At 65.2% G+C, this 54744-nt stretch carries 60 protein-coding genes, 1 tRNA gene and 1 pseudogene (2 of these 62 cut by a window edge); 31 read left to right on the top strand and 31 right to left on the bottom strand.

Going from position 1 to position 54744, the window contains the following annotated elements; translation table 11 throughout:
- Together GGR61_RS07025 and GGR61_RS07020 are read left to right on the top strand one after the other, a co-directional pair.
- A protein-coding gene (locus GGR61_RS07025; protein ID WP_184620919.1) for a YifB family Mg chelatase-like AAA ATPase crosses the window boundary here: on the top strand, positions 1-762 show its 3' portion. 759 nt of this gene lie to the left of the window's left edge; only the last 762 of its 1521 coding nucleotides appear in the window; the start codon falls outside the window, past its left edge; its stop codon occupies positions 760-762.
- A gap of 160 nt (positions 763-922) precedes the next feature.
- Positions 923-1429 (top strand): lipocalin family protein, encoded by a 507-nt coding sequence (locus tag GGR61_RS07020; RefSeq protein WP_221228997.1) that lies wholly within the window; start codon positions 923-925, stop codon positions 1427-1429.
- Positions 1430-1709: 280 nt separating this feature from the next.
- Here the strand turns inward: GGR61_RS07020 and GGR61_RS07015 are convergent, their stop codons facing one another.
- Entirely contained in the window at positions 1710-1886 is a 177-nt protein-coding gene (locus GGR61_RS07015) for a hypothetical protein (RefSeq protein WP_010374782.1), read from the bottom strand.
- A gap of 342 nt (positions 1887-2228) precedes the next feature.
- Here GGR61_RS07015 and GGR61_RS07010 point away from each other — a divergent pair.
- Positions 2229-2755: pseudogene (locus GGR61_RS07010) on the top strand (CSS-motif domain-containing protein); the annotation flags it as partial.
- A gap of 171 nt (positions 2756-2926) precedes the next feature.
- On the opposite strand, the gene GGR61_RS07005 reads toward GGR61_RS07010, so the two are convergent.
- Positions 2927-4048: an acyl-CoA desaturase gene (locus GGR61_RS07005; RefSeq protein WP_184620917.1), complete on the bottom strand. Its 1122-nt coding sequence runs from the start codon at positions 4046-4048 to the stop codon at positions 2927-2929.
- Positions 4049-4057: 9 nt separating this feature from the next.
- Positions 4058-5134, bottom strand: coding sequence for a ferredoxin reductase (locus GGR61_RS07000; RefSeq protein WP_184620916.1), 1077 nt, complete (start codon positions 5132-5134; stop codon positions 4058-4060).
- A 93-nt stretch (positions 5135-5227) separates the two neighbouring features.
- On the opposite strand from GGR61_RS07000, the gene fabR reads away from it, so the two are divergent.
- Together fabR and GGR61_RS06990 are read left to right on the top strand one after the other, a co-directional pair.
- The gene (gene fabR, locus GGR61_RS06995) at positions 5228-5875 is read left to right on the top strand and encodes an HTH-type transcriptional repressor FabR (RefSeq protein ID WP_184620915.1); all 648 of its coding nucleotides are present in this window, start codon (positions 5228-5230) and stop codon (positions 5873-5875) included.
- Positions 5876-6303: 428 nt separating this feature from the next.
- Entirely contained in the window at positions 6304-7116 is an 813-nt protein-coding gene (locus GGR61_RS06990) for a hypothetical protein (protein WP_184620914.1), read from the top strand.
- A 258-nt stretch (positions 7117-7374) separates the two neighbouring features.
- Here GGR61_RS06990 and GGR61_RS06985 read toward each other — a convergent pair whose 3' ends face one another.
- Entirely contained in the window at positions 7375-7536 is a 162-nt protein-coding gene (locus GGR61_RS06985; protein WP_184620913.1) for a hypothetical protein, read from the bottom strand.
- Between the two features lie 401 nt (positions 7537-7937).
- Between GGR61_RS06985 and GGR61_RS06980 the strand changes: the two genes are divergently transcribed.
- From GGR61_RS06980 to GGR61_RS06965, 4 genes are all read left to right on the top strand, one after another.
- Positions 7938-8219, top strand: coding sequence for a hypothetical protein (locus GGR61_RS06980; protein WP_016902660.1), 282 nt, complete (start codon positions 7938-7940; stop codon positions 8217-8219).
- Between the two features lie 43 nt (positions 8220-8262).
- Positions 8263-8529, top strand: coding sequence for a hypothetical protein (locus GGR61_RS06975; protein ID WP_184406371.1), 267 nt, complete (start codon positions 8263-8265; stop codon positions 8527-8529).
- A gap of 96 nt (positions 8530-8625) precedes the next feature.
- Positions 8626-9219: a DUF4142 domain-containing protein gene (locus tag GGR61_RS06970; protein ID WP_184620912.1), complete on the top strand. Its 594-nt coding sequence runs from the start codon at positions 8626-8628 to the stop codon at positions 9217-9219.
- A gap of 206 nt (positions 9220-9425) precedes the next feature.
- Positions 9426-10313 (top strand): TIGR01777 family oxidoreductase, encoded by an 888-nt coding sequence (locus tag GGR61_RS06965; RefSeq protein ID WP_184620911.1) that lies wholly within the window; start codon positions 9426-9428, stop codon positions 10311-10313.
- A gap of 285 nt (positions 10314-10598) precedes the next feature.
- Here the strand turns inward: GGR61_RS06965 and GGR61_RS06960 are convergent, their stop codons facing one another.
- Positions 10599-11417, bottom strand: coding sequence for a histidine biosynthesis protein HisIE (locus GGR61_RS06960; RefSeq protein ID WP_184406374.1), 819 nt, complete (start codon positions 11415-11417; stop codon positions 10599-10601).
- A 241-nt stretch (positions 11418-11658) separates the two neighbouring features.
- Between GGR61_RS06960 and GGR61_RS06955 the strand changes: the two genes are divergently transcribed.
- From GGR61_RS06955 to GGR61_RS06915, 9 genes are all read left to right on the top strand, one after another.
- A complete protein-coding gene (locus GGR61_RS06955) occupies positions 11659-13095 on the top strand; it encodes a Do family serine endopeptidase (protein ID WP_184406375.1) in 1437 nt (478 codons plus the stop codon).
- Between the two features lie 115 nt (positions 13096-13210).
- Positions 13211-13573 carry a hypothetical protein gene (locus GGR61_RS06950; protein WP_184406376.1) on the top strand — a complete coding sequence of 121 codons (363 nt, stop codon included), beginning with the start codon at positions 13211-13213 and terminating at the stop codon, positions 13571-13573.
- Positions 13574-13576: 3 nt separating this feature from the next.
- A complete protein-coding gene (locus GGR61_RS06945; RefSeq protein WP_184620910.1) occupies positions 13577-14062 on the top strand; it encodes a phage holin family protein in 486 nt (161 codons plus the stop codon).
- Positions 14059-14442, top strand: a complete 384-nt coding sequence (locus GGR61_RS06940) for a hypothetical protein (RefSeq protein WP_184620909.1) — start codon at positions 14059-14061, stop codon at positions 14440-14442. Before GGR61_RS06945 ends, GGR61_RS06940 begins: the two co-directional genes overlap by 4 nt.
- Positions 14443-14616: 174 nt before the next feature.
- The gene (locus GGR61_RS06935; RefSeq protein WP_184620908.1) at positions 14617-15723 is read left to right on the top strand and encodes an AI-2E family transporter; all 1107 of its coding nucleotides are present in this window, start codon (positions 14617-14619) and stop codon (positions 15721-15723) included.
- Positions 15724-15838: 115 nt separating this feature from the next.
- The gene (locus GGR61_RS06930; RefSeq protein ID WP_184620907.1) at positions 15839-16576 is read left to right on the top strand and encodes an HAD family hydrolase; all 738 of its coding nucleotides are present in this window, start codon (positions 15839-15841) and stop codon (positions 16574-16576) included.
- A gap of 43 nt (positions 16577-16619) precedes the next feature.
- The gene (locus GGR61_RS06925) at positions 16620-17990 is read left to right on the top strand and encodes a leucyl aminopeptidase family protein (protein ID WP_184620906.1); all 1371 of its coding nucleotides are present in this window, start codon (positions 16620-16622) and stop codon (positions 17988-17990) included.
- A gap of 460 nt (positions 17991-18450) precedes the next feature.
- Positions 18451-19545 carry a catalase family peroxidase gene (locus tag GGR61_RS06920; RefSeq protein ID WP_184620905.1) on the top strand — a complete coding sequence of 365 codons (1095 nt, stop codon included), beginning with the start codon at positions 18451-18453 and terminating at the stop codon, positions 19543-19545.
- Positions 19542-20075 carry a cytochrome b gene (locus tag GGR61_RS06915; protein ID WP_184620904.1) on the top strand — a complete coding sequence of 178 codons (534 nt, stop codon included), beginning with the start codon at positions 19542-19544 and terminating at the stop codon, positions 20073-20075. Before GGR61_RS06920 ends, GGR61_RS06915 begins: the two co-directional genes overlap by 4 nt.
- 178 nt (positions 20076-20253) lie before the next feature.
- On the opposite strand, the gene GGR61_RS21100 is transcribed toward GGR61_RS06915, so the two are convergent.
- The 5 genes from GGR61_RS21100 to GGR61_RS06900 all read right to left on the bottom strand — a co-directional run bounded on the left by GGR61_RS21100 (position 20254) and on the right by GGR61_RS06900 (position 23091).
- The gene (locus tag GGR61_RS21100; RefSeq protein ID WP_326520622.1) at positions 20254-20658 is read right to left on the bottom strand and encodes a ThuA domain-containing protein; all 405 of its coding nucleotides are present in this window, start codon (positions 20656-20658) and stop codon (positions 20254-20256) included.
- Positions 20658-20858, bottom strand: a complete 201-nt coding sequence (locus GGR61_RS21095; RefSeq protein ID WP_326520620.1) for a ThuA domain-containing protein — start codon at positions 20856-20858, stop codon at positions 20658-20660. Before GGR61_RS21095 ends, GGR61_RS21100 begins: the two co-directional genes overlap by 1 nt.
- A gap of 9 nt (positions 20859-20867) precedes the next feature.
- A complete protein-coding gene (locus GGR61_RS21090) occupies positions 20868-21026 on the bottom strand; it encodes a hypothetical protein (RefSeq protein WP_260287088.1) in 159 nt (52 codons plus the stop codon).
- 183 nt (positions 21027-21209) lie between these two features.
- Entirely contained in the window at positions 21210-21812 is a 603-nt protein-coding gene (locus tag GGR61_RS06905; protein ID WP_184620903.1) for a response regulator transcription factor, read from the bottom strand.
- A gap of 91 nt (positions 21813-21903) precedes the next feature.
- Positions 21904-23091 carry a sensor histidine kinase gene (locus GGR61_RS06900; protein WP_184620902.1) on the bottom strand — a complete coding sequence of 396 codons (1188 nt, stop codon included), beginning with the start codon at positions 23089-23091 and terminating at the stop codon, positions 21904-21906.
- Between the two features lie 422 nt (positions 23092-23513).
- Here GGR61_RS06900 and GGR61_RS06895 point away from each other — a divergent pair, with 422 nt between their 5' ends.
- The 5 genes from GGR61_RS06895 (at position 23514) to GGR61_RS06875 (ending at position 29635) form a co-directional block, all read left to right on the top strand.
- The gene (locus GGR61_RS06895; RefSeq protein ID WP_184620901.1) at positions 23514-24761 is read left to right on the top strand and encodes an efflux RND transporter periplasmic adaptor subunit; all 1248 of its coding nucleotides are present in this window, start codon (positions 23514-23516) and stop codon (positions 24759-24761) included.
- A 388-nt stretch (positions 24762-25149) separates the two neighbouring features.
- Positions 25150-25839, top strand: a complete 690-nt coding sequence (locus tag GGR61_RS06890; RefSeq protein WP_184620900.1) for an ABC transporter ATP-binding protein — start codon at positions 25150-25152, stop codon at positions 25837-25839.
- A 12-nt stretch (positions 25840-25851) separates the two neighbouring features.
- Positions 25852-27012, top strand: coding sequence for an ABC transporter permease (locus GGR61_RS06885; RefSeq protein ID WP_184406390.1), 1161 nt, complete (start codon positions 25852-25854; stop codon positions 27010-27012).
- Between the two features lie 13 nt (positions 27013-27025).
- A complete protein-coding gene (locus GGR61_RS06880; RefSeq protein WP_184406391.1) occupies positions 27026-28342 on the top strand; it encodes an ABC transporter permease in 1317 nt (438 codons plus the stop codon).
- Positions 28343-28519: 177 nt separating this feature from the next.
- On the top strand, positions 28520-29635 hold the full coding sequence (locus tag GGR61_RS06875; RefSeq protein WP_184620899.1) for an alpha/beta fold hydrolase: 1116 nt from the start codon (positions 28520-28522) through the stop codon (positions 29633-29635).
- 100 nt (positions 29636-29735) lie between these two features.
- On the opposite strand, the gene rarD is transcribed toward GGR61_RS06875, so the two are convergent.
- Both rarD and yedA read right to left on the bottom strand, forming a co-directional pair.
- A complete protein-coding gene (gene rarD / locus GGR61_RS06870) occupies positions 29736-30647 on the bottom strand; it encodes an EamA family transporter RarD (RefSeq protein ID WP_184620898.1) in 912 nt (303 codons plus the stop codon).
- Positions 30644-31540, bottom strand: a complete 897-nt coding sequence (gene yedA, locus GGR61_RS06865) for a drug/metabolite exporter YedA (RefSeq protein WP_184406394.1) — start codon at positions 31538-31540, stop codon at positions 30644-30646. Before yedA ends, rarD begins: the two co-directional genes overlap by 4 nt.
- An 87-nt stretch (positions 31541-31627) precedes the next feature.
- Between yedA and GGR61_RS06860 the strand changes: the two genes are divergently transcribed.
- A complete protein-coding gene (locus tag GGR61_RS06860) occupies positions 31628-32044 on the top strand; it encodes a Rap1a/Tai family immunity protein (protein WP_184406395.1) in 417 nt (138 codons plus the stop codon).
- A 126-nt stretch (positions 32045-32170) separates the two neighbouring features.
- On the opposite strand, the gene GGR61_RS06855 is transcribed toward GGR61_RS06860, so the two are convergent.
- The 6 genes from GGR61_RS06855 to rocF form a co-directional block, all read right to left on the bottom strand.
- Positions 32171-33865, bottom strand: coding sequence for a M28 family metallopeptidase (locus GGR61_RS06855; protein WP_184620962.1), 1695 nt, complete (start codon positions 33863-33865; stop codon positions 32171-32173).
- Positions 33866-34231: 366 nt separating this feature from the next.
- Positions 34232-35176: an MBL fold metallo-hydrolase gene (locus GGR61_RS06850; RefSeq protein ID WP_184620897.1), complete on the bottom strand. Its 945-nt coding sequence runs from the start codon at positions 35174-35176 to the stop codon at positions 34232-34234.
- A 344-nt stretch (positions 35177-35520) separates the two neighbouring features.
- Positions 35521-36810: a tryptophan--tRNA ligase gene (locus GGR61_RS06845; RefSeq protein ID WP_184620896.1), complete on the bottom strand. Its 1290-nt coding sequence runs from the start codon at positions 36808-36810 to the stop codon at positions 35521-35523.
- Between the two features lie 347 nt (positions 36811-37157).
- Positions 37158-37292 (bottom strand): entericidin A/B family lipoprotein, encoded by a 135-nt coding sequence (locus tag GGR61_RS06840; protein WP_065466806.1) that lies wholly within the window; start codon positions 37290-37292, stop codon positions 37158-37160.
- Between the two features lie 78 nt (positions 37293-37370).
- Positions 37371-37523, bottom strand: coding sequence for an entericidin A/B family lipoprotein (locus GGR61_RS06835; RefSeq protein ID WP_006451340.1), 153 nt, complete (start codon positions 37521-37523; stop codon positions 37371-37373).
- A gap of 112 nt (positions 37524-37635) precedes the next feature.
- Complete coding sequence (rocF, locus tag GGR61_RS06830) at positions 37636-38556, bottom strand: arginase (RefSeq protein WP_260287078.1); 921 nt, start codon at positions 38554-38556, stop codon at positions 37636-37638.
- Positions 38557-39180: 624 nt separating this feature from the next.
- Between rocF and tmk the strand changes: the two genes are divergently transcribed.
- The 3 genes from tmk to GGR61_RS06815 all read left to right on the top strand — a co-directional run bounded on the left by tmk (position 39181) and on the right by GGR61_RS06815 (position 42339).
- Positions 39181-39849 (top strand): dTMP kinase, encoded by a 669-nt coding sequence (gene tmk, locus GGR61_RS06825; protein ID WP_184620895.1) that lies wholly within the window; start codon positions 39181-39183, stop codon positions 39847-39849.
- 755 nt (positions 39850-40604) lie between these two features.
- Positions 40605-41810 (top strand): integrase arm-type DNA-binding domain-containing protein, encoded by a 1206-nt coding sequence (locus GGR61_RS06820; protein ID WP_184620894.1) that lies wholly within the window; start codon positions 40605-40607, stop codon positions 41808-41810.
- Positions 41811-41979: 169 nt separating this feature from the next.
- Positions 41980-42339 (top strand): hypothetical protein, encoded by a 360-nt coding sequence (locus GGR61_RS06815; protein WP_184620893.1) that lies wholly within the window; start codon positions 41980-41982, stop codon positions 42337-42339.
- 202 nt (positions 42340-42541) lie between these two features.
- Here the strand turns inward: GGR61_RS06815 and GGR61_RS06810 are convergent, their stop codons facing one another.
- The 4 genes from GGR61_RS06810 to GGR61_RS06795 form a co-directional block, all read right to left on the bottom strand.
- Complete coding sequence (locus tag GGR61_RS06810) at positions 42542-43057, bottom strand: hypothetical protein (RefSeq protein WP_184620892.1); 516 nt, start codon at positions 43055-43057, stop codon at positions 42542-42544.
- 123 nt (positions 43058-43180) lie between these two features.
- Entirely contained in the window at positions 43181-43489 is a 309-nt protein-coding gene (locus tag GGR61_RS06805; RefSeq protein WP_184620891.1) for a hypothetical protein, read from the bottom strand.
- Between the two features lie 200 nt (positions 43490-43689).
- The gene (locus GGR61_RS06800) at positions 43690-43968 is read right to left on the bottom strand and encodes a hypothetical protein (RefSeq protein ID WP_184620890.1); all 279 of its coding nucleotides are present in this window, start codon (positions 43966-43968) and stop codon (positions 43690-43692) included.
- A complete protein-coding gene (locus GGR61_RS06795) occupies positions 43961-44683 on the bottom strand; it encodes a hypothetical protein (RefSeq protein WP_184620889.1) in 723 nt (240 codons plus the stop codon). The genes GGR61_RS06800 and GGR61_RS06795 overlap by 8 nt, the downstream gene beginning before the upstream one ends.
- Positions 44684-44941: 258 nt before the next feature.
- On the opposite strand from GGR61_RS06795, the gene GGR61_RS06790 reads away from it, so the two are divergent.
- Entirely contained in the window at positions 44942-45235 is a 294-nt protein-coding gene (locus tag GGR61_RS06790) for a hypothetical protein (RefSeq protein ID WP_184620888.1), read from the top strand.
- A 25-nt stretch (positions 45236-45260) separates the two neighbouring features.
- Here GGR61_RS06790 and GGR61_RS06785 read toward each other — a convergent pair whose 3' ends face one another.
- The 4 genes from GGR61_RS06785 to GGR61_RS06770 form a co-directional block, all read right to left on the bottom strand.
- The gene (locus GGR61_RS06785) at positions 45261-45506 is read right to left on the bottom strand and encodes a hypothetical protein (protein ID WP_184620887.1); all 246 of its coding nucleotides are present in this window, start codon (positions 45504-45506) and stop codon (positions 45261-45263) included.
- Positions 45499-46017, bottom strand: coding sequence for a hypothetical protein (locus tag GGR61_RS06780; protein WP_184620886.1), 519 nt, complete (start codon positions 46015-46017; stop codon positions 45499-45501). The genes GGR61_RS06785 and GGR61_RS06780 overlap by 8 nt, the downstream gene beginning before the upstream one ends.
- Before the next feature lie 475 nt (positions 46018-46492).
- Positions 46493-48514, bottom strand: coding sequence for an AAA family ATPase (locus tag GGR61_RS06775; protein WP_184620885.1), 2022 nt, complete (start codon positions 48512-48514; stop codon positions 46493-46495).
- 3 nt (positions 48515-48517) lie between these two features.
- Positions 48518-48823 (bottom strand): DNA-binding protein, encoded by a 306-nt coding sequence (locus tag GGR61_RS06770; RefSeq protein WP_184620884.1) that lies wholly within the window; start codon positions 48821-48823, stop codon positions 48518-48520.
- A 402-nt stretch (positions 48824-49225) separates the two neighbouring features.
- Between GGR61_RS06770 and GGR61_RS06765 the strand changes: the two genes are divergently transcribed.
- Positions 49226-50254 (top strand): hypothetical protein, encoded by a 1029-nt coding sequence (locus tag GGR61_RS06765; RefSeq protein ID WP_221237302.1) that lies wholly within the window; start codon positions 49226-49228, stop codon positions 50252-50254.
- A gap of 13 nt (positions 50255-50267) precedes the next feature.
- Here GGR61_RS06765 and GGR61_RS06760 read toward each other — a convergent pair whose 3' ends face one another.
- Positions 50268-50558, bottom strand: a complete 291-nt coding sequence (locus tag GGR61_RS06760) for a hypothetical protein (RefSeq protein WP_184620965.1) — start codon at positions 50556-50558, stop codon at positions 50268-50270.
- 243 nt (positions 50559-50801) lie between these two features.
- Between GGR61_RS06760 and GGR61_RS06755 the strand changes: the two genes are divergently transcribed.
- Together GGR61_RS06755 and GGR61_RS06750 are read left to right on the top strand one after the other, a co-directional pair.
- Positions 50802-51089, top strand: coding sequence for a helix-turn-helix transcriptional regulator (locus GGR61_RS06755; protein WP_184620883.1), 288 nt, complete (start codon positions 50802-50804; stop codon positions 51087-51089).
- Positions 51090-51157: 68 nt separating this feature from the next.
- On the top strand, positions 51158-51859 hold the full coding sequence (locus GGR61_RS06750; protein ID WP_184620882.1) for a hypothetical protein: 702 nt from the start codon (positions 51158-51160) through the stop codon (positions 51857-51859).
- Between the two features lie 15 nt (positions 51860-51874).
- Here GGR61_RS06750 and GGR61_RS06745 read toward each other — a convergent pair.
- From GGR61_RS06745 to birA, 4 genes are all read right to left on the bottom strand, one after another.
- Positions 51875-51950: transfer RNA gene (locus tag GGR61_RS06745), tRNA-Thr, on the bottom strand.
- Between the two features lie 189 nt (positions 51951-52139).
- Positions 52140-53084: an SPOR domain-containing protein gene (locus GGR61_RS06740; protein ID WP_184620881.1), complete on the bottom strand. Its 945-nt coding sequence runs from the start codon at positions 53082-53084 to the stop codon at positions 52140-52142.
- A gap of 9 nt (positions 53085-53093) precedes the next feature.
- The gene (locus tag GGR61_RS06735; protein WP_184620880.1) at positions 53094-53822 is read right to left on the bottom strand and encodes a type III pantothenate kinase; all 729 of its coding nucleotides are present in this window, start codon (positions 53820-53822) and stop codon (positions 53094-53096) included.
- Positions 53819-54744, bottom strand: the 3' portion of a protein-coding gene (gene birA, locus GGR61_RS06730; protein WP_221237301.1) for a bifunctional biotin--[acetyl-CoA-carboxylase] ligase/biotin operon repressor BirA. It continues 79 nt past the right edge of the window; 926 of the gene's 1005 nt are visible here — the last part of the coding sequence; its start codon lies beyond the right edge, outside the window — the gene reads right to left on this strand; the stop codon is at positions 53819-53821. Before birA ends, GGR61_RS06735 begins: the two co-directional genes overlap by 4 nt.

Below are 54744 nucleotides of genomic sequence, written 5' to 3'. Positions count from 1 at the left end.
GGTCGCGGGCTGGATCTTGCCCGCTGGCGGCAACGCCCCTACCGCACTCCGCACCACACCGCCAGCGCGGTCGCGTTGGTCGGTGGTGGCACGCATCCGCGCCCGGGCGAGATTTCATTGGCGCACAACGGTGTGCTGTTTTTGGACGAATTGCCCGAGTGGCAACGGCAGACTTTGGAAGTGTTGCGCGAGCCCCTGGAATCGGGCCTGGTCACGATCTCGCGCGCAGCGCGCAGCGTGGATTTCCCCGCACGATTCCAATTGGTGGCCGCGATGAATCCATGCCCGTGCGGATGGGCCGGCGATGCCAGCGGACGTTGCCGTTGCAGCAGCGACAGCATCCGCCGCTATCGTAGCCGCATCTCCGGCCCGTTGCTGGACCGGATCGACCTGCATGTCGAAGTGCCGCGGTTGCCGCCGCAGGCACTGCGCAGCGGCAACCTCGGCGAAGCCAGCGCCAGTGTGCGAGAACGCGTGGTTACAGCACGCGAACGGCAACTGGCGCGCGCCGGCGCGCCCAACGCGCAACTGGACCAGGCGCAGACCGATCAGCACTGCCGCCTGCAGGACGACGACCAGGTGCTGCTGGAACGCGCGATCGAACACCTGCAGCTGTCCGCACGCTCGATGCATCGCATCCTGCGTGTGGCACGCACCATCGCCGATCTCGACGACAGCGCCATCATTGCCACGCGCCATCTCACCGAAGCGATCGGCTACCGCAAGCTGGATCGCGCGTTGAGTGCAGCAAGCGTGGCATAGCAGCGCTGATCCGCTGGCATGAGTCCCTTGATATTCCCGCAATGGCGCGGCGATTGAGGCCACTTTTTCAACACGCCAACACCCGCGCTCACCACCTCCCGACATCCATTTCATGGCGATGCACGTACAACATCGGTCTCTCCACTGCACCGAGACCGCCATGAGCCGAGCCGACCTCATCACCGTTCCATCGCTGGATTTGCAGCGCTATCTCGGCACCTGGTACGAGATCGCGCGGCTGCCGATCCGTTTCGAAGATGCGGATTGCACCGATGTATCGGCGCACTATTCGCTGCAGGACGACGGCACGGTCCGCGTGCAGAACCGCTGCCTGACTGCCGACGGCGCGTTGGAAGAAGCGGTTGGTGAGGCACGCGCCATCGACGACAGCAACGCGCGACTGGAGGTCACCTTCCTGCCCGAAGGTCTGCGCTGGATTCCCTTCACCAAGGGCGATTACTGGGTGATGCGCATCGATGCCGACTACACCGCTGCGCTGGTCGGCGGCCCGGACCGCAAGTATCTATGGCTGCTGGCGCGGCTCCCACACCTGGACGAAAACATCACGCAGGCGTATCTGGCGCATGCGCGCGAGCAGGGCTTCGATCTGGCTGCGCTGATCCACACGCCACACACCGGGCGACTGACCGAGCAGCCACTTCCCTGACTGCTGCGTAGCGCTGGCAGAGCGGCCAGCCACCTCCATGGCGTGAACCCGCACCCTCGAGCAGCGGCGGTGAGGGGACCGCTCACTCGACGGACTCAGCTTTTGACTGCGTACAACAACGCTCGAAGTCAACATCTCGGTGGTCCTGCGCCTCGAAATGATTGGCGTGTGCTGATGGATCAACTGCAGAGCGGATGATTAGCACCTCAGCTGCAAGGCCCCTGGCCTCCCACCCTCGCCTGTCTGATAGCCGACGACTGGCGACCGGCTTGCAGCCAGCTCAACCGTTGAGCGTGCCCAGATCCTTGGCCGCAGCCTGCGCACCTTCCAGGCTGTCGAAGGCCACACCGGTGTCGCCGACCACGTATTTGGTCAGTTCGCCATCGCGCGTGGTTTCCTGCATCTTGAAGATCGGCACGGCATCGGTGCCGCCGACGCGTTCTTTCTGCGTTGTCATGGGTGATTCCTCCAGTGAAAGCGCCATGCGTGGGACCGGATTGTCCCGTTACCCGCATGCGGAAGCGCCGACGTTTCGACCCTAGCGCGCGGTCGCGTGCAACCGCGTGAATCCACCGACACGTCGGACGCCCCGCAACGTGGATAATCCTCCTCCTCCACCACCGCCTGGCCGCCAGACGCAAGCAAGGCGTCCACGCGGCGTACATCCGCGACGTGCAGCCTGGGCAACCATGTCTCTGGTCTTTTTCCTGCCCGCGCAGCCTCGCCGTGCGGGCAACCCGGTGGCTGCGCGCCGCCTGCGCATGCTGCGCTCGCACCCGGCCAGCGCTCATTGCGCAGGATGCCTTGCGTGAACCGGCCTCCCGCAGATGCGGCGCTGACGTGCAGCGTCAACGCTGCCATCAGTGTGACCGTGCTGCTGGTGGTGGCATGCGCAACCCTGCCGATCTGCCTGCCCTACGACCTGGCCTGACGCTTGGCGCTGAACCGCGAACACAGCAAGCTCAGCCAATTGGCGCGCTGTCGCTGCGGCGCACCGAAACGGCCCTGGACGAAGCCCTTGGCGCGCTGCTCACCATGGCCACCCTGCAACTGCCGCCGTGCTCGACTGCGCACCTGGCGCAGATGCGCGCTGGTATTGACCAACCAGTCCATCGCGGAGCTGGGCGATTTCCAGCAGCACCGGCTGCTCTGCACGTCCTGGGGCAACTGCCCGAACGCATTCCGCAACGTGCGCCGGACTTCATGGTCAGACGCGGCATGGTGGTGACCACGCGACGACACCCGCGTGCCAACCCGCAACAACCGTTGATGACCTTGCAGCTGGGCAGTTACAACACAGTGATCAACCCGAACACACTGACCGACAGCAGGCCCAGCGGTGGCCGGTGCAAGCAAACGGCATGCGCGAATCGCCGCCGACGTGCTCGCCACTTCCGCAAGCACCGACGACACTCGCGTCCGTTCGTGCGCCACGTCGTGTTGCGACCTGATCGAACTGACACAACAAAAAAGGGCCGCCAACGGCGACCCTTTCAATCAGGCGCTTTGCAGCACGCCTTCGCGCTGGCGCACCGGCTTGGGCCGGCTCGGGAAGGCATGCCGCACGATCCGCCACATCACCTGGCCGAACTGACGCGGCAGCGAACCGGTGTTGTAGTGCTGACCGTAGCGCGCACAGACCTGCTTCACTTCCTCCGCAATCTGCGCGTAACGGTTGGCCGGCAGGTCCGGGTAGAAGTGATGCTCGATCTGGTGGCTCAGATTGCCCGACAGCACATTCATCAGCTTGCCGCCGGTCAGATTCGACGAGCCACGCAGCTGACGCAGGTACCAGTGACCACGCGATTCGTTGCGGATCGATTCCTTCGGGAAAACTTCGGCATCGGCGGTGAAGTGGCCGCAGAAGATGATCACGAAGGTCCAGATGCTGCGCAGCACGTTGGCGGTGAGATTGCCCAGCAGCACGGTCAGGAAGAACGGGCCGGCCAGCAACGGGAACACGATGTAGTCCTTGAGCATCTGGCGGCCCATCTTGCGGCCGACCGGCAGGAATGAGGCACGCAATTCGGCCGCCTTCATCTTGCCGGCGAACCAACGGCCCAGGCGCAGGTCCTGGATCGCCACGCCCCATTCGAACAGCAGCGCGAACACCACCGCGATGAACGGCTGCAGCAGGTAGAACGGGCGCCAGCGCTGCTCGGGGAAGATCCTCAGCAGGCCATAGCCGATGTCGTCGTCCATGCCGCGCACGTTGGTGTAGGTGTGATGCTTGAAGTTATGCGTCTTGCGCCAGTTGTCGCCGGTGGCGACGATGTCCCACTCGTAGGTGTTGCCGTTGAGCTGCGGGTCGCCCATCCAGTCGTACTGGCCGTGCATCACATTGTGGCCCAACTCCATGTTTTCCAGGATCTTGGACAGCGTCAGCAGCACCACGCCGGCGATCCACGCCGGAATCAGCACGCTGTGCACGAATGCGCCCAGGAACAGCAGCGCGCGGCCAGCCACGCCGGTCCAGCGCACGGCGGCCACGATGCGGCGGATGTAGCGCGCGTCGTCGGCGCCGACCTGGGTTTGCACGCGGGCGCGGATGGCATCGAGCTCGTCGCCGAAGGACTGCAGTTCGGCGGCGGACAGGGCACGGTTATGGACTCGGCTCATGGAGATTCCTTACAGATCCAGGATCAGGTCAGTGCTCGGGGCACTGATGCACAGGCGGACCTGTGCGGTGGGTTCGTTGCTGCGCTCACCGGTCAACAGGTGGCGCGTGGTGCCGGACTGGCGGGCGCAGGCGCAGCTGTTGCAGATGCCCATGCGGCAGCCGTGCTTCGGGCGCAGCCCTTGCGCTTCCAGCCCTTCCAACAGCGACTGGCCGCGCGGCAAGGTGAGCGTACGACCGCTACGTGACAACTGGACCTGGACGTCGCCGGCTTCGCCGTCGTCGAGCGTCGGCACGCTGAAGGCTTCGGCCTGGAATGCGGCCACGCGACCCTGCAGACGCTCGCGTGCGGCCTGCACAAAACCGCCCGGACCGCACGCCATCACCTGCCGGCGTTGAAGATCGGCGATGTGCTCCAGCGCATAGGTATCGATACGTGGGGCCGGGGTGTCGCCTTCGCGGGTGGTCAGCACACGTACGCGCAGGCGCGGATGTGCGGCAGCCATCGCCTCGAATTCGTCGACAAAACAGGCTTCGTCGCGCTGGCGCACCCAGTACAGCAGGTCCACGTCCATCGGCATGCCGGCTCGCGCGGCGGCCTGCAGCAGTGCCCGCATCGGGGTGATGCCCGAGCCGGCAGCCAGCAGCAACAGCGGGGTCGGGGTGGTCGGCAGCAGCATGTCGCCGAACGCCGGATCCAGCGACACCACCGTTCCAATGGCCGCGTCGCTTGCCAGATAGCGGCTGACCAGCCCGCCCTCGATCGCCTTGACGGTGATCGCCAGGCGACCATCGGCCAGCACGGTGGGGCTGTAGCTGCGCAACAGACGGCGGCCGTCGATCTCCACGCCCAGGCTCACGTGCTGGCCGGCCTGCAAGCCCTGCCAGTGCCCGTTGGGCTGCAACACCAGGGTCACCGCGTCGCGGCTGGCCGGCGTACGCGCGACCAGGCGGGCCATCGGCCGCTCCAGCGTCCACAACGGATTGATCCGGGTCGCCCAGAAATCGAACAACTGCGGCGACACCAGCCGGCGCGCCAGACGCGTCGGCAACGGGGACTTGGACTTGGGAGGAGATGCCAGCTTCATGGATTGCACTATACGCATGCATGCACAGCCGTGTATACAGTTGTATATCGACCAGAAGGGCTATGATTCAGGCCCACGCCCGGCGCTTGCCCCATGACATCCATCGCCCTGCCTTCCCACGACGCGCCGCCGTCACGCAAGCCGGCGATTTCACGCGAGGATCTGATTGCCGCGGCGCTGTCGTTGATCGGCCCGCACCGCAGCCTGTCCACACTCAGCCTGCGCGAAGTGGCACGCGAAGCCGGCATCGCGCCGAACAGCTTCTACCGCCAGTTCCGCGACATGGACGAGTTGGCGGTGGCCTTGATCGATCTGGCCGGACGCTCGTTGCGCACCATCATCGGCCAGGCCCGCCAGCGCGCCACCTCCACCGATCGCAGCGTCATTCGCGTATCGGTCGAAGCCTTCATGGAACAACTGCGCGCCGACGACAAGCTGCTGCACGTGTTGCTGCGCGAAGGTGCGGTGGGCTCGGATGCCTTCAAGCAAGCGGTGGAACGCGAGCTCAGCTATTTCGAAGACGAGCTGCGCGTGGACCTCATCCGCCTGGCGGCCGCCGACAACGCCAAGCTGCACGCACCGGCGCTGGTGTCCAAGGCGATCACCCGGCTGGTGTTTGCGATGGGCGCAGTGGCGATGGATTCGCCGCCGGAAAAGGACCCCGAACTGGTCGAGCAGATCTCGCAGATGCTGCGCATGATCCTGACCGGCGCGCGCACGTTGGGCACGCACGGCGATTGAGCTTGCCGGTGCATGACTGCGCCAGAGACCCACACCTCCGCGTGCCTTGTTCGACAGGTGGCCCGTGGTTCGACACGTGACTGATGTCACGCAGCGCGTGCATCGCGCCTCACTGCCGGCAATGCCATCCGCAATCCCGCCACTGCGCGTTCGCGCCGCGTTGCGCGTGGAGGCATCGCTGCGTACATCCTTAGGTCACGCAATGCTGCGTCGAGGATGTGCTTCAACGGCGAGATGACGTTCGTGCAATCGTGCTTGTATGCAGCGAGATACCGCTGACAGCCTCATCCGAGCTGCGAAATGCACAGTTCAGTCTTATCGCGATGACGCTCACATCCCAGCACACCCGTTTCACTCCTGCCTGCCCACTGTGGCCCCACGCTCGCGATCTGTCTCGACAGACGCACCTACAGGCACACGGAGACGACATGACCATTCACGACAGCAACCTCGACAAGCAAGAACGCAACGCCGAAGCAAAGGAGTTGAATCGTGATCCGATCACCGGCGCGCCCGGTTCGCATCCGGTCGGAGTCGGTGTCGGCGGCATCACCGGTGGCGCGGCAGCCGGCGCGATCGCCGGCACGGTGTTCGGTCCGCTTGGCACGTTGATCGGTGCAGCCGTTGGCGTGGTTGCCGGCGCGGCAGCGGGCAAAGGCGTCGCCGAGCGCCTGGACCCGACGGTGGAAACCGAATACTGGCGCCAGGAGCACCAGAACCGCCCGTACTACAGGGAAGGCACCGATTACGATCGCGATTACGCCACCGTCTACGGATTTGGCTTGCAGGCGCGCGAAACGCGCCCGACCAGCACCTGGGAAGAGACCGAAGCGACGTTGGCCGGCGAGTGGCCGCGCAACCGCGGTCAATCGCGCCTTGAATGGGAAGAAGCACGGTTGGCGGCCCGCGATGCCTGGGAACGCGCCGATCGCACGCACAGCGTCTATCGCGAGGGTGACACCCACTACGAAGGCCGTTTCGACAGCGCCAGTTATCGTGATGCCGAATATTCCTACGACGACTATCGCCCCGCTTATCGCTATGGCATGCAGGCGCGGCAACAACATGCCGGCCGCCAGTGGGACGACCATCTGGAACGCGACCTGGGCGATGGCTGGGACCGTTTCAAGTCCAACTCGCGTCTAAGCTGGGAGAAAGCCAAGCATGCGGTACGCGAGGCCTTCGATTCGGAGCGTCCCGATGCAGCCACACGTCGCAATCCCACCGATCCACGCGTGTAATCGCAGTCGCGTAGCACATGCCTGCGCGGTTGGCGGGTAGAAAAAAGAACGGGCCGCTGGGCCCGTTTTTTTTCGTTATTGCGTCTATCACTGCCCAGCGTTCAAATCAGAGCGGCAGCCGATCGAGGTGACATCCCAACGGCGATCGATGCGCTATCTGCATCTTGGCGAAGCCCGCATGTTTATTCATTCGATCGAAGCGCGAACCTGCGCATCGATGACGCTGCGCACGCAACCCCATCTCGTTTCAATGCCAGATTATTTCAAGACCAGATAGACCGCGAACACGATGACCAGCACGGCAATCAGACTGATTGCCACCCGTCCCCCACGCAGTTCTACCAAAGCATGCCACCACACACGCGCTTCGGGTGTTCCACTGGCGTGCTGCTGCTTACGACTGTCTTCGCTATCCCGCATCCTGAGTACTCTCTCCTTCACGTCATCACACAGCTTAAGGATCCGACGTTACACAAGTGTGGAGCGGTTCAGAATGTTATGTAAATTTCGCTAAAACACGCAGCTTTTTGTCTGTTGCATCACTGCATCTACGTCATTGCTTACCGCACCCACACAAGGCGTCCATGCCTGCACCGGCATCATGCCAACGCTGTTCGGGAAGATTGGTACGCGGCTGGATCTCTCACCTGCACGACCGCGATGGCAAGTGCATGCGTAGCGTGTAGAGGCGGAAAACAAATCTGACCAATTAAGCGTGCACGTCGGAAATCCGGCATCACGGTCGGGTTCGATGACCATGCGTTGACGGGTAGATGGTTACTCTAAACGTCAAGTTTGTTTAGCCCGGAACACCTCACGTCATGAGCAGAGATCCCTCCGTTATCGATGTACAAGCCGAAATCGCGCATTGGCAGGCGCGGCATGCCCAGGGAAATCTTGGCGCAGGCAAGTTCAGCGAATTGTCCCCGGTGGTGAAGATGGCCTGCGACATCTATCTGCAGGCACCGCGTTCGAGTGACCAAGAGCGTTTGCGCCTGTTCCGAGATCGTCTGGAGCATCACTTCATTTCATCCAGTACCCAGTCCAACTACGAACAGTTGGCAACCGATTGCTGGCAGCGCCTGGGTACGCGCAATAGTTGAGCACGCATCGTCGAGCAAGACCTGTCATTCATTGGAGAACGCCATGAAAACCCCGTATCAAGTGCAGCAGGAGCTGGAACGATTGGAGCGGCTGGTGCCGCACATCATCAGCGACCAGGGCGACCGTGCGGAGGACATCCTGGGCTTCCATGTGGCCAGTCTGCTCGGCAGCGCGCCGGCCAGCGAACATGCGGTGATTCGCGAACGCACTGCACGCATGGCGCGCGTATGCCGTACCGCGCAGGACAAACTCCGCACGCCGGCAAGTTTGCGCGGCGCCGGTCCGCTTTCCCAGGCACAGTTTGCTTGAGCTGTCGGTTTTGAATCGACGCACCACCGGAGCCGCATCGCGGCTCCTTTGCATTTCACCCTTGGCACTACCAGCCGAATTCTTTCCGGGACCTCCATGAAATCCTTTCTCGCTGCGACCTCGTTGTTGACCATGCTGACCCTCACCGCCTGCGATCGCCCCGGTGGCGATGCATCGCGCACCGCACCGTCCGTGTCGCCGGAGCCGACCGCCGCACCGGTCAGCGGCACCGGCGCAGCCGAGCTGGCAAAGGGCGACGGCGGCGCATTGGGCGTGCTGGCAGCAATCGACGAAAACGAGATTGCGCTGGCCAAGCAGGCCATTGAGCAGGATCTGGGCGGTGCCACGGCCGAATTCGCCCAGCAGATGCTGCACGACCACCAAGCCAACCTGGAAAAGACCAAGGCACTCGGTGCCAAGGACAGTTCGCGCGCCGATGCGATGCGCGCCAAGGGCAAGGCGGCGGTGGAGGCGTTGGCGAAGACGCTGACCCTGCCAGACGGCAAGGATGCATACCGCAATGGGCTTCTGAGCACGATGGTCAGCGACCATGGCGACACCCTCAAGATCATCGATTCCGAATTGCTGCCTGCGGCGGAAAGCGCACCGGTCAAGCAGCATCTGGAAGAGACCCGACGCGTGGTGTCGGCGCACTTCGAGCGTGCCCACGCGGTATCGTCGTCGCGCTAGGCGCCCCACCCGCTTCTGCAGTACGCAAACGCGCCGGTTCGTCCGGCGCGTTTGCGTTTGGGCGGGCGCTGGGCGAAGACGTCCGCACCACCCCTTCTTGTAGCGGCGTTCTTGTAGCGGCGTTGGCGGCACGCCGGAGCGGCTTCACTGTGGTTGGGTCGACACTGGCCTATGGTGCCGCATCGCGTCAGCCCAGGAGGTCTTCCATGCGTTTGCTCATCACCGGCGGCACCGGCTTCATCGGTCAGGCGTTGTGCCCGGCACTGCTGCATGCCGGCCATCACGTCACTGTACTGAGCCGCGACCCCCGTCGTGCCAGCCGCCGCCTGCCTGGCATCAGCGCGGTGGAGACACTGGATGGCGTGCAGGCTGATGCGGTCATCAACCTGGCCGGCGAGCCATTGGCTGCCGGCCGCTGGACCGACGCACGCAAGCAGCGCTTCCGCGCGTCGCGCCTGGGCATCACCGGGCAATTGCACGCCTGGATCGCACAGCAGCCGCCCGAGCAGCGCCCGTCGGTGCTGATCTCCGGTTCGGCGGTGGGCTATTACGGCGAACGCGGCGAAGCGCCGCTGACCGAAGCCGATGGCGCCGGCAACGATTTCTCCGCACTGCTCTGCCGCGACTGGGAAGCCGAGGCAGACACGATCGCCGCATTGGGCCTGCGCGTGAGCCGGGTTCGCACCGGCATCGTGCTGGACCGCGATGGCGGTGCGCTGGCACGCATGCTGCCCGCGTTCCGCTTCGGCGGTGGGGGGCCGTTCGGCGATGGCCGGCACTGGATGAGCTGGATTCACCGCGCCGACATGGTCGCGCTGTTGCTGTGGTTGCTGCAGCACGGCCAGGCCGGTGCCTACAACGCCACCGCACCGAACCCGGTCACCAACGCCGAGTTCGCGCGCACGCTGGCCAAGGTGTTGCATCGCCCGGCCCTGCTGCCGCTACCGGCCGGCGTGCTGCGGCTGGGCTTCGGCGAAATGGCCGATCTGTTGCTGATCAGTCAGCGCGTACTGCCGCAACGTGCGCTCGATGCCGGCTTCCGCTTCCAGTACGTGCAGTTGGAGGCCGCGCTGCGCGCAATCCTGCAGCGCTGAGCCAATCGGGCACGTTGTCCAAGTGCCTGGCCACGAACTGAAGAAGCACGAGACAGGCCTGTATGCACCTCGCCTTGCGGGCAAGGCACGGAGGCCGTCCAGCGATGGACCAGCGCAGCCTGCGACCGGGCAAGGCACGCAACGCTGACAGCACTTGAGACGAGATGTTGCGTGATGGATCGCAGGGTTAGCGATCGATCACGACAAGGGCCGATGCTGTTTGCACAGCATCGGCCCTGATTCACGTCATTGCGGTGTATCAGCTTCGCCGTGTGGCGTGCAGCATCAGCGGGTCACGCGCTTGGCAGCTTTCTTGCCCACTGCCTTACGTGCGGCGGTGGTCTTGGCCACTGCGCGGGTTGCCGGGGTCTTGGTGACCTTGGCGGCCTTCTTCAACGTGGTCTTGGTCACCGCCTTCTTGAGCGGAGCCTTCTTCACTGCGGCCTGCTTGGTTGCAGTCTGCTTGGCCACCGGCGCTTTCTTGGCTGCGGGCTTGGCCAACGTCTTAGCAGTCGACTTGCCGATTGCCGCCGACTTCCCTGCCGATTTCTTCGCTGCCGACCGCGCGCCGACCGCGGCCACCGCCGTCTTGCGCGCTGCGCTCTTGGCGGCCGTCTTGGCACTCAGCGCAGCGGCTTCGGCCTTGGCGTTGGCCTTGGCGGTTTCCAGCTTCTGCTTGGCATTGACCTTGGTGCTGGCCAACTTTTTCTTGGCCGCATCGGTGGTGCTGCTCAGTTTCTGCTTGGCCGCCTCCTTGGTCGTCGTCAGCTTCTGCTTGGCGGCCTCCTTGGTGGCGATCAGCTTGTCCTTGGCGGCCTCTTTGCTCGACACCAACGAGCGCTTGGTCCTGGCCACAGTGCCTTTCACCGCCGTGGCGGCTTCGCCGGCCTTCTTGACGACACGCTTTTCAACCTTCACCACTGCCTTGCGGGCCGTTGCCACACGGGTCTTGACCTCGCCCGCCGCCGCGTCCGCTGCCTCCTTGACGCTGGCAACCGCGTCGCTGGCGGTGCTGGCAATGTTTTCGCCCAACTCGGTGGCCGTGCTCTTGACGCTATCGACGGCGTCGGACAGGGTTGCCGTCACACCATTGCCGTTGCTCATAGACCCTCCTTAAGGGCATCAATCTGGAAAGCGGGCGATGCACGACGGCATTCGGAATGCTGAACAGGCATCGGATCAAGCGGACGCTACGCCGGGCCCAAGCAGCTGTCAACGCAACACCGGCAAGGCATGCGCAGCGCTTTCACCAGCAGTTAAATTGTACGCAGGCACTCTCGTTCAGCTTGATTTACGCAGTCAGACGCCCTATCCCTTTTCCACCGCGTAACCCGGACTCCGTTGCATGCGACCGCTCCCCACCTTGCTGACACTTTCACTGGCCGCCGCCTTCGGCGGATTTGCCGCCACCGGCATCAACGCCTGGCTGGACAACCGTGCCGAGGCCACCCCCACCAGCACGGCGGCGTCCAGTTTGCCCGCTGCGGCGGCATTGCCGGCCGCGGTCGGCGGCCAGCCGGTGCCGTCATTGGCGCCGATGCTGCAACAAGCAATGCCTGCGGTGGTGAGTGTCAACACCAAACAGGTGGTGCGTGTGCGCAACCCGTTCTTCAACGACCCGATTTTGCGCCGGCTGTTTCCGCAGGTGCCGCAAGACCGCATCAACGAATCGTTGGGCTCGGGCGTGATCATCGATGCGCAAAAAGGCTACGTGCTGACCAACCACCACGTCATCGAAAATGCCGACGATGTGCAGGTGACGCTCGGCGACGGGCGCACGGTGAAGGCAGAGTTCATCGGCTCCGATGCCGATACCGATATCGCCCTGATCCGCATCAAGGCCGACAAGCTCACCGATATCAAACTGGCCGACAGCAATGCGCTGCGGGTAGGCGATTTTGTAGTGGCCATCGGCAACCCGTTCGGCTTCACCCAGACGGTCACTTCCGGCATCGTCTCTGCGGTGGGCCGCAGCGGTATTCGCGGCTTGGGCTACCAGAACTTCATCCAGACCGATGCCTCGATCAACCCGGGCAACTCCGGCGGCGCGCTGGTCAATCTGCAGGGCCAGTTGGTGGGCATCAATACCGCCAGCTTCAACCCGCAGGGCAGCATGGCCGGCAATATCGGGTTGGGCCTGGCGATTCCGTCCAACCTGGCGCGCAACGTGGTCGAGCAGTTGGTGACCAAGGGCGTGGTGGTGCGCGGCACGCTTGGCCTGGAAGCGCAGAATCTCACGCAGCAGATGCTGCAGGGCCTGGGCGTGGATTCGTTGCGCGGGGCGTTGGTAACGCGCGTGCTACCAGGTTCCGCTGCGGCCGCGGCCGGAGTGCAGCCCGGCGATGTGGTGGTGGCGGCCAACGATCAACGCGTGGACAGTGCCGAAGCGCTACACAACTACGAAGGCCTGCAGGCGGTCGGCAGCGCAGTGACGCTGGATATCCGTCGCGACGGCAAACCGCTCAAGCTCAAGGCAACCTTGAAAGAACAGGATCGCGCCGTCACCGGCGACATGCTGGACCCGCGCCTGGGTGGCGCCACCTTCGTCGATCTGCCCGAATCGCTGCGCCAGTCCGGCATCACCGGGGTGATGGTCAGCGAGGTCAAACGTGGTGGTCGCGCCGCCGCCAATGGGCTGGTGTCCGGCGATGTGATCGTGGCCAGCAGCGTCGGCGACTTTGCGGATCTGGCCAGCTGGCGCGCCAACTTCCAACGCAAGCCGCAGCAATTGGTGGTGCGCATCCTGCGTGGCAACGCGCAGTACGACGCGTTGATGCGTTGATCTGAGGTACACCCGGACACTCCAGCCCTAACACCCCCTACACCCTGCCGATGCTATTGCTACTACACGACCGCACGCTGTGGCGGCTGCCCTCAACGACCGTAGGAGATATCGCATGAGCCCCACCAATACCGAACAGCTGAAAGACAACCTGAGCGAAGCCGGCACCCATCTGAAGTCGGCTGCCAGTGCTGCAGGCGAGGCCGTCAAGGGTGCCACCAGCGCGGCAGGCGATGAACTCAAACTCGGTCGCGCAAACGTCAAGGCCGAATTGTCCGATACCGCGCTTGCCGGCATGGCCGCAGCCGAGTTCGGCGGCGCTGCTGCCAAGGAGCAGATGGACGTGCTGGTCAGCAAGGGCAACGACCTGCTGGAAAGCGCGACCGACCTGATCCGCGAGCGTCCGCTCGCTGCATTCGGCGCAGCATTTGCCGCCGGCTGGATCATTGCCAAGCTGGCACGCAGCAACGACCACTAAGTCGTGAGCGATCAGGCCTCTACAACTGCTGATTCCGGCGCGCCTGATGCGCGTCCGGAAGCGCCAGGACTGGAAGAAAGCGTGCGTGCGGTCGGTGCAGCCGGCAGCGCGACGCTGAGTTCGGCCAAGGACACCAGCCGCGCATTGCGTCGGCTGGTGTCTGCCGATCTGCAGTTGGCACGCAGCGCCTTCGGACGCGGCCTGGCATGGGCATGCGTGGCCGTCGTGTTCGGTGCATCAACATGGTTATTGTTGGCCGGCGCAATCATCGCATTGCTGCAGCGTGCCGGCCTGTCGTGGTTCCAGGCGTTGTTTTTTACTGCCGTGGCCAGTCTGCTGGTCACAGGGATCGCTGCGTGGCGGGTGTTCTTTTACTTCGATCACACCGCTTTCAACGCTACCCGTCGTCAACTGGTCAAACTGGGCCTCTTTGACGATGGCAGCGACGACGATGCGGCTGCCTCGTCAGCCAGTGGAGCACGCCCATGAAGTTCGGCACCTTGCGTCAACGCGTCGAACGCGCCGAATTGCTGGTGGAAGGACGCGCCCAGGACACGCGCCTGCATTGGAATGACCTGCGCCAGACCTGGCGCGCAGGATGGTCGCCGGTGCGGATCGTGATGGTTGGCTTCGGTCTGGGTTTCGTCACCGGCCGCAACGAACCGCAGGCGGCACTCGGCAGCATCGCCGGCAAGTTGGGCGGTATTCCGAAAATTCTGCAGATGGTCAGCACGATCTCTGCGCTCTTCACGGCGCACCGTGCGCAGGAAGCCTCCGAGCAGGCCGAACGTGCTGCCGACAATGCCGAAGAGGTGGCCGCCGATCCTCCGGTGACGGTCGTCCAGGTGCCCACCGATCGCGCGGCGTGATTCGCAGCGCCCCCCGGTGTTCTGATTATCGCCAGGCTGGCCGGCATGCAGTCGCGTCCGTTACCTGGTCTCATTGGTACTGACATGACGCGCACAGTCTTTGTGCGCGCTGTTGACGCATTGCGCCGATAATGGCGTACCGCTGGCAGCACGCCAGCCGCATCCTGGCCACGCATGTCTCTTCCCGTCGATTCACTGGATGCTGCCGTTGCGGCAGATTCGCTTCCGCCGCCCCCCGCTCCACGTCCACGCGCACCGGTGTCGATGGTCGTGCTGGCTACGCTCGCGGTCGGCTATACCTTGTGGGCGGCGCAGACGATCATCTTGCCGATCATGCTGGCGGCATTCTTCGCGCTGATCGGCAATCCGATCCTGCGTGGCCTGCGCAAGCTGTATATCCCCCGCTTCCTGGGCGCATTGCTGGTGCTGTGCCTGGGGCTCTTCGGCACCGTGACGCTCGCCACGCAGCTGGCCGGGCCGGCGGCGGAGTGGGTGCAACAGGCGCCACAGCAGATGCGGTTGATTGCGCGTGACGTGCGTAATTTCACCAAGCCGATGATGCAGGCCAATCAGGCTGCGGAAAATTTCGCACGAGCGGCAGGTGGCGAAGGCCAACGCAGCGTGCAGGTCGTGCGTACGCAGATGGACGATCCCTATAGGGCGTTGGTGCGCACGCCCAAGCTCGCCGCATCGGTGCTGGCGGTGGTGCTGTTGACGTTCTTCTTCATGGTCTACGGCGAAAGCCTGCAACGGCATGCGATTGCGTTGCTACCCAATCGACAACAGCAGCGCTTTACCACCGAAATCATGTTGGATATCGAGCGCGAGGTGTCGCGTTACGTGCTGACCATCAGCGTCATCAACACGCTGGTCGGGCTGGTGTTCGCAGGCATCTTGTATGCACTGCGCATTCCGCTACCCGAAGCGTTGTTGTGGGGCACGGTGGTGGCATTGCTCAACTTCGCACCGTATGTGGGCCCGTTGATCGGCGTGATGTTGATGTTGCTGATGGGCTTTGTGGAATTCCGCACCACCTTGTCGTCGATGCTGCCGGCGATCCTGTATCTGGCGTTGCATACGATCGAAGGTCAGGTGGTGACGCCGATCGTGCTGGGCCGACGCATGGCGATCTCGCCGTTGATGTTGATCCTGGCGCTGATGCTGTTCGGCTGGCTGTGGGGCATGGTCGGCCTGCTGCTGGCAGTGCCGCTGCTGGTCTGCATCAAGATGGTGCTGAGCCGGGTGGAGGGGATGCAGCGCTGGGCGCGGTTGCTTGAGTAACCGGGAATCGGGAGTTGGGAATCGGGAATCGCAAGCGCGGTGACGCAGCCCGCAGCGGCGCGGCGCTGCACATTCTCCATTCCCGAGTTCGCATTCCCGGCATTACACTCTCGCCATGAGTTTTCTAATCCGCGCCATCACCCTCGACCTCGACGATACGTTGTGGCCCTTTGCGCCGATCGGCGCACGGATCGATCAGGTGCTATACGACTGGATGCGCGAGCACAGTCCGGTCACCGCCGAGCGGTTCCCGGTGGAGGCGATGCGCGAACTGCGCGAGCGCAGCTTTGCCGACAACCCCCACCTGCATCACGACCTGAGCGCACTGCGCCGATTGACGCTGGAAATGGCGCTGCGCGAAAGCGGGGGCGATCTGGCCTTGCTGGAGCCTGCGTATGAAGTCTTCTACGCCGCGCGCAACCAGGTGGAGTGCTATCCGGATGCGCTCGACGCGCTGGCACGCATCGCCGCGCATGTGCCGGTGGCGGCGCTCAGCAACGGCAATGCGGATCTGCACCGCATCGGGTTGATGCATCATTTTGCGTTTCAGCTGGGCTCGCGCGAACACGGCAGCGCCAAGCCGGATGCGAGCATCTTCCTGGCCGCATGCGCGCGCCTGCAGGTGCCGCCGGCGCAGGTGCTGCATGTGGGCGACCACGTGCGCATGGACGTGCTTGGCGCGCTGGATGCCGGCCTGCGTGCGTGCTGGATCAATCGTGAAGGCGCGCAGTGGTCGCATCCGACCCAGCAACCGGATCTGGAATTCGACTCCATGACCGGGCTGGCCGATTGGCTGGACGCCCAGCAGCCGCACCCGGACGCCGCACACGCTGGCATCCGCCTTCCGGCCTGAGCCACTTTTTGCTCGGCGCATGGCGCCGCCTCCGAGGATTTCCATGTCGCAGCTCACCGGTTTCATCGATCCCCACGCCGCAGCCCTGCCGCTGCATGTGCTCGACCGCGAAGGCTTTGCACATTGGTGCGCCGAGCAGCCCACCCGCGTGCTGTCGTGGGCACAGGCGCAACGTTTCGATGCCGCGCCGGGCAGCGTGCTGTTGCTGCCGGGCGAACACGGGCTGGCCGGCGCGGTGCTTGGCATCGGCGACCGCGCCGATGCCTATGCCTACGCACACGCGCCGATGGCGCTGCCACCGGCCAGCCGCTGGACGCTGGCCAGTGCGCTGAGCGAGACCGAACAGGCGCTGCTCCACCTGGGCTGGGGCCTGGGCGCCTACCGCTTCTCGCGCTACCGCAAGGTGCCGCGCGCACCGGCCGAACTGGCGGCCACACCGACGCCGCACACACGCGCCTTGATCGAGGCCTGCATCCGCGTGCGCGACTGGGTCAATACGCCAACCGAAGACATGGGCCCGCAGCAGCTGGAAGACGCCACGCGTGCACTGGCGCAACCGCATGGCGCGCAGGTGGACGCCATCGTCGGCGAGGAACTGCTGGCGCAGAATTTCCCCACCATCCACGCGGTGGGGCGTGCCTCGCATCGCGCCCCGCGCCTGATCGCGCTGCGCTGGGGCGCGGCCGAGCATCCGCATCTGGTGCTGGTCGGCAAGGGCGTGTGCTTCGACACCGGTGGGCTGGATCTGAAACCGGCCGACGGCATGCGCAACATGAAAAAGGACATGGGCGGCGCGGCACATGCATTGGCACTGGCCGGCCTGGTGATGACGCAACAGTTGCCGGTGCGGCTGACCTTGCTGATTCCTGCAGTCGAAAACGCGGTCGGTCCGGACGCATTCCGCCCCGGCGAAGTGATCACCACCCGCGCCGGTGTGAGCGTGGAAGTGGACAACACCGATGCCGAAGGCCGGCTGGTGCTGTGCGATGCGCTGAGTTACGCCACCGAACAGCGTCCCGATCTGATCCTGGATTTCGCCACACTCACCGGCGCTGCGCGCATTGCGTTGGGCCCGGACCTGCCGGCGCTGTTCGCCAATGACGATGCCCTGGCCGAGGCCTGGCTCAACGCCGGTGAGCAGACCCGCGACCCGGTCTGGCGCATGCCGCTATGGCGCCCTTACTTGCGCTATCTCAACAGCCATGTGGCCGACATGGCCAACGCCGGCTCGCGCATGGCCGGTGCAGTGACCGCCGCGCTGTATCTGGAGCGCTTTGTCGCACCGGGCCAGCTGTGGGCGCATCTGGACGTGTACGCCTGGAACGACAGCGACCGTCCCGGCCGCCCGGCCGGCGGCGAAGCACTGGCGCTGCGCTCGGCCTTTGTGATGCTGCAGCAGCGCTACGGCAACTGAGCTCCGCTCCCGACGTGGTGCGCCCGCCTGCAACTGCGCTTGATGGTGGACGTATGCGCGTTCCAGCAAGGCCCGCACCAGATCGTCAGCGCGTGTGGGTTCACCGCTGAGCACGCGAAGCGGCGCAGCGCCGGCACGGCATGCTGCGCAACCGCTCGCCGCCCAGCGCATCCATCGGCAGGTTTTGGTGATGGCATCACACCGTAAACGCGCGGGAGCGTGGACTATTCCCAGCACTGGTCCGCGCGGGGCGTTTTTTGGCGATCACGGGAATTAAAAGCGGCGGACAACACGTGGCCGGCGGTCGTCAGGTGGATGCGGATGGCGCGCTCGTAAACGCAATGTCCGCGTGCCGCGCCCCGCCCGACGGCAGCGCAGTCGTGTCTGTTAGCCGCTCACAGCCACCGGCACCGCGTCTCACTGCACCGATCACTCACCGCACCGACTACTGGAGCCAGCCATGACCTTGCCACCTCCCCCGCCGCCGCAGCGCGGAAGCGTTCGCGTGGCGCCACTGCTGGGCATTGCCGCGATTGCTGGTGGCCTCGCGGTTGCGTTCGCCTGGACTGCTGGCTGGATCGGTGGCGACCGGCTCACCGCCGCGCGCATGACCGACACCATCGAAGCCAGCGGGCCGCCGCATCCGGGCTTCCGCCGCGCGCATACCAAAGGCGTGTGTGTGAGTGGGGAATTCAAGGCCAGCGGCAAGGCCACCTGGCTGTCCTCGGCACGCATCTTCAGCCAGGCCAGCACGCCGGTGCTCGGGCGCATGTCGATCGGCGGCGGCGACCCGCATGGCGCCGACGGTGCGGCACGGGTGCGCAGCATGGCGCTGTTGTTGCGCAGCGACGATGGCCAGGAATGGCGCACCGCGATGAATAGTTTTCCATTCTTCGTGGTGGCCTCGCCGGCCGGCTTCCAGGCATTGAATGTGGCGTCCAGGCCGGACCCGGCCACCGGCAAGCCCGACCCGGCCAAGCTGGCCGCGTTCGGCAAGCAGTATCCGGAAGCGGCCAAGTTCCAGCAGTGGGCCAAGACCGCGCCATGGTCGGATAGCTGGGCCAATACGCAATACAACGGGGTGAACGCCTTTCGTGCAATTGCGGCCGATGGACGTGAGCGCTACATCCGCTGGTCGATGCGTCCGCATACCCCGTTCAAGGAACTGAGCGCCGAGCAGCGCGCACAAGCCGATGGTGATTTTCTCGCCACCGATCTGGACACGCGCCTGGCGCAGGGACCACTGCGCTGGGACCTGGTGCTGACCGTCGCCGAGCCGGGCGATGCGGTCGACGATCCGTCGCAGCCATGGCCGCAGAGCCGCAAGCAGATCGTGGCCGGCACCGTCTCGATCGATCATGCCGAGCCGCAGGCCAGCGGCCCGTGCCGCGACCTCAATTACGACCCGCTGATCCTGCCCAAGGGCATCGCTGCATCGAACGACCCGATCCTGGCGGCGCGGTCGTCGGTGTATTCGCAATCGTTCAACCGGCGCGAGCATGAGATCGCCAACGGCGCAGGCAGCGCCGCCACCGGCCAGGGAGCACACCGATGAGCAGCCACACCCACTTCAATCTGCCCGCGCGCGTGCTGCATTGGCTGATGGCCGCGATGATCCTGACCATGCTGTTCGTCGGCGTGGGCATGGTGGCCTCGGTCACGCAACGGCCGTGGTTGATCGATCTGCATCGCCCGCTGGGCATCGCGATCCTGATCCTTGCGGTGCTGCGGTTGATCAACCGCCTGCGCAACAAGCCACCGCCGCTGCCAGCCGATCTGCCGACATGGCAAAAGGCTGCCGCGATCGCTTCCCACTGGTTGTTGTATGCATTGATGCTGGGCATGCCGCTGATCGGCTGGGCGATGTTGTCGGCCGGCGGTTATCCGATCGTGCTGTGGCCCGGTGCGCAATTGCCGTCCATCGCGCCGCACGATCCCGCACTGTATGCGTGGCTGCGTAGCGCGCATGGCTGGTTGGCGTATCTGCTGTTCGCCACGGTGCTGGGGCATTTGAGCGCAGCGCTGTTTCACGCCTGGGTGCGTCGGGATGGTGTGTTTTCCAGCATGGCGCGTGGGGGGCGGTAGAAGCGCGCTCACCTCTACTACCCCTCTCCCGCAGGCAGGAGAGGGGAACAACCACCGCGCTGCGTGCAAGCGGCACGGAAGTTTCCTTCCCCTGTTTGCGGGGAAGGTGCGTGAAGGGCCGATGGAGCAACACCATCGCGCATCCCTCAGCAACTCCACGTCATCGCGTCTCAATCACTCAAGGTGCGCGCTGTCGCTGGCCTGCAGGCACGGTCTCTCCCACGCCGCGCCCAGCGGCTGCCCAGTAAATACCGCCATCTAGATGACCGAAATAACGCGGATCGTTATAGGCCTCTGCCAGATGACCCAGTGCAGTGGCAAACACGCGGCCACCTTCGAAGTGGCGGTACCACGCCACCGGATGCTGCTTGCCCATCCCCCTGGCGACCTGGCCGGGCGAGATCAGCATGGGGCGTCCACCGTCAGCAGCGTGACCAGAGCGTCGCTGTAGGGCGGATCGTACTCGTACCATTCGTCGGTCCATACCCAACGCCTTGGAGGCCGGAGGTGGCGGGGAGTTGGCGTCCACCACATCCACCATCGCGGTCTGCCTATAGGGATGGGCTCGGAACGAGCGGCCGATCAGATGGTCGTACCACTCCCACTCGCCACGCTTGATCGCAATGCCTTGTGCACCGCGACCACGCCGCCGCCGTTGCGTACGTGCTGCTGAAACTTGGCGCGCTGGGTCGGTTCCAGATCGGTGGCCGGCGTGTTGAGCAGCGCGATCGCTGCGTACTGCGACAGATCGCCATCGAAGGCCTTGGCATTCCATGCCCACACCCGTTCGAACTAATGCTTGCGTGCCATCGCTTCGAATTGCGGCTTGGCCACCGGGATATAGTCGTGGTGATACCGGTTGGGAATGGCCGCCACCAGGATCTTGAATTGCTCGGCAGACGCGTTGAACGCGTAGGCCAGCAGCAGGCACAACAGCCGCAGAGGTTTCATGCAGTTCGCTCGCGGTCAGCACCCGCTCGGCGGTGTACCGGCATGCGCATGGCATGCTTTAGAGGTGATTTGGAATAGCTGTCGGTTGCAGCAGTCAACGTTAACCGCGCGGCTTTTCTTGCAAATGCCATTCTAAGGATGCGTGCGCCGACACCGCCGCCGCAACGTGTCATCGTCACCGGTTTACAACCAGCCTTTCTGCCGCGCCAGTCGATACGCTTCGATGCGATTGGCCACACCCAATTTGCCGATGCATTCGGACAGATAGTTGCGCACGGTGCCGTGCGAGAGCTGCAGTTGCTGGGCGATCTCGCTGGCCGAGCGGCCCTCGCCGGCCAGCCGCAGCACAGTGCGCTCGCGTTCGCTCAAGGGGTCGGCTTCCACCCAGGCATCCCGCGCCAGTTGCGGGTCGATCACCCGCCCGCCACGCTGCACCTGACGCAGCGCGCTGACCAGTTGTTCGGCCGGCGCGTCCTTGAGCAGATACGCCGCCACGCCGGCATCCAGCGCGCGGCGCAGGAAGCCCGGACGGGCGAAGGTGGTGACGATCATCACCCGCACCGGCAGCGCCTGGCGCTGGATGCGCTGGGCCAGTTCCAGGCCGGTCAGGCCGGGCATTTCGATATCGGTGATCAATACATCCGGTTGCAGGCGTTGCAGTTCGCGCCAGGCACTTTCGCCATCGCCCGCGCTGCCGACCACCTCAATGTCGTCTTCCAGTCCAAGCAAGGCAACCAATGCGCCACGCAGCAGCGCCTGGTCTTCGGCCAACAACACCCGGATCATCGTGCGCGCTCGTATGCAGACAACGGTGGCGCACGATAGCAGCGGTTGCGCCTGCCGTGCATGGGTCCAGACGCAGTGGGCATCCCGGCGGTCAGCGCGACGGCGGCATCAGCGGGGCCGGCAATGGCGGCTGCGCCGTTGCCGGCGTGGGCTGCGGCAACGGCACGCTGGCGCGCAGGCGCATGCCACGCGGCAGCGCTTCCACCTCCAAGGCGCCGCCCAGGGCATGCAGCCGCGTGCGCATGCCGTCCAGGCCATTGCCCGGCACGATCGCGCCGCCGCGCCCATCGTCGGCGATGTCCAGCACCGCCTGTTCGCCCTGCGCGCGCAGGCTCACGCGCACGCGTTTGGCCTGCGCATGCCGTTGCACATTGGTGGCCGCCTCGCGCACCACCAGCGCCAGTACGGTTTCGTGTTCCGATGGCAGTGCCAACGTGTCCAGCTCGTGTTCCAGCACGATGCCCTCCATGTCCAGCAACACCCGCGCCGATGCCAGCTCGGCCACCAGACCGGCGGCGCGAATGCCGGTGACCGCGCGCCGCACCTGCGCCAAGGCATCGCGGGAAATCTGCGCGACTGCATCGATTTCGCTGCGCGCCGCCTGCGGGTCGCGTTCGACCAGGCGTGCGGCCAGGTCGGACTTGAGCGCCACCAGCGACAAGGTGTGGCCGAGCAGATCGTGCAGGTCGCGGCCGATGCGTTCGCGCTCGGCGGTGGCCGCCAGCCGGCGGACTTCGTCCTGCGACAGACGCAGCAGAGCGTCCTTGCGTTCGTTGATGCTGTAGACCGCCACCACTGCGGACATGCCCAGCACCGACACCGGAAACCACACCAACCCCTGCCAGGCCATTCCGAGCCAGCGCGCCCAGGCCAGGTACAGCGCGTTCATCAGCAGCAGGATGGCGAAATGCCGCCACAGCGCATGCCGCGTGGAAGGGCGCAAGCTCATACAGGCAAACACGAAGTAGCTGATGCCCGATGCGTACACCGGCAGCAACGCGGCACTGAGCGCCCCCATCGCCCAGGCATAGCGGTACAGCGCGTCGCGCGGCGCCAGCAACATGCGCGCATACAGCAGCAGGAACAGCGGATACGACACCACGGTGCACAGCAACCAGATGCTGTCGTAGCCACGCGCGGAAAACACCGGCACCACGAACACCCAGGCTGACCACAGCAGATGCACGCAGTCCATCCACGGTGACTGGCCCTGTGCCAGCCGCGCGGCAACCTGCGAATTGGCGGCGGGGCGAAACCAGGCGGAAAGCCACAGGCGCATCGGGCGGTGTCCGTATGAGTGGTCGGATTCTGCCACTGCCGGACCCGCCGCAGTGGATGATGCGCCGGCCCGGTCGCGGCGAGCGGTCTCACGCATGTTGGCCATTCCCGGTTGCGGACAGCCTGGCCGCAGGCAGCACGCGCAGACACGATGTGCGCAGGCAGAGCATGGCGGTTCCCGGCAGCGAGGCGATGCGCCAGCCTCGCCCAGCGCGTCGATGCCGACCAGTCGCCGCTGTCATGGCTTGCAGGTGACAGCTGTCACTGGTGGCCGCCGCCACGGTGGTCGCATGCTGCACAACACGTGCTGCAGCGTTGGAACGCCTGACCGTTCGTCGCCGCACCCGCGTTGGTCACTTGCGACAGCTTGCGCCGCCGCCTACGCCCCGTCACATTCTGCGCAGCCTCCCGTCCTGGTCATCGATGAACACTTCCGCCGATCTGCTCAAGCAACTCCGCATCGACCGCCAGCGTCCGGCCACGCCACCACCTGCGCAGCGCCGTGGATGGATCATCGCCGTGGCCGTGGTCATCCTTGTGTTGGCCGCAACCGCCGCGTGGTGGTTCACGCGGCGCCCGGTACTCCAGGTGCAGACCGCGCCGGTGGTGGCAATCAGCGCAGGCGGCAGCAGCGCCTCGGTACTGGATGCGTCCGGCTACGTGGTGGCGCGGCGCATGGCTACGGTGTCGGCGCAGGTCACCGGCAAGGTACGCGAGGTGATGATCGAAGAAGGCATGCGGGTCGAGCAAGGCCAGGTGATGGCCACGCTGGATCCGCTGGATGCCGATGCCCAGCGCACCTTGTCGGCATCGCAACTGTCGGCCGCACGCAGCCAGGTCGACAACATGCAGGCGCAGCTGGCCGTGGCCAATGCCGATGCGACGCGGCTGCAATCGCTGGTCGGCGCGCAACTGGTGTCGCGCTCGCAGTACGAGCAGGCCACCGCGCAACGCGACGCATTGCGCGCGCAGTTGCAGAGCGCCCAGCGCAATGTACGCGTAGCCTCGGACCAGCTGGCAATCTCGGCGATCCGTTCGGACTTCAACGTGGTGCGCGCGCCGTTTGCCGGCGTGGTCACCGCCAAGGCCGCGCAGCCGGGCGAAATCGTCTCGCCGCTGTCGGCCGGCGGCGGTTTCACCCGTACCGGTATCGGCACCATCGTGGACATGGAGTCGCTGGAAATCGAGGTGGAAGTCGGCGAGTCCTATATCGGCCGCGTGCAGCCAAAGATGCCGGTGGAAGCGGTGCTCAATGCCTATCCGGACTGGAAGATTCCCGGCGAGGTGATCGCCATCATTCCCACCGCCGACCGCGGCAAGGCCACGGTCAAGGTGCGCGTGGCGTTCAAGCTCAAGGACCCGCGCATCGTGCCGGAGATGGGCGTGCGGGTGAGCTTTCTGGAACAGGCCAAGCCGCAGGAGGCCAGCAAACCGCAGGGCGTGCGCGTGCCTGCCGCTGCGCTGGTCGAACGCGACGCGCGCACGCTCGCCTTCGTGGTCGGCGAGCACAACACCGTCAGCGCGCATGCGGTCACCACCGGCATGGTGTTGGGCGAAGACCGTCAGGTGCTGACCGGCCTGCAGGCGGGCGACAGCGTGGTGCTCGATCCACCGCAGACCCTGAAGGAGGGCGACAGCGTGGCCGAAGCCGAACCGGAGGCGGCCAAGTAAGCGCGACCAGGCACGACATGCGCAGTCATGCAGCTTGCCTGCGTTAGGCGTACCCGTCGCTTCAAGCACGCGTGCATGCGGTCTGCCGTGGTCACGCACAGGTGCGCGCGGGAGCGTGGTGTCCGCATCGGCGCGGCAGGGTCGCTTGCGTGCAGGTGAGGCAAGGATCGCCGACACACTGTCGATTCCGGCCGGCGTCGGACATCGTTTTGCAAGAACCGCTGTAGCGCAAGTGGTGGTGGCTTCACCGATCCGGCGCACCCACCGCCGCGATGTCTCAGGGACGCGTCTGTGCTTGTGCATTCGCATTCGCTTTGTTTATCCCGTAGTGCCGCAGTCGCCGTGCCGTATCGCTCCCCTCTTTTTCATTGCATCGCCAGGAGTCGCCATGACCGCTCTCGTCAGCTTGCGCAACATCACCAAGACCTATCAACGCGGCCCCGAGCAGGTGCAGGTGCTGCACGGCATCGATCTGGAGATCGCCAGCGGCGACTTCGTCGCACTGATGGGTCCGTCCGGTTCGGGCAAGACCACGCTGCTCAATCTGATCGGCGGGCTGGACAGCCCCAGCGGCGGCGAGATCGAGATCGAAGGCGAGCGCATCGACCGCATGAGCGGCGGCCAGCTCGCCACCTGGCGCAGTCACCATGTCGGCTTCGTGTTCCAGTTCTACAACCTGATGCCGATGCTCACTGCGCAGAAGAACGTGGAGCTCCCATTGCTGCTCACCTCGCTCAACGCGGCGCAACGCAAACGCAATGCGGAAATCGCACTGACCCTGGTCGGCCTGCAGGAACGTCGCACCCACAAGCCCAGCGAGTTATCCGGCGGCCAACAGCAACGCGTGGCGATCGCGCGCGCGATCGTGTCCGACCCTACTTTCTTGATCTGCGACGAACCCACCGGCGATCTGGATCGCCACAACGCCGAGGAAATCCTGCGCCTGTTGCAGGAACTCAATCGCGAACACGGCAAGACCATCGTGATGGTCACCCACGACCCCAAGGCAGCCGAATACGCCACCCATACCATCCATCTGGACAAGGGCGAGCTGGCCGACGCGCCGCTTGTGCTCTAAAGGAGTGATGCCATGAAGTATCTCTCGCTGGTATGGGCGCAATTGTTCCGTAGCAAGACCCGCACCTTGTTGACGCTGCTGTCGGTGGTGGCGGCGTTCCTGTTGTTCGGCATGCTCGATTCGGTGCGCGTGGCCTTTACCTCCGGCGGCAACGTCAGTGGCGTGGACCGGCTGGTGGTCGCCTCGCGGCTGTCGATCACCCAATCGCTGCCGATCCGCCTGGAAACCCAGATCCGCAGCGTGCCAGGCGTGCGCAACGTGACCTCGGCGATGTGGTTCGGCGGGATCTATCGCGACCCGAAGAACTTCTTCCCGAATTTCTCGGTGGCGCCCAATTTCTTCGATGTCTACAGCGAGTACGAGCTACCCAAGGACCAGCTCAAGGCGTTCCAGACCACGCGCACCGGCGCGGTGGTCGGCGAGGCACTGGCCAAGCAGTTCGGCTGGAAGATCGGCGACACCATCCCGCTGCAGGCCACCATCTTTCCGCGTGGCGGCAGCAACGATTGGCCGCTGCAACTGGTCGGCATCTTTCGCATGAAAGACCGCACGGTGGCGGCCAACCAGGAACGTCAGCTGATGATGAACTGGAAATACTTCGACGAATCCAACGACTACATCAAGAATCAGGTGAGCTGGTACACCGTGACGCTGCGCAATGCCGACCAGGCCTCGCGGGTGGCACTGGCGATCGACGCGCTGTCGGCCAACTCCGATCACGAAACCAAGTCGCAGACCGAATCGGCCTTCCAGCAGGCCTTCGTCAAACAGTTCGCCGATATCGGGCTGATCGTCACCTCGATCATGGCGGCGGTGTTCTTCACCCTGCTGCTGTTGACCGGCAACACCATGGCCCAGGCGGTGCGCGAGCGCATCCCGGAGCTGGCCACGCTCAAGACGCTGGGCTTTCAGGACCGCACCGTGTTGAGCCTGGTGATGGTCGAATCGGTGCTGTTGATCGGGCTTGGCGGCCTGATCGGGATGGGGCTGGCCACGCTGGTGATCCCGATGGTGGCCGCACGCAGCGGCGGCATGATGCCGGTGCAGACCGTGCCGCTGCAGACCTGGCTGATTGCGCTGGGCCTGATGATCGGCATCGGCATCGTGGTGGGTGTGCTGCCGGCGTTACGCGCGCAGCGCTTGAAGATCGTCGATGCCCTCGCCGGCCGCTGACAGGAGCAGGCACATGCAAAGCAAATGGAAGAATCGTTTCGTCAACCTGCTGTCGGTGGTGTTGCTGGCGATCGGACTGGGCGCCTGGATCGCGTTGCCGTGGATGTGGCTGCTGCCGATCGGGTTACTGCTGGCGGTATGGCTGGTCGCCACCCGTAGCGGCCGGCTGTCGCTGGCGGCTGCGCGCATCGGCATCGCGACATTGCCGCAACGCTGGGGATCGAGTTCGGTGATCGTGGTCGGCATCGCCGGCGTGGTCGGCGTGCTGGTGGCGATGCTGGCGATGGGCCAGGGCTTCCAGGCAACGCTCAACAACACCGGCGACGACACGACCGCCATTGTGCTGCGTGGCGGCTCGCAGGCCGAGAGCAACTCGGTGATCACCCGCGATCTGGTGCCGCTGATCGGCAGCCTGCCCGGGATCGCCGCCATCAACGGACGCCCGCTGCTGTCGCCGGAGCTGGCGCAGGTGGTCAACGTCACCTCCAAGTCCGACGGCACCGACGTCAATGCGCAGCTGCGCGGTGTGGGCGACCAGGCCTGGGCGGTGCATGACAAGGTCAAGGTCGTGCAGGGCCGACGCTTCACTGCCGGCCTGCGCGAGATCGTGGTCGGCAAGGGCGCGTTGAACCAGTTCCGCGGACTGGAGCTGGGCAAGACGCTCATGCTCGGCAACCAGCAATGGACCGTGGTCGGCGTGTTCGCCTCCGGCGATGCGCACGACTCGGAGCTGTGGACCGATGCACAGACGCTGGCCACTACATACAAACGCAGCGCGTATCAGTCGATCAGCGTGCGTACGACGGGCAAGGCCGGATTTACCCAGTTCAAGGCCGCCATGGCCGCCGACCCGCGCCTGAAGCTGGATGTGGAAACCACCCGCGCCTATTACGGCAAGCAGGGCGGTGGCTTGAACAAACTGATCAGTATCCTGGGCACGGTGATCGGCGCCATCATGGCGGTGGGCGCGGTGTTCGGCGCGCTCAACACCATGTACGCGGCGGTGGCCACACGCGCGCGCGAAATCGCCACCATGCGCGCAATCGGCTTTCGTGGCACCCCGGTGATCATGGCGCTGATGCTGGAGACCATGTTGCTGGCCTTGCTCGGTGGCGTGCTCGGCGGGCTGATCGCCTGGGCGGTGTTCAACGGCTATACCGTGTCCACGCTGGGCAACAACTTCAGCCAGGTGGTGTTCCAGTTCAAGGTGTCGCCGGAACTGCTGTGGAGCGGGCTCAAATGGGCGCTGGGCATCGGGCTGGTCGGGGGGCTGTTTCCGGCCTTGCGCGCGGCGCGGCTGCCGATCACCACGGCCCTGCGTGAGGTGTAGGCGGGCTGTTGGCCGCCGGAAATGGGGAATGGGGAATCGTTGCAGCCAAGGCAGCGGAGCGCGGGGGCTGCGGCTGAACGTATTGCAAGCTGTCATCGTTTTGTCACTGCAGTGCGGTAGATGCGCGGGTCGGGCAGGCCGTAGCCTGCTCGGCCGTTGCATCCATCGATCTTCGCCATGACGCGCCTGATTCTGCTGGCCTGCGCCTGCCTGTGGCTGGCCGGCTGCTCTTCGTCTTCCACCTCGCTCAGCGAGCGCCTGGTTGCGCCCGGTGGCACCTCGCCGTTGCTGGATGAAGAGCGCATTGCCGCCACCATCGCCACGGTGCCCAACCGCAGCGGTCATGTGGTCACGCGCGATCAGGTGCCGATCTTCTGGCGCGCCATCGATCCCGGCCAGTACGCCATGCAATACCGCTATCTCGGCCAGCGCAACGATCCGGCGCATGCGCTGGATGTGGATTTCAGCTTCACGCCGCCCACCGCCGCCCCGCCCGCCCCGCGCGGCACCGTGGTGCTACTGCACGGCTGGATGATGGATGGCGATTCGCTGCTGCCGTGGTCGCTGGAGTTGGCGCAGGCCGGCTACCGGGTGATCACCATCGACCTGCGCAATCACGGCCACTCCGGCGGTGGTCCATCCGGCTACGGCACGCGCGAATCCGACGACGTGATCGATGTGCTCGATGCGCTGCAGCCGCGCGGCGAAATCCGCGGCCCGCTGTACCTGTTCGGCATTTCCTATGGCGCGGCCACCGCGTTGTTCACCGCCGACAAGCTCGGCGACCGGGTGGCCGGGGTGGTGGCGATGGAGTCGTTCGCCAACGCCGGGCGCGGCATCCGCGACATGGTCCCGCACCTGCTCGCCAGCCAACCCAACGGGTGGCGCGGGCAGGCGGTAGCCGCGTATGCACGCTGGCGCTATGCCGACCAGAATATCGACGCGGTGATCGCTGCCGCCGACACCCAGCTCAAGCTGGATCTGGACCACGTCGATGTCGCGCACGCATTGGCCGACACGCGTAGCTGTGTGCTGTTGCTGCATGGCGATGCCGATCAGCACATTCCGGTCGCGCATGGTCGCGCATTGGCGCTGGCAAGTGCGCGTGCGCACTACGTGGAGCTTCCCGGCGAAACCCATCTGAGCCTGCCGCTGCGGCTGGACCTGCTTGGCGGGCCGATCGACCAATGGCTGGCGCAGACGCAACAGGATCCGGGCCATTGCCCCGCACCGCAATCGCTGCCGGCGTCCACACTGGCGGTGGCGACACCGGCACCGGCGCCGCGCGGCTGACACCAGACAGCCGCATCGCGGCGACAGGCTGCCGGAGAACAGACATGCGTGTTGCTGCACAGCGTGCCGCGCGATTACCGGGATCGCGCACGGCCGAAAGCTAGCGGACCATCCCAACCGGCTTGCGCGAGCGCAACACGCTGTCGCCCACAAACAGCAGCAGCCCCAGCCAGATCGCGGCAAATCCGATCACCCGCCCCTGATCGAACGGCTCGTGGAAGAACCACACGCCCAACAGCAGCTGCAGGCTGGGTGCGATGTACTGCAGGATGCCCACCAGCGACAGCGGAATCCGCCGCACCCCGTACGCGAATCCGATCAACGGCAGCGCCGTCACCACGCCGCCAAAGATCAGCATCAGATCGGTCTGCAGGCTCCAGCCACTCAAAAAGCCGCCACCGTGGCCGTACTCGCTCCATCCCACCAACAACAGCGCCGGCACGAACAGGTACACGCTTTCCACGCCCAGACCGGCCACCGAATCCACCGCCACCAACTTGCGCAGCAAGCCGTAGGCCCCGAACGAAAACGCCAGCCCGAGCGCGATCCACGGCGGCGCGCCGGCATCGATGGTCAGCCACAACACGCCCAGCGCAGCGCAGACCACCGCCACCCACTGGATGCGGCGCAGGCGCTCCTTGAGCACCAGCACGCCCAGCAACACGCTCAGCAATGGGTTGATGAAATACCCCAGGCTGGCCTCGATCACGTGGCCGGCATTGATCGCCCAGATATACAGCCCCCAGTTGAACGCGATCGCCACGCTGCTGCCGGCCAGCATCCATAGCGCGCGCGGCTGTGCGGCGATGGCGCGCCACCAACGCATCCCCGATGTCGCCAACAACCACGCCACCACCATTAACGCGCTCCAGACAATGCGGTGCGCGATGATTTGCAGCGACGGCACCGCCTTCAGCAGATGCCAGTAAAGCGGTACCACGCCCCACAACACGAAGGTCGATGCGGTGATCAGCAGCCCGCGACGCGCCTCGATCGACGAGACCGCGCTCATCGCCGCGCCTTGGCGAAGGTCACCACCAGCACGCCGGCCAGGATCACCGCCATCGCACCGATGTCATGCGCGCTGAAACGCTCATGCCCGAGCCAGGCGCCCAAGGCCACCGCAATCACCGGGTTGACGTAGGCGTAGCTGCCGGCCAACGCCGGGCGCACGTGATGCAGCAGCCATACGTAGGCCGTGAACGCCACGATCGAGCCGAACACGCACAGGTAGGCCACTGCCAGCAGCCCCTGCGGCGTCGGCAGGCTCTGTGGGCGCTCGCCGATCAGCAGGCCGGTGCTGACCAGCAATACGCCGCCGCACAGCATCTGCCCGGCGGCGGTCATGAACGGCGAGGGCAGATCGCGTCCGCGCGACCACACCGACCCGAACGCCCAACCGATCGGCGCGATCAGCAACAACACCAGCCCACCTGGGGTGGCAGTGAGGCTGCTGCCGGCGTTGAGCCAGACCACACCGACAAAACCGATCACGATGCCCAACCACTCGCCACGGCTGGCGTGCTGCCCGCGCAAGGCGCCGAACAACGCCATCCACAATGGCACCGATGCCACTGCGGTGGCCGCCAACCCGGACGACACGCTGCGCTCGGCCAGCACCACCATGCCGTTGCCCAGCAGCAGCAAGGCGGCGCCGATCAAGGCCACGTTCTTCCATTGCGCATGCGTCGGCGCGGCCACACCACGCCAGAGCAGCACCGTATACAACACCGTGCCGGCCACGATGAAGCGGGAGCCCGACACCATGGTCAGTGGCAGTGCGCCGCCCTCCAACGCAAAGCGGATCCCCAGGTAGGTCGATCCCCAAACCACGTAGACCAGCAACAACGCGACAACGACCAACCCGCTGCGCGCAGGCGCAACAGCATCGTATGAAGAGGACATCGAAGATTGCCAAGTGCAGCGGAAGGTTCAATTCTAGATCACCTGCCCACCTCCACGCGGCGCACACCCTCAGCGCCCTGCCGCGTTATGGTGCGCATTGATCCTCACATCGGAGTCTCTATGCAACGTCGCCTCACCTGGTTGACCTTGGCCGCCCTGACCGTGCTATCGGCCAACGCGCTGGCACGCACACTGGAACCGTGGGAACTCAGCGGGCGCAAACTGCTCGAGGCCGGGCTGGATGGTTCCTTGGCACCGGAGATCGCGCCGGAACAAACCGAACTCAAGGTCATGCTCTCGGCGAACCGCGCCGGCGCTTACCTGCTCGGCGTCGCCAGCAGTAGCTACCGCACGCAGTGGTGCATGCCGGCCGGCAAGAGCGGCCCGCCGGATCTGCAGGCGATCATCAGCGATATCGGCGCGCTACCCGATGCACGCCTGGACGAAGCGGCGCCCGCGTTGATCGTCCAGGCGTTGGCCAAGCGCTATCCGTGCCGCAAATAGGCAGCGCGGCCGCAGAAATCCCGCTCCAGGAACCGGGACGCAATGCCGGTATGCGGTGCAACGCGCGCATCGCCGGTCACGCAACGCCCGGGCTTGAAAAACGCCGGGCGTCGAACAGCGCTTGTCCTACTTGCGCGCGGCATCGCTGCTGGCGCGGATCGCCTTGAATTCCGAACCGTCCTGCCAGCTCGGCCACTGCCGGCCGTTGGCCAGCGCCACGCCGACGTCGTAGACCAGCGTGGTATCGGCCGCATGACCGCTGGCATCCCACTGCGGGGTCCAGCGATCGCACGGCTGGTGATAGCACTCGGCGAAGTATTTGTCGCGCAGCGCCTTGCCGGCCGCCACGCCGCCTTCGAGCATGTCCAGCCCGGGGCCGGCGGTGATCGCCGGCACGCCCATGCGCGCGAAGGCGAAATGGTCGGCGCGGTAGAAGAAGCCTGCTTCCAGATTCGGGTCCGGCGAATAGCGGCGACCGCGCGCCTTGGCCGCCGTTTCCAGATCGCCTTCCAGCGACACCCGTCCGCGTCCCCATGAGGCGATATCGCGGGTGGGGCCATCGGGGCTGAACATCTCCATGTTGAGCACCGCCACGGTCTTGTCCAACGGCGCCAGCGGATGCGCGGCGTAATAGTTCGCGCCAAGCAGGCCCTTTTCTTCGGCCGTCAATGCGATGAAGTACAGCGTGCGCTGCGGCTTGGGACCGGCGGCGAATACGCGCGCCAGTTCCAGCACGCTGGCCACGCCGGTGGCGTTGTCCACCGCGCCGCGACGCACCGTATCGCCGCTGGCATCGGCCTTGCCCACACCGAACGCATCCCAGTGCGCGGAGAAGATCACCGTCTCGTCCGGATGCTGGCTGCCGGTGAGCTTGGCCACCACGTTATGGGTGACCACGCGCTCGCGCTTGAGCTTGAAGTCCACCGACAGCGTGGCGTCGCCCAACGCGATCGGCGCGAAGTCGCGCTGCTGCGCACGGTGCTTGGCCTGCGCAAAATCCAGCCCGGCGCGCTGGAACAACGACACTGCCAACGCCTGCTGCATCCAACCGCGCACCGGCACGTGCTGGGCCTTTGCATCGGCATCGCTGCGCTCGATATCGAACAACGGCGACAGGCCCGAACTCTGCACCGTCGCCCAGCCGTACGCGGCCGGTGCGGTCTCGTGCACGATCAACACGCCGACGGCGCCGCGACGCGCGGCCTCTTCGTACTTGTAGGTCCAGCGGCCGTAGTAGGTCACCGCCTTGCCATCGAATGCGCCGGGCTGGCTGGATTCGAAGTCCGCATCGTTGATCAGCACCACTGCGATCTTGCCGTGCAGGTCCACGCCCTTGTAGTCGTCCCACTGTCGCTCCGGCGCGCTGATGCCGTAGCCGACGAACACCAGCGGCGCATTCTTCAAGCTCACCGCATCCTGCGGGCGCAGACTCTGCAAGGTCACATCGGTGCCATTGACCAGCGCCTGCGTCTTGCCAGCGACGCGCAGGCTGGCGCTTACCGGGCCATCCAGCTGCGCGCGCACCAACGGCACCGCCTGGGTCCAGCCGCCCTGCTCGCCGCCCGGCTGCAGGCCGGCAGCCTTGAACTGCTCGACCAGGTAGTCCACGGTGCGCTGCTCGCCGGCGCTGGCCGGCGCGCGGCCTTCGAAGTCGTCCGACGCCAACAGGCGTACATGCCGCGACAACGCCTCGGCATCGATGCCGCCGCCGGGCAGATCGTTGGCGGCCTGCGCCACGCCTCCCACGAACAGGCAGGCGGACAACAACAGGATGCGCATCGGATTCACGGCGTGGCCTTGCAACAGATAGATGACACACAGTTTACAAGCCTGCAGCCAACACCGGCTATGACACGACTTGGCAGGTGCGATGTCCTCACCGCTTGCACGATCCTGTGGCGGCATGGAGGCGATCACGGAGCCCTATCTGTGCGGACGTTGTCAGCTCCATGGACGGATGTACGGCGTGTCCCGCAAGAAGTGAGGGCATCGCGCGCTGGACAAGTTCGGCTTTGGAACGTCGAAACGCCGCTGAAGCTCAGGCTCTCCGTCGCCTCGAGGGGTGATTGATTCAGAGCACTGCCACTGCCCGTCCCGATATCACTTCACTGATCGACGAAAGCGAGTGCGGACAACACGTTGCCGTCATCGCTACAGCGTTCAAGAGGTTTTGCCGCTCCAGTAGCGCTAACTCGCGCGCGTCGCGCGATCCAGCCAGCAGGCCAGGCCCTGCGCGTTGAGTTCGATATCGGTGCCCAGCAACTGCGCCACGCTCGCATCGTCCAGCCGGCAGCCGTGCAGGCGGGCGCGCTCCAGATACAGTTCGGTCAACGCCGCCACCATGCAGCGATGGCGGTCCGCACGCTGCGCGCAACCCAGCGCGATGGCGGTCATTGCATGGATCTGCTCGACCAGCGCCTGCGCCAACGGCATTGGCGCTTCGACCCGCCCGTAATGGGTGAGATACATCGCCTGCGGCGCGGCCTCCATCAGCCGCGCGATCGACTGCAGCATCGCCTCCGGTTCGAACTGCACCGGCGAGGACGTCGGCAGGATGAAGGCGCCTTGCGCGCCATCGAGCTGGCGATACGACAAACCAAAGGTGTCGCCGGTGAACCAGCTGCGGCTGCGCGCATCCCATACGCAGAGGTGATGCCGTGCATGCCCTGGTGTGTCGATGGTGCGCAACGTGCGCTTGCCCACCATGACCGTGTGCCCATCGATCGCTTCCACCACCCGCTCGGCGGGCACCGGAACGATCGCGCCATAACTGCGCGCCATTTCCGCCTCGCCGTACACCGCCGTGGCACCGGCAATCAGCCGGGTGGGGTTGATCATGTGCGGCGCGCCACGTGGATGCACCAGCACCCGCGCATTGGGCAACTGCTGCAGCAAGGCGCCGGCACCACCGGCGTGATCCAGGTGCACATGGGTCAGGATCAACCACTCCACCTGCGCAGGCGTCAGCCCGGCAGACTGCAACGCGGCCAGCAGGTGCGGCACCGACAACGACGTGCCGCAATCGACGAAGGCCCCGCGCTGCGCATCGACGATCAAGTAGGCCGCATCGAACTGCGCGCCACCAAAACCGGTATCGATGGTGTGGATGCTGGATTCGGCTGGCGCTGTCATTCCCACCTCATGGTTGCCCAACAGGTGGCAGTGTAGGCGCAAGGTTCTGCGCCTGCCTGGGCCGCGATGTCAGCAAGCGACAAGGGCGGCCATCCACTGCCACAGCGCGCCATGCCAGCTCAGTGCGCACGCGGGAGCACATCCTGCACGGGCCATGCGCGCTGCACGGCCGACGGCCATCCGACCACTACTCGCTGCACCCGCAAGCCAGATGATCGCCAGTCCGGCATGGTTCTGCAACACGGTCACGCCTACCGCAGTCCTGCGTCGCCGTGCAGGTCTCCACATGCAACGCGCTGCGCAGACGGCCGTTGCGGCCATCTGCGCGCGCAGCATCGCGTCGACTACGCCTCGCGCAGTACCCGCATCGCCGCAAGAATCGCGTCTGCCTCCACCTGCGCATGCACGCCCGGCAGCTGCAGATCGCTGGCCTGCTCGGCCTGCTTCAAGCGCGCAATCAGCTGACCGGCGTCACGCGGCGATGCAAAGCCTTCGCTCTGCAGCAACAGCACACCGGCGCCGTCGTTCAACTTGAAGTAGAACTGCCCGTCGCTCTCGCGATACTGTTTGAACACCGGCGGCGCGCTCTTTTCTTCTGCGGCGACGGCCGTCGCATCGCCTTGGCTGGAGAGATCGCGCAGGCCCACCGCAGCACGCAGCTCGGCCAGAAACGGCGTGGCATAGCGCGCGCGCAGACGTGCGCCACCGGCGCGCAGAATCGTCTCGATCTTGCCCGGCTCGGCCATCAGCGCCGCATAGCGCGTACGCAGCGGCGCAATCTCCTGATCGATGCGCTCGAACAACCGCTGCTTGGCATCGCCCCAGGCGATGCCGTCGGCAAATGCCTGCGCAAATGCAGCCGTTTCCTGTGGCGTGGCAAAGGCCTGATACAGCTGAAACAGCGCCGAACCCTGCGTATCCTTGGCTTCGCCTGGCGCGCGCGAATCGGTGAGGATGGAAAACACCAGCTTGCGCAACTCCTCGCGTGATGCGAACAACGGAATGGTGTTGCCATAGCTCTTGCTCATCTTGCGGCCGTCCAGGCCCGGCAAGGTGGATACCTGCTCGTCGATCACCACCTCGGGCAAGGTGAAAAAGTCACGCCCGTACACATGGTTGAAGCGTTGCGCGAAATCGCGCGCCATCTCGATATGCTGGATCTGATCGCGCCCCACCGGCACCTTGTGCGCGTTGAAGATCAGGATGTCTGCGGCCATCAGCACCGGATACATGAACAAGCCGGCGGTCACGCCTGCGTCGTCGTCCTCGCCATCGGCACGGTTCTTGTCCACCGCCGCCTTGTAGGCGTGCGCACGGTTGAGGATGCCCTTGCCGGCCACGCAGGTCAGCAGCCACAGCAACTCGTTGGTTTCCGGAACATCGGACTGGCGGTAAAACCACACCGTTTCCGGATCCAGGCCGCAGGCCAGCCAGCTGGCAGCGATTTCCAGCGTGGAGCGCTGGGTGCGCGCCGGGTCCTGCGCCTTGATCAAGCTGTGCAGGTCGGCCAGGAAATAGAAGCTCTCCGTATCGGCCGCCGCACTGGCCTGGATGGCCGGACGGATCGCACCGACGTAGTTGCCCAGATGCGGGGTTCCGGAGGTGGTGATGCCGGTAAGGACGCGAGTGGTCATCTGCATAAGGCCAGGGAGTAGCCGCCAAGTTTAGCGTTTCCCTGCATCAGGCACCGGCGCGTCGCCGCTGCAGGCACCATCGCCCTGGCGCGCACGACAGACCGATCGTCGCTGGCGGCCCCTCACTGCGTCGTCCGGCGCGTGCAGATGCGTGCACCCCCCCCGATCAAGGCGTGCCGGCACACCGCGCGACGGCAGCAGTGACGGCGCGCCCGTCGGTCCTGGCAGGCTGCGCTGCCTTGAGCTGAAGATGCCGATCGCGCAGGCCGCAGCGCGACGCCACGCCGCCAGCGCCAGGCAAAAAAAACGGGCCTTGCGGCCCGTTTTTTTATGCGTGCAGCGCTAGATTACTTGCGCGCAGCGTCTTCCACTTTCTCGCCAGCGCCCTGCACGTCCTTGCCGGCACCTGCCACGGTGTTGCAACCGGACAGCATTCCAACCGACAACATCGACAGCACCAGCAGCACAATTGCACGCTTCATAACAGACTCCTTCAGGGGTAAGCGGCGATTTGCCGCAGAACAATTCCAGAAACGATGACGCTCAAACACAACCAGGAATCAGCACTTACCGTCGCTGCAGTTATCGGCCTTCTTTTCGACCTTCTCACCTGCACCCTGCATGTCCTTGCCGGCGCCGGCCATCGTGTTGCAGCCAGTCATCACGCCAGCCGAAAACAGGCCCAGTACCATCAGTGTCAGCAGTCGCTTCATTGTGTCTTCCTCAGTTCTGCATTCGGTGCCAACGCACCTTGCTTGGCCCCAAATCTGACTGCGCGGCCGTGGATTTGATGTGAACGCGCGGTGCGCGGTGTTCAGCGATCGATCAATCCCGCATCAATGTCGACTTGCCGAACAGGCTCTCCACCAGATCCACCGCCAGCTCGGCGGTCGCGTTGCGGTTGTCCAGCACCGGGTTGAGTTCGACGATATCCAGCGATCCCATGCGCCCGGTGTCGGCAATCATCTCCATCACCAGCTGCGCCTCGCGGTAGTTGGGACCACCGGGTACGGTGGTGCCTACGCCCGGCGCGATGCTGGGGTCGAGGAAATCCACGTCGAAGCTCACATGCAGGTGGGTGTCGGCGCTCATCCCCTGCAGCGCAGCTTCCATGGTGCGCTTCATGCCGGCCTCGTCGATGTAGCGCATGTCGTAGACGTCGATGCGGTGCTGCTTGATCAGGCGCTTCTCCTCCGGGTCCACCGAGCGGATGCCGATCTGCCGCATCTGCTCGGGCAGCAACGCCGGCGCGCTGCCGCCCAGATGGGTCAGCGCCTGCGGGCCCAGCCCGCACAGGCAGGCGACCGGCATGCCATGCACGTTGCCCGACGGCGTCACCTCGCTGGTATTGAAGTCCGAATGCGCATCCAGCCACAGCACCCGCAACGGGCGTTGCTGCTCGCGGCAGTACCTGGCCACTGCGGTGATCGAACCGATGCCCAGGCAATGGTCGCCACCGAGCATGATCGGCATGCGCCCGGCGTGCAGCTCGCCATAGCTGGCGTCCATCAGCGCCTGATTCCAGGCCACCACTTCGTCCAGATGCCGGTAGCCGGCCTGCGGCGCCTGCCAGGGATTGCGCGGACCATCCAGGTTGCCCAGATCGCGCACCTCCACGCCACGGCCGATCAAGGCCTCCTGCAACCCGGCGATGCGTAACGCCTCCGGTCCCATCCGCGCGCCACGGTGGCCGGCACCGATATCGGTGGGAACGCCAATCAGGGAAACCGGCAGGTACTGCGTCATGCATTGCTCCAGCATCGTCAAAGCCTGGCAGTCTAGTTGCGCGCCGCGACACTGACGCGCGGCAGCGCAGCACGGCGCACGCGTGGGTGCGCTCGGATCAGTCGAAGCTGCCGCATCCTGCCGTCGCAAAAGGATGAGGTGCGTGGTGCACGCTCGACCGGCCGCATCACCTGCGCGGTCAGGCCGCTGCAGTGCTCGCTACGCGCCGGCGACCCATTGCTCGGCAACCCGAATGGCGCATGTCTGCTTGGTGGACGCACCAGACAAAACAAGGAATCCGGTCACGACGGTGCCTGAAAGGGCGTCACGCGGGGGATGCCGCCTCTAGGGTGGCGGCGACGCGTCCATCTTCCTTGATGCCAGCAAAACGCGACTCACCCGGCATGCGGCTGAGTCTGTTGTCTGACTTGTTCAGTATGCCTCGCAGTCAGAAGCGGAACCATCGGGACATTCCCGACATCGCGCAGGACATCCCGGCGACCCGGCACTCCCAATCGCGGCGACGCTGGGTGCGACAACCCCCCGATTGATGATCGGTGATCCACACTGCAGCGCGACCGGCACGAGGGCTGCGGGGCGCTGATCCGACACTACGATCGGATGACGATCGGATAAAGTAGCGCGATGACAATCGAACTGAAGCCCGGCGGCTTGTTGATCGCCATCGAAGGCATCGACGGCGCCGGCAAGACCACCCTCGCCCGCAGCCTGGCTGCCACGCTGGACGCGTCCGGCGCCCGCGTCGTGCTGAGCAAGGAGCCGACCAATGGCCCCTGGGGCACGCAACTGCGTCAGTCCGCCGCCACCGGCCGCCTGAGTGCGGACGAGGAAGCCGATCTGCTGATCCGCGACCGCCATGAACATGTGGACAACTTGATCGCACCGGCGCTGGCACGCGGCGACATCGTGATCCTGGACCGCTATTTCCCGTCGATGGTCGCCTATCAGGGTGCCGCCGGCCTGCCGCTGGACGCGCTGCTGGAGCGCAATGCCTTCGCCCCGCGCCCGGACCTGTTGCTGCTGCTCGACCTGCCACCGCCCACCGGCCTGGCCCGCATCCGCGCCCGCGGCGACGCACCCAATCACTTCGAAACCCAGGACAACCTGGAACGCTGCCGCTCGATCTTCAACGCACTGCAGTTGCCCGGCAAACACGTCGTGGATGCCAGCGCCGATGCAGACAGCGTGCTGCGCCAGGCCCATGCCATCGTGGTGGCCGCACTGGCCGAACGACTGAGCGGCGACGCCGACAAGGCCGCACTGGAACTGTTATCGGCCGGTCGGCCGGCCTGATCTGCCGCGCGTGCTGACGCGCGCGCAACAAAGGCATTGCGGGTTGCAGGTCGTAGGTCGTAGGTTGCGGATTGCGGATTGCGGATTGCAGATTGCAGGCAACTTACCGGTGTGCGATCAGCGCACGCCGATCAAGCCCTTCTCCCCACCGCGAGCGCGCGGTCTTGATCAACTGGCCGCGATAGCGCCCCCATTCGCCCTGCGGGCACCTTCCCCCGCACGCGGGAGAAGGGAGGTTGCACGCGAGAGTAAGCATGTCGAGACCGGATGTGCCCCAGTTCCTCTCTCGCGTGCGGCACAGGGGTTGGGCTGGGGGCAAGGCCAGCCACAGCAACCGACGGCCCCGTTCACCGACCTCGGGACTTCGCGCCAGACGCGATCATCATCCAGATGGCGATCGCCACGACAGGCGGCGAACTTGGCCCGCATCACCACCGTGCGTGACAATCGGCCGCAATACAAACCCCCGGCCACGGCAAAAAGCGCTTAAACGGCTGCACGGCACAAGCCAGTGTGCTCACAGAAGATGTGGATTGAAGATGGTGCCGGCACCCGGATTCGAACTGGGGACCTACCGCTTACAAGTTGGTGCGCCTGAGCCGTACCATGATTTGAAATCGGATGGTCCGGGGCCGCTTACACCGAGGAAAAACCGCGACTTAATGAGGCTTCAGGGGCACAAACGGCGCGTCTGAACACGGCACCTTGTGGTGCGAAACCGTGTCCGAGCCGTGGCCCCGTCACCCGGAGCCAACATGAAGTCGAAGATCACCCAATCCCTCGTCGAGAGGGCGCCCCGACCCGAGCCCGGCAAGTCGGTCCTGTACGCCGACACCGAGATGAGAGGGTTCTATCTCATCGTCACCCCCACCAAGCGCAGCTTCTATGTCCAGTCCCTTGTCAACGGGCGTCAGGTCAGGACGAAGCTGGGCGACCACCCGGCAATGGACGCCAAGCAGGCCCGCGACCTCGCCCGGCAGACCCTGGTCGGCATGCGGGGCGGCACCAACCCGAACGAGGAGCGCCGCAGGGCCAAGGCCCGCGGCATCACTCTGCGGGAGGCACTGGACCTGCACCTCAGCTCGCGCCACCTCGCCGACAAGACCCGCAGCGGCTACGAGTACCACATCACCTACTACCTCAAGGACTGGGTCGACAGACCGCTGGCCGAGATCGGCGCGGACCGTCAGGGCGTGCGCGAGCGCCACCGCAGGATCACCGAGCGGAGCGGCGCCACCTCGGGCGACAACGTCATGCGGGTGCTGCGCTCGGTCTACAACCGCGCCCTGCGGCAGTTCCCCGACCTGCCGCCGAACCCGGTGGGCAACGTGGACATGAACGGCATGCGCCGCCGCGAGGTGGACGCCAGCCCCGACAAGCTCAGGGCGTGGGGCAAGGCGGTGCTGTCGCTTGGCAACCCGGTGCGGCGCGACCTCCAGCTCTTCATGATCCTGTCGGGCATGCGCCGCACGGCGTCGTGCGAGGCGAGGCGCGCGGACCTCGGCGACGGCCACCTGCACGTCCCGAATCCCAAGGGCGGTGCGGCCAAGAAGTTCGACCTGCCGCTGTCGTCTGCGCTCGCCGACCTGCTTGCGCACCGAGAGGCGAACGCCGACAGCGTGAGGCGCAAGACGCCCTACCTGTTCCCTGCCGACTCGGCGTCGGGCCGGGTGGCGGAGGTCCAGCAGCACGAGCTGGGCGACCTCACCGGCCACGCTCTGCGGCACGCGTACGCGTCGCTGACATTGCAGTCTGGCGTGCCGCTGCTGGAGCTGCGTTTCCTGCTGAACCACAGCGCGTCCAGCGGCGGCGTCACGATGGGCTATCTGCACCCGTCGCTCGACCACCTGCGCGAGCATCAGGAACGTGCATCCAAGTACATCCTCGACGCGCTCGGCCTCGTGCACGAGCTTGGAACGTGGCCGCCGAGGCTTGTAAGCACGCCTACAGAAGCGCTGTAAATCATCATTTTTCAATTCTGCTGGAGGCGACAGTTTCGAGAAGTGTTGATAGCCGGCGTTTGCATTTCCGAAGGAACATCTGTCCCGCACCACGCGCGGTGTTGACCCGGAGTTCGGCGGGAACCTATCCCTTCCGTCAGCTCCTTCATCAACGAAGTAGGAGATTCACATGAACAAGAGCAACGAAACCCCCGCCATCGAGCGACTGGCCGCCAGCATGTCCGAGGTGTGCCGCGAGTTCGAGCGCATCGCCAGCAACAGCGGGCCGGACACGGACGCGATGGTGGTACTGATCCGAGCCTTAGAGCGCCAGCCGGCGGCCACTGTTGAGACGCTAACCGCTGAGTGGGTTGAGGAGCTGGGAGACCACCCCGTCAACGAGGAAGCCGTCAGCATGGCACTGGAACTGCGCCGCCTGTTCGGCGCGGAGTGGTACGTGACCTGCGCGAACTACAGGATGCGCGAGAACAACGAGAACTGCCGTGGTGAGGGAGACGAAGACCTCACGCTGTATGGTGACGACGTCTAGGAGGTCCGCGATATGTGGGCAGAGCGTTTCGAGAGCCTCGACCGCAAGCGCGCGCGCGAGGAGTCGGCAGCGCAGGCATGGCTCAAGCGGCAGGCACGGAAGGCTGCCTGATCCACCGTCGGGACGTGATTGCGCACAAGCGCATGAAAAGAAACGGCCACCGTCACGGTGGCCCTTTTTCGTATACGACGGAAAAACGGCTTCAGTCGTCGGATGGCGCGGGCTTGAGCACCCGAACCGTGGACAGCGCCTCGGCCGACTGCTCCTCGTCCATGTCTGCCGGGTGATGCTTCTGACGCGGCGGCACCTCGACACCCTTCTTGCGCATGTCGTTGGCATACCAGCGCACCGACTTCGCAGTTGCCGCCGCGCCCTCGATCTGCGCGTTGACCATGTCGGCCACCAGCGCGTGCGGGAAGCCCGCTGGGTCCATCAGGATCGCGCGTGCGAGCACACCGACTCCAAGGCCGCACGGCTTCTTCTCGGTCTCATCCGGCGCTTCGGTGGCCTCGGCCTTCGACTCTGCGCGCTGCGCGGCTGCCGTGGGCTTCTTCGGCTGCCCGAAGGAGGCCAGGTCGATGTTTTTGCCGGCCGCGATCTGCTCGATCCGGGCGACGAGCTTGGTCCGCGTCGCGAAGGTCTTGGGACCGGCAGGCTTGTCAGCGATCCGGTTGTGCAGGGCCAGCAGTTCCTTGGTGGGCACTTCTTCCAGTTTCATGGCTTTCTCCTACGTGTTGGTGGGCACGTAGGTATTAGGTCGCGTTCACCTCGATTTTGGAGCGGGCTATCCAAAGAAAAAGGGGCCAACTGGCCCCTTTTGCCCCACCACTTCCGAACCGCGTCACGCGTTGATCAGGCCAAGCTGAGCAGACAAAGCAGAATCATGCGACTCAAGGGCCGCGTTGCCAGTAACTTGATCAAGCTTGAACTGTGCATAGCCAATAGCATTCAGCTTGTTGACTTGACGGTTCTTTTCAAACTCATACATGGCGTTCAAGTCGTGATCGAACTTAGAGAACTGCTCCTCGGGAACGAAGCCGTATCGATCATTCAAGTAGCGAATCTCCTTGCTCACATCAACACGATGGTCCACTTTGACCAAATGTCGCGCGAGCGAGTGCAGCTGTGCGTCGAGAACAAGACCTGCCATGACTTCCTCCTGTAGCGTGGATGTTCTCCGCATATTGCGGATACAGCGGCTGTTTTCAAGACACCCAACTAGCTGTCGGCGCGCGAAGGTCCGCAAGCGCATGAAAAAGAAGGGGATGCCGTGAAGACATCCCCTCCGAAACACGGCCGGGCCACCCGTTGCCCTCTTCGCACCTAACCAACCCGGCCGGGTTTGCTCGGTCAGGCTGAGCAGAGCGCGAGGTGCGCCTGGTGATAGCCAAGTCGGTCGGCACGGCGCTTCGTGGCCCGGTCCACGTACAGGTCCAGCGCCCGGCAGTACGGCATGCCCGCCAGGCGCGCCGCGTCGTCGAAGTAGTCGGAGTACGGGCGGACGCCCGCGGCCTCGGCCCGCTCGGCCAGGGACGCGAGGAGGTCGCGGCCCGTGCGCAGGGCGCCGACCATCCCGGACAGCGCGATCGCCACCGGGTGGTCCGCCGAGTAGTGGGCCAGCTTATTCATCGCCGCCCCCGATCAGTTCGTGGTCGATGTCCCGCTCGCGCATCGCGAGCTCGATCGAGCTGATGGGGTTGGCCTTGCCGGCGTTCCAGGCGCGGATGGTGACCAGGATGCCCTGGAGGCGCGCGTCGCCCAGCTTCACGTACTCCTGGACCTTGAGGTAGTCGTCCATGCGCATGGCGGTGGCCAGTTCGACGGGGCCGACCGGGCGGTCCTTGGACGGCATGCGGTCGATCAGGGACAGCACCGCCGAGGCCAGGGCCAGGTTGCGCGTGCCGACGGCGACCTGAGCCATGTGGCCGAGCTCTGCCGGGCCGGCGTGCTGGAGCTGCTGGAGGTACTCGGTGCGCTTGGGGTCGCCGAGGGCCGCGCGGGCCAGGACCTTCGCCGGGGAGTCGTAGAACGGCTTCTGCGCGATGAGCTGCGCGTGCGGGGCACCCGCCTGCTTGAGCAGCGCGTCCAGCTCGGCCTTGCTGTTGTCCCTGATCTGGCGGACGGCCGCGAGGGTCTCGTTCTGCGCGAAGCGCGCCAGCTCGCCCGCGCCGACGCCCGGCGCGTTCTTCCAGCGCGAGGCGATCTCGTTCTTCTTGGCGGCGACGTCCTTGTTGAGGCGCTCGATGGCCTTGAGGACGCGAGAGTGCAGCGTGTCGAGCTGCGAGGCGAGCTCGCCGATCTGCTGCGGGCTGAGTAGCTGAGTGTCGCTGAGGGTGATCTTCATGGCTCGTGTGCTCCGGTGGGTTGTGGTCCTCCGGTCGCCTGTCACGAGCGCGTCCCCAGCCGCGGGGTGGTCTGCGCGCCAATGCGCTGACCGGATGCGTTCAATGTGTCGGGGAGCGTGGGCAACGAACGCCATCGTTCTCCGGGCGTGTTTCCCTCGGTGCTGCCCTGCCGAGGCGGATTGCGGTGAAAGCTTCGGCGTCGCGGCACCCTCTAACCGCGTGTTAGGCTTCCTGAACAAACTCAGGGGGTTAACGGAATGAAAGTCAAGATCAAAGACCTGAACGTCAGCATGGAGCTCGGCAACAATGGCGTCACGTTCGACGTATATGACGGCACCGAAGCCTTTTTGGGTGACCTGCGCCTCGGCAGAGCGACCGTCGAGTGGTGCAAGGGACGCACTCGGGCCGGCAACGGCATTAAGGTGAATTGGAATGAGCTTCTTGCCTTCTTCGACGAAGTAGCTGCGAAGAAGGCGGCCAAGAAAGTGAAGAAAGGCGCTAAGAAGGCTGCCAAGGTCGCCGCACCCAAGGCTAAGAAAGCAAGAGCCTGAGGCTCAAGTGGGTCAACCGTGGGAATTAGTGCCCGCGGTTGACGCTGCCATGCTCGCGCCTGTCCTCATACTCCAGCGACATGCGCTCCCACTCGCTCGCATCCAGGCGTGGCACCGGGCCGAGGCACGTCATCTCGCTGCGCCGCGCCAAGGCGTCGCGCCCGCCCATCGCCGCGACCGCGTCTGGCGCCGTCGCCTGGATCGCTCTCAGCATCACGTCGATCTGCTCTGCCTTGGCGAGCGCCTCGGCAACAGTCAGCTTCTCACTCATTGTCCTGGTCCTCATCGTTCGGCCGCGCCGCGTTGTACTTGGAGAGCAGCGCCACGAGCTGCGCGCGCTCGTCTGCCGGCATCGCCAGCAGGGCGTCGGCCGACAGGCCGGTGTCCTCGACCTTGACGCGCAGCCTGTCCGCCATCTGCTCGCCGTAGCGGAACTTGAGCAGCACCTCTAGGAGCCTGTCGCTGTGCTTGCGCACAGTGAGCGGCCTTTCCTCACCCGTTGTCGGGTCCGCGGTGGTGGCGAGGCGCCCCTGGTGGATCACGGGCTCGTCGTAGCCGAGCGCGGCGCGCCTGTACGCCTCGTCGAGCAGCGAGTCGAGCGCCACCTCGACCGCCTTCTCCCACCGGGTTCGGAACTCGATGTCGTTGGCCTTGTGGTAGAAGGCCGTCTGCCTGCTGATGCCCACTGCTGCCGCGGCCAGCTTGGGCGAGCACGTGTCCTCCAGCACCTGGAAGAACAGCTCGCGCCGCTCGGGCGTGAAGGTGTTCGGGATGGACTGCACGTCGCCGTCTCCATGAAAAAGTGGCTTACGGCGTGATCGTGTCGTGCTTACGCGCGCAGGCACGCCATCGTTCAAGCAACTGGATCAACGGCTTGAATAGCGTCGGCCACCCGATGCTCGATTAGATGGCGTGCTTCGATGGGATCGTTCGGCCTGTTCGCCTCGCGCGCGAGGGACAAGGCACGCAAGGTTGGACGCATCCGTCCACGCGCTGTCGATGATGTGGAGGGGTTCGGTTTTCGATAGTCGGTCTGATTGTCACGTTCGTCGTCTATAGACTGACGAACGCCGTGACAATCGAATCCGCCAGTGACTTTCGGTTTGACAATCGGGTGGCCGAAAGCTGCCTAAATGCTTGCCGCGCTTAGATTGTCGCGCTGACAATCGAAACTGACTTTCGGCGACAATCTGATTGTCGCTGGGCGCGACAATCGAGCTCCGAAAGTCGCGCCCCATGACAATCGAAATTGCGCGTTTACCCCTCCGTCCTGACCAGGATACCGAGCTTCGGGTTGCGCGGATCCATCGGTTCCAGCCACACCATGAAACCGTCGATCGTGGCCCTCGCGTTGCTGCGCCCCTCGGGCACTGCCTTCTCGATCTTGCGCCGCGCCGTCTTATCCGAGACGCCGTCCCGTTCGCAGACGATCGCAGCCAGCTCCTTCAGCGGGATGCTGCCGCCGCGCTCGTTCGCCTCCTGGCGCGCCAGCTCCAGGATGGGGTCCATCCCGCCGCCGAACTCGCCCTGCGGATCGACCATCACGGTGGGTCGCAGCACCAGGGAGTCGCCGACCTTTTCCATGTTGAAGCGCATCGGGGGCTCGCGCTCCGCGTCCTTCTGCTTCTTCACCGTCACCCTGATCGAGCGCCCGTCGTTGTCCCGCTCCACCTCGACCGTCGTGTCCATCGCGCCCAGCAGCGCGGTGCTGCCGCGCATGCCCTTGCTCAGGTCCTTGCCCGAGTGGTGCACCACGACCACCGTGGCGCCCGTCGCGTCGCGTAGCCGCTTCATGCTGGCGATGTAGCGCCCCATGTCCTTCGCCGAGTTCTCGTCTGCGCCCGCGGCCGTCTGGTTCAGGGTGTCGATGACGACCAGGCGCAGCTGCCCCAGACCTTCAGTCACCACCTCGACGAATGCGCGCACGCCGCCGTCCTTCTCCGCCGCGAGGTTGAGGTCGTCGCGCATCAAGTGCAGATCGAACCTGCGTCCCTGCGCGCACCTGTCCATCTTCCAGGCGCGGAAGCGCTTGCCCAGGCCGGGCGCACCCTCTGCGGCGATGTACAGGACGCCGCCGTGTTCGACCTGCCTGCCGTGCCAGTCGATACCGCCCGCGATGGCCATCGACATGTCCACGGCGAGGAACGACTTGCCCGACTCCGGCGCGCCGTAGATGGCGGCGAGGCTGCCCTCGGTGAGTACGCCGGGCACCAGCCACCTCGGCGGCGGTAGCGACTCGACGTCGTCCAGCGACAGGAAGTTCCAGCGGCTGCGCTCCTCGACGACCTCGACCTCGTCCCACGCGTCGAAGTCGTCCGCCGCGTCCGGCGGCGCGATGTCGGCGCCCGCACCGTTGAGGTGGAGGCGTAGCGTGGCGATGGTCACCGCACCGTCGCGATCGGCGTGCAGGGAATCCCAGCGGCGCCCAACGATCCACTCATGGTCCGCGAACTGTGGGTCGGAGGTGGACCAGTCGATGAACTGCTGCCTGCCCTCGCCGTCGGTGGCGTGGTGGCAGGCCATCATCAGCTCGAGCCAACGATCGTGGTCCTGGTAGTCGGATGGGTCTAGGTATTCGAGCGACGACGCCAGCTGCTCCGGCGTGATCTCGCCCGCACCCGCGCTGTGCTTCTTCTCCGGCCTGCGCGCCATTTCGACCAGCCGCGCGGGCAGGTCCGGCATGTCGCCCAGCGGAGGCGAGTCAGATGCCCAGCGGTACAGGCCACCGGTAGGGTGCACGGAACCCGCGGCGACGACCTGGCGGCCGAGCGACTTGAACTCGACGCCCTCGAAGCCCTCCACGCTGTCCAGCAGCGACACGCCCGCGGGCTTGAGGAAGTAGTAGTGGTGGCCCGGGTGGTCCCGGTTGCCGGTGAGGACGTGCGGCGCCGACGAGAGCGGCAGGCCGACGGCAGCGGCGAGCTCGGCCAGGCTGTCGCGCCCCTCGGGAAAGTTGCGCGGGTCCACGTCCACCACGACCACCTCGGCCGGCAGGCGCACGCCTAGGTTCAGGCCGTCGCGCCTCGCGCGCTCCAGCACCTCGGTCTGGTCGTAAGCGCGCTCCTGCCAGCGGCGGTCGGCCGGCATCTTGCCGCGGCGGCGCAGGGGGATCAGGTCGAGGCGGACGCGGCGGTAGCCTTCGGCGGACTCAAATGATGGCGTCGCGACAGCAGCCCCCACGGCATCATTGATCCCGTGAGCTTCGGCAAGCTCCGTCTCCTGGTTGGTCACCTCGCGCCCACGGTCTCGTACGCCGTGGGCGTTTCTATTTGCGGCCATCGGTCAGCCCTCCGCATTGGCAGTGCGGGCGGCCAGCATTGCGGTGGCGACCCTGCGGACGCCCTCGCTCATCGGCTGGCCTTTGGTGTACTCGCGCAGGTCGCCCATGCGGTAGCGGATCAGCTTCGGTCCGACGCGGGCGTAATTCGGGCCACCGCCGTGGCATCGGTACCACGCCAACGTGGCGCGCTTGAGCCGCAGGACTGCGGCGGCCTCCTCGGGCTTAACCATCGCCTCGTCGGGCAGTGCGTGCAGCTCGGCAAGCTCGTCGGGGGTGAACTTCTTGGGTTCGGGGGTAGTCACAGGCATGCTCCATCTCCAAACTCCCGCGGAGACGGAATGCCGCCGGGGGACTGGGCCTGCTGTGCGTCGCAGAGATGGGCTGCTCAGTTCGTCATGCTGAGCTGGCCTCGGCTGTTCTTGCCACCGAAAGCACTTCTGACCGCCATAGCCATTGCCGACGATCCTCGGACTGGTCTGGTCCGCAGCCCGATTAACCACACTGTATCCGGATGGTTCTCGCGCTGATACCAACATTGCGGCCGGGCTTCCCAAGGAGCACGTGTCGCCAGATTCGGTCCGGGCTGCCCGGTATCAGGCCATGCGGCATCGGTCGCGACACGGGCTGTCTGGTGAGGCCGTACTGCCGTCCGTCTAGTGCGCTCGCCTGACCGGCAGCTATCCTCCTAAGTTCGTCGTTGGGGTGCATGCATGGAAATGGAATCTAAGAAGAGAGTGGCCGGCCCCCCTGACCTGCCAAGACTCATCCAGGACGTTCTGGCGGAGTTGGGATATGACGCGGACGCAGCAGCGGTAGCCGAACAGGTTCGTCGCCTCGACATTGGCTTGCCAGCGGAGGATGAGTTCTCGGTGGTATGCGCCTGGCTCGGGAAGTGCCAACTCCTTCACAAGCTCGACCAGCACCAAGTACCCATCGCCTCCAAGCAGCAGTTCCAAGTACCCGACCTGCTGGCCAAGTTCTCGACCCAGACAAGCAAGCTCCCCTTGCTAATCGAGGTGAAGTCGAAGAAGGACAAGCTACTGTCCTTCAAACCCGAGTACATGGAGCGCCTACAGAACTACGCCGATATGGTGGGCATGCCTCTGCTTATCGCGTGGAAGTTCCATAGCTTATGGATGCTGTTCGAAGCGCGGCACATGGCGAAAGCAAAAAAAAATTTCAACATCACACTCAACACGGCCATGCGAGAAAACATTCTCGGCACGCTGGCTGGCGATGTTGCGTATAAGATCGGCGCAGGTGCAGGAGTCCATCTTCGGTTTCGCAAGGACAAGCTACTTGGCACTGAGAAGACCGACAATGGCTACACAGAGCAGTGGGCGATGACCATCGACGACGTGGGATTCACTGATCGCGAAGGAGCGCGCTGTACGGACCTCGACGGCGAGGTCCAGTCGTTGTTCACCGCGTGGGATCTGGAAGAGAAAGAGGAGCACACCGACTCGCATGTCCACCGGCACTACGTCGCAGGAAATGAAGGGATGCAGTTTGCGCACACCGCCCTCGTCCACCTGCTGAACTGGGAGTCATCCAACGATGGCAGGCCCCACTGGCGGGGGCTCATGCGAAAAGAACAGGTGACCGCGAACGTCGCGAACTTTTCAGCTGCGCTGGAGGCCGCCTTCCGGCAAAAAGTTGTGTCCCACATCTTCCACGTGCAGCCGCACACCATGCCGGCTTTCTTGGAGCCGGCTTTCTTGGAGCCGACCACTGACTAGGCCGTGATCTCGGCTACAGGCACGCACCGGCCCATGCGTCGGCGATGTTATCCCGCCCCTCAAGGATCACGCTCTTGCCGCTCGATAAGAAGCGCCGGAAGCCCGTGTAGCCACCAAAGTCGTTCTTGGCGTTAACCTGGCCGCAGGCGACCACGCCGAACTCCTCGGTGTAGTTGACACGAACGTCCTTGAACTGCGCCGAGTCCGAGTCCTTCAGTTGACGCCTGACGGCGCGTTCGGCCGCGACAATGGTCTCGGCGCCGAACCACTTCTCCTGCTGCGCCTTCTTCTCTTCCGCCGGCATAGGGCGCTCGGGCTGCGGCTCCGCTGGCCTCTGCGGCTTCGGCACTGCCGCGGTTGCAGGTACGGCAGGCGCGGACTCACCACCCGGCACCAGCTTCGACCCGACCCAGGCCAGGGCCGCCAGAACGACCAGAAGGACCCCTATTCGCTTCATGCACTCACCCTTGGCAACGCCAGTAAATAGTCTATTTTGGACTAATCGAACATGGACTCTAGCGTGCGGTGACCAGCCTGTCACCGTGCGATGGCCCAATCGACCCACAACTCCGACTACCAGCTACTGCTGACCGTCCTGAAAGCGGCCCGCAAACGGGCGGGCGTGTCGCAGGTCGACCTGGCCTCGCGTCTAGGCAACACGCAGACGTTCGTGTCGAAGTGCGAGCGCGGGGAGCGTCGGATCGACGCCGTTGAGCTGGTCGAGTTCGCCGAGGCGCTCGGCGTACCGCCGCTAGGACTGCTGGGCGAGTACCTAGAGCAGCGCGCGGCCAGGCTGCAACCGAAGTCCAGAAAGAGCAGCTCAAAGAGGCGCTGACTACGAGGGATGGCGGGACCGACTTACTTGAAGCACCATTTGGATAAAAGTCACCTCGGACCGAAAAAATGCAAAAGCTTTCCAGCTTTGGTGACATTCGCCAGACAGGGTTTTGCGTTCACTGCGGGGGTTCAACGGAATCGCTGGATCACGCGCCTTCAAAAGTGTTCTTAGACATCCCGTACCCTCCTACTCGCCCCACGCTGCCAAGTTGCACCGAGTGCAACAACCAGCTGTCATCCGATGAAGAGTACTTAGCTTGCTTCATTGAATGTGTCATTTGCGGAACAACTGACCCCGCATCGCTCGGACGCGAGAAGATCGCCAAAGCCTTAAGGCGAAATAGCAAGCTTAGACAGTTGATCGAGACGTCCAAGATGGATACGGAGTCTGGGGAAGATGCACCGTTAGTGTGGATGCCAGATGAGGCCAGAGTCAGACAGGTCATTTTGAAGTTGGCGCGGTGCCATGCGGCCTATGAACTCAACGAACCTCAATTGAGCGCCCCCAGCCACCTCTCGGTGTTGCCTCTTCCGACTCTGTCAGAAGCTCAACGCGAACACTTTGAGACCCCGCCAAACAGCTCGGTGTGGCCTGAGGTGGGAAGCAGAGCTATGCAACGCCTATTGATCGCAGACGAAGCGTATTCAATGGGCTGGATCACCGTCCAAGAAGACCGGTACAGGTACATGGCCATTGGAGCAGAAGCCGTCATGATCCGAGGCGTCCTAAGCGAATACTTAGGCTATGAAGTGATCTGGGAGAACTGACGATCCGCCCGAGTTTGGTGCCGCTTGTCCGAATCGAACGGACGACCTACTGATTACAAATCAGTTGCTCTACCGACTGAGCTAAAGCGGCAATGTCGTACTTCTCTTGCTCAAACCGTGTCCGGCTTGTCCCGCAGTTTACGCGCTGGCGAGCCTAAAGCCTTGCCACGCTTAGCCTTCCGGCCGGTCACCACAACAACCGCGTCCGAGTTACAAGGCGGTTGCTCTACCAACTGAGCTATGCCGGCAAAGGCGGGCGCGTTGCGCGCCGGTGCGCATTCTAACGCAGCGCGGCGCAATCTAGCGATCGTTGCCGCGCCGCACCCGCTGCGCCCTGCAACGCGGTCGCCGTCAGCGTGCTGCGTACATCGATCCACCAGCGCGATTGCCCCGTGCCGCTGGACACCAACTGGGCGGGAAATCCTGCACTGACCAGACTCGCCTGGCGCCGCTCGGCACGCTCGCGGCTCTGGTACTGGCCGAGCGCGACAGTGGTGTTATCGCCCTGCGCGATCACGTAGTAATCGCCCATCCCGGCTGCGGTAATACGCTTGACCAATGCCTGCGCCGCGGCGCGGTCGCCCACGTTGGGCAGCAACACCCGAAACGTGCCGCCCCCGGCGTCCTTGTCCTCACGCACGCTGGTGCGCGTGGCCTGACCGCGCACGCGTGCCAGCGCGGCGTCGGCATCGCTGCGCGTGGCATACGGTCCCAGGCTGGCGCAGCGTTCCGGTGCAGGTGCAGGTGCAGGTGCAGGCGTAGGTGTCGGTGTCGGTGTCGGTGTCGGTGTCGGTGTGGGCGTCGGCGTCGGCGTCGGCGTCGGCGTCGATGCTGCGGTTGCCGCAGGAACATCGGCGGGTTTGCCGGCAATCTGCGTTGTCGCTGGAGGTTTTTCGGTCGCCGTCGGCAGCGTTTCGGATGGCGCGGTTCTGTCCGCCGTTGTCGATGAGGCTGCCGGCTCCGCGTCTGCCGTGGATGCTGCGGCCGGCGCTTGCGCAGCCGATGTTGGTGGCGCGCCGGCATCTTGCGCAGCTGCTGTCTGCACCGACGTCCCGCGTACCGCAACTGCCGCGGCGGTCTTGCTGTTCGGTAGCAACTCCAACCGTGCCACACCAGCCGGTTGTGCCGGCGCGGCTGGCGCTGCAGGTGCCGCCTGCAACGCCCACCACAGCGCCACACCGGCATTGAGAACGATCAGGACAACGATGAGTGCGCGTACGTACATGCGCCGATTCTACGGCGAGGACGCATGGGTCGCCCAGGTTGCCAAGCCGTCCAGCACCAATGCGGCGCGGTAGGTGGCCTCGGGCAGCAACGGCAGCAACGGCGGTGCCCCGCCACCATGCACCAGCAAGCGCACCGGCACGCCCAGGCGCAGCCGTGCGTGCTGCAGGCTACGCTCGATCAGTGCCACCGCCGCACCATCGCAGCCGGAAGTCAGCGCATGGTCGGTGTCGTTGGCCAGCTCGACATAGTCCCCGCCACGCGGCGGCAATTGCACCGCGCGCGCGTGCAGGGCTTCGCGCATCGTGGTCGGCGACGCGGCGATGCGTCCGCCGTGGTGCTGGCCGTCGGCGCCGAGCACATCGATGGTCAGCGCAGTGCCCACTCCCGCCACCAGCACCGGCGCATCGCCGCGCGCACCGAGCAGCGCCAGGAAGCGATCCACGCCAAAACGGCTCGGGTCTGCATAGGCAATCCGGATCCCGGCGCACTCGGCCGCAGTCTGCACGATCCGCACCTGCTCGAAGCGCTCGCGCAGGCAGGCGATCATCCGCTGCGTCAATGCGGGAGCGGCCACACTCGCCACATGCGCGATCCGCCCGGACGGCAACGCCGACACCGCGGCCGCATCCATCGCCTCGGCACCGTGCGGCCACGCCTGCACCTCGCCGGCGCGATGGCCGTGCAACGGCGCGTACTTGAACCGCGAATTTCCCAGGTCGAACAACCACTCGCTCATGCAGGTCTCACGCTCACTTCTCCTGAGTGGAACAGGCGTTCCGTCTCGCCCAACCGCACCCGCAGCGCGCCATCGCTGGCCAGGCCGCAGGCGACGCCACGGTGCCGGCTACCGGCCTCTTCAACATCCACCGCGCGGCCGCTCAACACATCCAGCGCCGCATACCGATTCAAAAACGGCGCCAGCCCCTGCGCCTCGAACAAGTCCAATGCCGGCAGCAAGCCGGACACCACTGCGGCCACGACGGTTTCGCGCGACACCGCGCGGCCAGCCAGCGTGTCCAGATCCACCCACGGCTGATCGATCGCAGCGGCCGCTGCAGCCGGCATGTGCACATTCACGCCCAACCCGATCACCGCGCGCGCATTGCCGGCCATTTCGCCGCCACCTTCGATCAACAGGCCGCCCAGCTTGCGCTCGCGCGCCAGCAAGTCGTTGGGCCACTTCAGCCCGACATCGGCAAAGCCGCAATCCCGCAAGGCTTCGGCCACTGCAACGCCAACGGCCAGGCTGAGTCCCGCCAGCTGCCCCAGGCCGCCATTGAACTGGCGCGAGGCCGACAGATAAATGTGCGCACCCAGCGGCGAGGTCCATTGGCGGCCACGCCGGCCGCGCCCGCCGGTCTGGCGCTCGGCCAGCAGCACGGCAACGCCCCGCTCCGGCGCCGGGCGTGCCAGCAGGGTGGTATTGGTGGATTCCAGCGTCCAGGCCACCTCCAATGCGGCCAAGCCCGCGACAGCATCCGCCGCCATGGCCGCGCGGATCCGTGCGGCGTCCAGCAGGTCCAGCGGGGCCGCCAGCCGGTAACCGCCGCCGGCCCGCCCGTCGATCTCGACCCCGGCCGCGCGCAGGTTCTGGATGCGTTTCCACACTGCCGCGCGGGTCAGCCCGGCCTCGCGCGCCAGCGCATCGCCGGATAGCC

Source organism: Xanthomonas sp. 3058, from assembly GCF_014199765.1.
GTDB classification, from domain to species: Bacteria; Pseudomonadota; Gammaproteobacteria; order Xanthomonadales; family Xanthomonadaceae; genus Xanthomonas; species Xanthomonas campestris_B.
Note: the sequence above shows the minus strand (reverse complement) of the source record. Positions and strands in the feature narration are given on the sequence as shown.

Coding starts and splice junctions, on each gene's coding strand:
- GGR61_RS07020 (WP_221228997.1), top strand. CDS start 923: ATGAGCCGAGCCGACCTCATCACCGTTCCATCGCTGGATTTGCAGCGC.
- GGR61_RS07015 (WP_010374782.1), bottom strand. CDS start 1,886: ATGACAACGCAGAAAGAACGCGTCGGCGGCACCGATGCCGTGCCGATC.
- GGR61_RS07005 (WP_184620917.1), bottom strand. CDS start 4,048: ATGAGCCGAGTCCATAACCGTGCCCTGTCCGCCGCCGAACTGCAGTCC.
- GGR61_RS07000 (WP_184620916.1), bottom strand. CDS start 5,134: ATGAAGCTGGCATCTCCTCCCAAGTCCAAGTCCCCGTTGCCGACGCGT.
- fabR (WP_184620915.1), top strand. CDS start 5,228: ATGACATCCATCGCCCTGCCTTCCCACGACGCGCCGCCGTCACGCAAG.
- GGR61_RS06990 (WP_184620914.1), top strand. CDS start 6,304: ATGACCATTCACGACAGCAACCTCGACAAGCAAGAACGCAACGCCGAA.
- GGR61_RS06985 (WP_184620913.1), bottom strand. CDS start 7,536: ATGCGGGATAGCGAAGACAGTCGTAAGCAGCAGCACGCCAGTGGAACA.
- GGR61_RS06980 (WP_016902660.1), top strand. CDS start 7,938: ATGAGCAGAGATCCCTCCGTTATCGATGTACAAGCCGAAATCGCGCAT.
- GGR61_RS06975 (WP_184406371.1), top strand. CDS start 8,263: ATGAAAACCCCGTATCAAGTGCAGCAGGAGCTGGAACGATTGGAGCGG.
- GGR61_RS06970 (WP_184620912.1), top strand. CDS start 8,626: ATGAAATCCTTTCTCGCTGCGACCTCGTTGTTGACCATGCTGACCCTC.
- GGR61_RS06965 (WP_184620911.1), top strand. CDS start 9,426: ATGCGTTTGCTCATCACCGGCGGCACCGGCTTCATCGGTCAGGCGTTG.
- GGR61_RS06960 (WP_184406374.1), bottom strand. CDS start 11,417: ATGAGCAACGGCAATGGTGTGACGGCAACCCTGTCCGACGCCGTCGAT.
- GGR61_RS06955 (WP_184406375.1), top strand. CDS start 11,659: ATGCGACCGCTCCCCACCTTGCTGACACTTTCACTGGCCGCCGCCTTC.
- GGR61_RS06950 (WP_184406376.1), top strand. CDS start 13,211: ATGAGCCCCACCAATACCGAACAGCTGAAAGACAACCTGAGCGAAGCC.
- GGR61_RS06940 (WP_184620909.1), top strand. CDS start 14,059: ATGAAGTTCGGCACCTTGCGTCAACGCGTCGAACGCGCCGAATTGCTG.
- GGR61_RS06935 (WP_184620908.1), top strand. CDS start 14,617: ATGTCTCTTCCCGTCGATTCACTGGATGCTGCCGTTGCGGCAGATTCG.
- GGR61_RS06930 (WP_184620907.1), top strand. CDS start 15,839: ATGAGTTTTCTAATCCGCGCCATCACCCTCGACCTCGACGATACGTTG.
- GGR61_RS06925 (WP_184620906.1), top strand. CDS start 16,620: ATGTCGCAGCTCACCGGTTTCATCGATCCCCACGCCGCAGCCCTGCCG.
- GGR61_RS06920 (WP_184620905.1), top strand. CDS start 18,451: ATGACCTTGCCACCTCCCCCGCCGCCGCAGCGCGGAAGCGTTCGCGTG.
- GGR61_RS06915 (WP_184620904.1), top strand. CDS start 19,542: ATGAGCAGCCACACCCACTTCAATCTGCCCGCGCGCGTGCTGCATTGG.
- GGR61_RS21090 (WP_260287088.1), bottom strand. CDS start 21,026: ATGAAACCTCTGCGGCTGTTGTGCCTGCTGCTGGCCTACGCGTTCAAC.
- GGR61_RS06905 (WP_184620903.1), bottom strand. CDS start 21,812: ATGATCCGGGTGTTGTTGGCCGAAGACCAGGCGCTGCTGCGTGGCGCA.
- GGR61_RS06900 (WP_184620902.1), bottom strand. CDS start 23,091: ATGCGCCTGTGGCTTTCCGCCTGGTTTCGCCCCGCCGCCAATTCGCAG.
- GGR61_RS06895 (WP_184620901.1), top strand. CDS start 23,514: ATGAACACTTCCGCCGATCTGCTCAAGCAACTCCGCATCGACCGCCAG.
- GGR61_RS06890 (WP_184620900.1), top strand. CDS start 25,150: ATGACCGCTCTCGTCAGCTTGCGCAACATCACCAAGACCTATCAACGC.
- GGR61_RS06885 (WP_184406390.1), top strand. CDS start 25,852: ATGAAGTATCTCTCGCTGGTATGGGCGCAATTGTTCCGTAGCAAGACC.
- GGR61_RS06880 (WP_184406391.1), top strand. CDS start 27,026: ATGCAAAGCAAATGGAAGAATCGTTTCGTCAACCTGCTGTCGGTGGTG.
- GGR61_RS06875 (WP_184620899.1), top strand. CDS start 28,520: ATGACGCGCCTGATTCTGCTGGCCTGCGCCTGCCTGTGGCTGGCCGGC.
- rarD (WP_184620898.1), bottom strand. CDS start 30,647: ATGAGCGCGGTCTCGTCGATCGAGGCGCGTCGCGGGCTGCTGATCACC.
- yedA (WP_184406394.1), bottom strand. CDS start 31,540: ATGTCCTCTTCATACGATGCTGTTGCGCCTGCGCGCAGCGGGTTGGTC.
- GGR61_RS06860 (WP_184406395.1), top strand. CDS start 31,628: ATGGTGCGCATTGATCCTCACATCGGAGTCTCTATGCAACGTCGCCTC.
- GGR61_RS06850 (WP_184620897.1), bottom strand. CDS start 35,176: ATGACAGCGCCAGCCGAATCCAGCATCCACACCATCGATACCGGTTTT.
- GGR61_RS06845 (WP_184620896.1), bottom strand. CDS start 36,810: ATGACCACTCGCGTCCTTACCGGCATCACCACCTCCGGAACCCCGCAT.
- GGR61_RS06840 (WP_065466806.1), bottom strand. CDS start 37,292: ATGAAGCGTGCAATTGTGCTGCTGGTGCTGTCGATGTTGTCGGTTGGA.
- GGR61_RS06835 (WP_006451340.1), bottom strand. CDS start 37,523: ATGAAGCGACTGCTGACACTGATGGTACTGGGCCTGTTTTCGGCTGGC.
- rocF (WP_260287078.1), bottom strand. CDS start 38,556: ATGACGCAGTACCTGCCGGTTTCCCTGATTGGCGTTCCCACCGATATC.
- tmk (WP_184620895.1), top strand. CDS start 39,181: ATGACAATCGAACTGAAGCCCGGCGGCTTGTTGATCGCCATCGAAGGC.
- GGR61_RS06820 (WP_184620894.1), top strand. CDS start 40,605: ATGAAGTCGAAGATCACCCAATCCCTCGTCGAGAGGGCGCCCCGACCC.
- GGR61_RS06815 (WP_184620893.1), top strand. CDS start 41,980: ATGAACAAGAGCAACGAAACCCCCGCCATCGAGCGACTGGCCGCCAGC.
- GGR61_RS06810 (WP_184620892.1), bottom strand. CDS start 43,057: ATGAAACTGGAAGAAGTGCCCACCAAGGAACTGCTGGCCCTGCACAAC.
- GGR61_RS06805 (WP_184620891.1), bottom strand. CDS start 43,489: ATGGCAGGTCTTGTTCTCGACGCACAGCTGCACTCGCTCGCGCGACAT.
- GGR61_RS06800 (WP_184620890.1), bottom strand. CDS start 43,968: ATGAATAAGCTGGCCCACTACTCGGCGGACCACCCGGTGGCGATCGCG.
- GGR61_RS06795 (WP_184620889.1), bottom strand. CDS start 44,683: ATGAAGATCACCCTCAGCGACACTCAGCTACTCAGCCCGCAGCAGATC.
- GGR61_RS06790 (WP_184620888.1), top strand. CDS start 44,942: ATGAAAGTCAAGATCAAAGACCTGAACGTCAGCATGGAGCTCGGCAAC.
- GGR61_RS06785 (WP_184620887.1), bottom strand. CDS start 45,506: ATGAGTGAGAAGCTGACTGTTGCCGAGGCGCTCGCCAAGGCAGAGCAG.
- GGR61_RS06775 (WP_184620885.1), bottom strand. CDS start 48,514: ATGGCCGCAAATAGAAACGCCCACGGCGTACGAGACCGTGGGCGCGAG.
- GGR61_RS06770 (WP_184620884.1), bottom strand. CDS start 48,823: ATGCCTGTGACTACCCCCGAACCCAAGAAGTTCACCCCCGACGAGCTT.
- GGR61_RS06765 (WP_221237302.1), top strand. CDS start 49,226: ATGGAAATGGAATCTAAGAAGAGAGTGGCCGGCCCCCCTGACCTGCCA.
- GGR61_RS06760 (WP_184620965.1), bottom strand. CDS start 50,558: ATGCCGGCGGAAGAGAAGAAGGCGCAGCAGGAGAAGTGGTTCGGCGCC.
- GGR61_RS06755 (WP_184620883.1), top strand. CDS start 50,802: ATGGCCCAATCGACCCACAACTCCGACTACCAGCTACTGCTGACCGTC.
- GGR61_RS06750 (WP_184620882.1), top strand. CDS start 51,158: ATGCAAAAGCTTTCCAGCTTTGGTGACATTCGCCAGACAGGGTTTTGC.
- GGR61_RS06740 (WP_184620881.1), bottom strand. CDS start 53,084: ATGTACGTACGCGCACTCATCGTTGTCCTGATCGTTCTCAATGCCGGT.
- GGR61_RS06735 (WP_184620880.1), bottom strand. CDS start 53,822: ATGAGCGAGTGGTTGTTCGACCTGGGAAATTCGCGGTTCAAGTACGCG.